Origin of the sequence: Polynucleobacter tropicus (assembly GCF_013307225.1) — a bacterium.
In the GTDB taxonomy this organism is placed as follows: Bacteria; Pseudomonadota; Gammaproteobacteria; order Burkholderiales; family Burkholderiaceae; genus Polynucleobacter; species Polynucleobacter tropicus.
This window is the reverse complement of sequence record NZ_CP028942.1, coordinates 399,652-456,932: the sequence shown is the minus strand read 5'-3', so window position 1 is coordinate 456,932 and position 57,281 is coordinate 399,652. Positions and strand designations below refer to the sequence as shown.

The window sequence follows — 57,281 nt, the reverse complement described above, 5'->3', positions numbered from 1 at the left end:
GCTTGGCCCAGTAGCGATATTGCTTATGCTGGCAGTCCTATATGAACATTACAGCTATATGCCTATAGTTCAAGGCATGCTTAGAGGCGTCTCAGCAATTGGGGTTGGTTTAATTGCCAGCACTGGATTTAAGATGCTTCGTAGCGAGCTTAAATACCCACCAATGCTTGCGGTAGTTATTTTGGTTATTCTGTCTGCAACGTATTTCAAATTCGGTTTAGGTTGGGTTGTATTACTCAGTTCTCCGTTAGCTATTTTGCTAGCATGGAAGAAGGTTAAGAAATGATTAGCACGCTTCTGAGCCTCTTCCTAAAACTTTCCGCGTTTTCTGTGTTTGCCTTCGGCGGTATCAATGCATTACTGCCTGTTTTATACGACCTATCCGTTAATCAAGAGCATTGGATTAATGGTCAAACTTTCTCTGACTATTTTGCAATTGCGCAAGCAGCGCCTGGCCCCAACTTAATGACCGTCACCCTTATTGGCTGGAATGTTGGCGGCGTCCTAGGCGCAGCGATTGCAACACTGGCAATTTCGTGGCCTTCGTCGATCATGATTTATTTTTTACAGCGCTCAATCTTGAGTATGCAAGATAAGCAAAAACAACAAATGATTCAATTTGCCGCAAGCGCCTTAGCCGTAGGGCTGGTTCTCTCATCAGCATGGCAGATTTCTTTACAACTTAATCAAAGTTTTGCAGCCTACATCTTGACGATTGGCACAATTGCCACTACCTTACTTACAAGGTGGCACCCCTTATACTTAATTGCCATCGGCGCCCTGCTAGGCGTTCTCGGGTTTATTTAAAGAAAGTGATAAACATGACCTATCTCAAACCAATTAAATTATTCGCCTTCTTATTTCTTGGGGTGGCCACACTCGCAACGCCAACCGCCTTTGCGCAGGCAAACTACCCTAATAAGCCCATCAACTTTATCGTGCCCTATGGCGCAGGGGGAGGAGCTGATTCTCGTAGCCGACAGATTGCTCAAAAGATGAGCGTCATCCTTAAGCAGCCAATCATTGTCGACAACAAACCGGGTGCAGGCGGCAATATTGGCACCGAATTCATTGCTAGATCTGCTCCCGATGGCTACACCATTGGCATGGGCAACTTTGCACCTCTCGCTGTAAACAAAACACTATTTGGCAACCTTCGATACGATCCTGAAACCGATCTCTTGCCAATCGTCTTAATTGAAAAAGGTCCACTGGTACTGGTTGTTAATCCGAATTCTCCTTACAAGACTGTTAAGGATATTGTGGATGCAGCTAAAGCAAAACCAGGAGTCCTTACTTTTTCTTCTGGTGGCATTGGTGGCAGCCATCAACTTTCTGCTGAACTTTTTGAACAAAACGCTGGTATTGAAATGGTCCACGTTCCATACAAAAGTGGCTCTGCTGGCTTAACAGATTTGATGGCCGGAAATGTAACGATGATGTTTGATCAAATGTATTCAGCAATGCCAAGCATTAAGGCGGATAAGCTTCGCCCGATCGCAATCACCAGCAAGAAACGCTCACCTTTATTGCCTAACATCCCAAGCTTTGCTGAAGTAGGCTACCCCAAGGTTGAAGTACTTAACTGGCAAGGTTTGGTTGCTCCCAAAGGAACTCCGAAGGCTATTATTGACAAACTCAATGCTGCCGCAAACGAGGCATTGAAAGATCCTCAATTACGAGAGCTAATGTTGTCACAAGGAAATGAAATTGGTGGCGGCACACCAGCAGACTTTGCCGCACTGATCAAATCAGAATCTGCCAAGTGGAGCACAGTTGTCAAAACCGCGAATATCAAACCAGAATAAAACTGTTTGATCTATTCAATCGGGGGCTATAAGCCCCCTTTTTATTTCAAGGCTTGATAGGTCAAAATGCCCAAGAAGGTTAAGACCAAGGAGCCGACAAGATGCAACACGGCCGTACCCAATGCCCAGGTAAATTCACCACGCTGAATAAAGCCAACCACCTCAGCAGAGAAGCTGGAAAAGGTTGTCAGGCCACCTAAAAAACCAGTGACGACTAACAGCCTCCACTCGGGTGATAGCTGTGGATTATTGCCAAAGTAGGCAACTGCCAAACCAACCAAATATCCACCCACCATATTCGAGAGCAAAGTGCCCAAAGGAATAACAGAAGCGGCGCCAATAGTCAGAACGTTAAACCCTGCTCTTAACAAAGCGCCAAAACCAGCACCGAAAAATATTGCAAGAATAGATAGCCACATAATTTATCTTCTCGTTTTATATTTTCTTGCGTTTACTGAACCGAGAAACCCAACATGCTGATGGAGCTCATTTCGATTCCATCTACAAAAATGGATGCACGCTCATTTTCATGTTGCAAGGCTAAGGTATATAAAGCCGGCCAATAATGTTCTGGCGTAGGAATAGAGAGATGCGCTGCTTCGCCATACTTTTCCCACTCAATCAAAGGATCATGATGCTTGGCATCCATTTGAGCTGCGAAAAATTCATTAAAGTCTTTAGCCCAAGGATATGGCTGCGCATTATCTTGCCAATGAATTGTGCGCAGGTTGTGCACCACATTGCCGCTGGAAAGAATCAGAATGTTTTCGTCACGCAAAGGCTTTAGTTGCTTGGCCAAATCGTAATGTTCACGAGCTGACATTGAGCCATCTAAGCTTAGCTGCACCACGGGTATATCCGCGTTGGGGTAAAGATATTTGAGGATCGACCAAGCGCCATGATCAATGCCCCACTCATTCTCTTCAAGCACCACGGGGACGCTTAACAACTCTTTAACGCGATCAGCGAGCGCAGGACTTCCTGGCGCAGGATATTGAATATCAAAAAGTGCTTGGGGAAAGCCACCAAAATCATGAATAGTTTTTGGTTTTGCCATTGCGGTAACCCAAGTTCCTCGAGTTACCCAATGTGCAGAAATTACTAAGATGGCATCAGGACGCTTGAGCGATTTTCCTAATGCAGTCCAAGCCGCTGTATAGCGGTTGGGCTCAATGGCATACATCGGACTGCCATGGCCAGCAAAAATTGCAGGTTGGCGATGACTAGTCATTAAGGTTGATTAACCGAATACGTAACCAGTATGAGCAGCTACCAATGCAAACAAAATCGCCAAGCTTGTTGCAGCAGCCAACATCACGATCAAAGTAATGATCTTTTTGTTAACTTCTTCTTTAGATTCGTTATGCCATTCGTTCATGCTAAATCCTCTGTAAACACATTAATAATGAGTGTAATTATCCACTATCGACCGCGGCCGGCCTTGCGCATCATGCCTTTTCCACCACCAAAGCCAGCCTGAGGCCTTCCAGCAGGGCCTGATGGGCCCTTAGGGGCAGGGGGACGGGCTGGCGGCTTGGCAGCAACCGGCTTTGCGGGGGTCTTGGGGTCAGATTTCTTATCGTCAGTCACTTTGATCTCCTATAGATATCATATTGCCATGATTACCGACTATTCTATCCAAGCTGTCGCAATTAATGCGATTCCCTTGATTTTTGCCATCACCATCCATGAAGCAGCCCATGGTTATGCCGCCCGTAGGTTTGGGGACAACACGGCCTATATGTTGGGGCGGGTTAGCCTTAATCCCGCCAAGCATATCGATCCCGTTGGAACCATCTTAATTCCCTTGGCATTGATTTTGATGGGCTCTCCTTTTTTAGTTGGTTATGCCAAGCCAGTCCCAGTCAATTTTGGTCGCCTACGCAATCCCAGAATCGATTCCATTTGGGTTGCCCTTGCAGGACCGGGATCCAACTTTATTCAAGCCTTGATTTGGGCGGTCTTATTAATTTTGCTTGTGGGCCTAGGAATCGATGAAAAGTTTTTTATTGCTATGGCGCAAGCAGGCATCCTTTGGAATTTAGGTCTACTTGTTTTTAATCTCTTCCCACTTCCGCCACTTGATGGTGGGCGCATTCTTGCTGGCCTACTACCAACAAGACAGTCAATTGCATTTGGAAGGCTAGAGCCCTGGGGATTCTTTATTGTCTTGGGCCTCGTTTTCACAGGAATTATTGGGGCTCTTTGGATGGATCCCTTGATGGCGTTTTTTAAGGGCGCTATTTATCTGCTTACCTACCCTCTGCAAATGCTGTTTTAAGAGCGCTCAGCATAACCCAATAATCTGGAGTATGCTGATTTCACAGTAGGCGGCTCTATTCACACCATAACGCATAAGAGGTTCTCCATGAAACTGCAGAAACTAGTTTTAATTAGCTCAGCTACGATTCTTGCAATCGGTGCCGGCACAGCAATTGCACAATTTAAAAATAGTGAAAAAGCTATTAGCTATCGACAAAGTGTATTCAATGTGATGGGCAATCATTTTGGACAAATTGGCGCTGTTGTTAAAGGTGAAGCGCCTTTCAATAAAGATGAGGTTGCAAAAAATGCTGCTATCGTTGCCACACTGTCCACTTTGCCATGGCAAGCTTTTGGTCCCGGAACAGAGGGGGGCAAAGCACGAGCTGATATTTGGTCTGATAACGCGAAGTTCAAAGCAGCCTCTGAAAAGATGCAACTCGCTGTTTCCAATCTGAATACCGCCGCTCAATCCGGTGATTTAGAAAGCATCAAGAAAGCATTTGGTGCGGCAGGCGCAACCTGCAAAGGCTGCCATGATGATTTCAAGAAAAAATAAAGCGCTTTCTTAACGCGTAATGAAGTAACCCACGGCAACGGCAATCAGACTCAAGAGCAATAAAGCCAAACCTCGTTGCAATGCTCCATCCTTGGAGCTATGACCCAAGTCAGAAGGCAAATACCTTGCTTCCTCGCTTGGGTCAATTTCTTTATCGCCTGTAATCATTGGCTTGATTAAGTTTTCGCCTTTGAATTTCTTGTAATACCAAATGGCAGCAATATGAATGGTAATCAGCGTGTAAATAATGACTTGGTTACCTTCATGAATCTCTGATAGAAAAGATACGACGGCACTGGGGACATATTTAGCAAGCGGTCCTTGAAACGCAATTTCATCATCTACAAATAAACCGGTGACAACTTGCACACACAAAACAAACAGCAAGGCAAAAACAGATAGAGCGCCGATTGGGTTATGCCCCAAAAAGCGTGGTGATTTATCTTGAAGATAATTAAGAATGGATTGGCGATTAGGAACAAATGAAGCAAAGCGTGCATGCCTTGATCCCACAAAGCCCCAAATCACTCTAAATACCAACAGAGTCAAAATGCAATACCCAAAGTAGGCATGTAACTCAACGGCACTATCAAACAAATGAATGCTCACTAGGCTTCCAATAATGCAAGCTACTAACAACCAGTGAAACAGGCGGATTGGCAAATCCCAAACGCGAATGATTTTCTTCATGCATTAAGGATAAATCAGATAAGACAGAAATTCCCGTAAACTCATTAAAAATGAGCCCGAGCAAAGCCTTTAAAACCCTGTTGATTTACCGTATTGGCGCCACCCTAAGCTATCAAATTACGATGGTGGCAGTTGGATGGCATCTCTATGAAATTACTCATAGCGTAATCTCGTTAGGACTGATTGGCCTTGCGGAACTCGTACCCTACTTTGCTTTAGCGCTTTACTCGGGTCATGCGGTAGACCACTACTCCCGCAAAGTCATCTCCGCAATCGCCGCAATTATTCACGTGCTCGTCGCATTATTTTTATGCGCCATCGCATTGGATTGGGTATCTCCACCTGTGCCATTGATCTACACAGCAGTTGGCTTTATTGGTATTGCTCGAGCATTGTTGCGCCCATCCTACCAAGCGCTCTTTGGCCAGATTATTCCGCGCGAGCAACTCACGAAATACATGGCATATGGCAATGCCTCCTTCCAAATTTGCGTAGTAGCTGGACCTGGCTTAGGCGGCCTCATGATTGGCTTTACCAATCTCACCTGGACTTATGCCTTAGCAGCCTTTTGTGGACTCATCAGTCTTTATGGCGTTACTTTGATCAAAGCGCATAGGGAAAAGTCAGCACAAACTACGCACTTTCTCAAAAGCTTTATGCAGGGGTTTGATTACGTCAGAAAGCATGAACTCATCTTAAGCACTATGGCGCTTGATATGTTCGCAGTGCTATTTGGAGGCGCCGTATCCATACTCCCAGCCTTTGTGAGCGATGTTCTTCATGCAGGGCCTGAAGTTCTTGGCATTTTGCGTGCCGCGCCTGCTGCAGGATCCGTCCTTATGGGGATCTATCTTGCCACGCGCCCCATCCTCAATGACTCGGGGAAATATCTACTATTTTCGGTCGCCGGCTTTGGTATTTCGATTATTGGCTTTGGCCTGTCTACCCATTTATGGGCGTGCGCATTTTTCTTATTCACTTCGGGCTGCTGCGATTCTATCTCTGTAGTGATACGCAGCAGTATTGTGCAACTCACAACACCCGACAATATGCGTGGTCGCATCAGCGCAATCAATGGAATTTTTATCGGATCATCAAATGAATTGGGCGCCCTCGAGTCTGGCATCGCAGCTAGCCTCTTAGGTTTAGTACCGTCGATTATTTTTGGCGGTGTCGCTACGCTAGCAGTGGTATTAATCACCTATAAACTTGCGCCAAATTTGCATAACTTCCACATTCGCGACATCACTTAATTTTTGGCAATTCTTTCTGAATAATTTTCAGGCCTTCACGCAAAGCATCTTGATAACGCTCACGTTCTGCTTTAATTGACTCGGAAGTCCAAGAATAAAAACCTTCACCAGTCTTCATGCCAAACTTGCCGCTCTCAACTCGATCACTCAAGCACTTCGCAATCGTCGCTGAATTATTGAGAGTTGGGTAGATCGTCGTGCCACCGGCGGCATGGATTTCAAGACCGGCATGATCGCGCTGCATGGCTGGGCCTGCAGCGATATAGCGGAAGCCAAAGCCATAACGAACCGCTTTATCAATATCTTCTGGCGTGCAAATGCCAGCGTCCACCATAGCAAATGCTTCACGCGATAAGGCGTGTTGCAATCGATTAGCCAAAAAGCCTGGTAAATCTTTTTTCACGGTTACAGGAACCATGCCACATGCTGTCATCAAGCGGGTAAGACTATCGCCAACCATAGGTGACGTCTTTGCGCCATAAATGACTTCAACGCAGGGAATTAAATGTGCCGGCATAAAAAAGTGCAAGCCAATCATGCGAGCTGGAGTTTTTAAACCTTCAGCAATTTGACTAATTGGAAAGCTTGTACTGTTGCTTGCTAATACCGCTTCTGGTTTTGCGTATTTTTCCAATTTCGCAAACAACTCGCGCTTAATATCCAAGCGCTCAGGCACACATTCAATTACTAAATCAATATCAGACCAATCGACTTCTTCGAGCGTTCCCGCAACTGATAACAAATGAATGCGACTCTCGTAACCCAACTCGGTCATGGTATTGACAAAATAATCAGGCAATAAAGCGCGACGCTCTGTTGTTGGTTCCACCACCTGAACTGCGCAGCCGCCACGAGCACAAACCGCTGCCACATCGGCACCCATCGTCCCACCTCCCACAACGACTACTTTGGTTTCTGCTGGGGTAAATAACATGAATATTCTCCTAGAGAGGCTTAAGCCTCTTTTTTTTAAAATTCCTCATACAATGAGGTCATTATTCCAATAAAAATTTGAGACAACCATGATTCCCGTCAATTCGGTGTTACAGGTCGGTCATTTCCCCGAAATTATGCAAGCGGAAATTGATCGACGCTTTAGCCCTACCAAACATGGAGACCCCTCTGCGCCACCCCCGCCTGGCAATTTTGAAGCTATCCTAGTTCGCTCTAATACCAAACTGCCTGAGGCCTTGGTTAAACAAATCCCAACAATTCGCTTGGTGTCTACATGTGGCGTGGGTTACGACAATCTCCCTCTGGAATACTTGAAGTCAAAAGGCATTAAAGCCACCAACACCCCCGGGGTTCTTAACGATGCGGTCTGCGAACTTGCTATTGGCATGATGCTCAGCCTGATGCGTCGCATTCCAGAGTCCCAAGAACATGTCAAAAGTGGGGCATGGTCAAAAGGGCTCTTCCCATTAACCACCACCCTGGCAGGCAAAAAGGTTGGGCTTGTGGGTATGGGGCGCATTGGTCAAGACCTTGCAAAGCGCTTAGAGCCATTCAAGGTTCAAATCGCTTACTCTGGCCCAAACCCTAAGCCAGTGCCATACACCTATTACCCCAATGTCAAAGACCTAGCCAGCGCTTGCGATGTGGTCTTCCTAGCTTGCCCCGCAACTCCAGATACGGACAACCTAGTTAATGTTGCCGTTCTAGAAGCGCTCGGACCAAGTGGATTTTTGATCAACATTGCCCGAGGAAGCGTTATTAACGAGTCTGAGCTTTTATATGCACTGCAACATAAAAAGATCGCAGGGGCGGCGCTCGATGTCTTTAATAACGAACCAAACCCAAACCCTGAGTTTCTAAAACTTGATAATGTCCTATTAACACCCCATATCGGTAGTGCTACCTCGGAAACACGGGTAGCAATGACCAAATTAGCAGTAGATAATTTAGAGGCTTTCTTTACACAACAACCACTTCTATCAGAAGTTCATTATTAAATCGGAGTCAGCATGCCCCTTACCTTGCATCCCTCTACATTGCCAGCAGTACTCTCACCAGTACTCACGCCATTTAAGGCTGATGGCAACCCAGATGCCCAAAAATTATTAAAGCAATGCAAATGGCTTGAGTCGAATGGAGTTGGCCAAGCAGTATTCGGCACAAACTCTGAAGCAAACTCCATGTCAGCTCCGCAAAAAATGAGTACGCTTACTGCACTAATAGAAGGCGGCTTAAATCCTGGTCATATGATGCCTGGTACTGGCGCTACCTCCATTGACGCAACAGTCAATATGACACGTCATGCGGTTAACCTGAAATGCGCTGGCGTATTAATGCTGCCTCCTTTTTATTACAAAGACGTAACAGATGATGGTCTGTTCGCTTACTTCTCTGAAGTTATTCAGAAAGTTGGCAGCGACGCGCTTCAGGTTTATATCTACAACATTCCACCTGTAACCAAAATCAATCTCAGCCTTTCCTTGCTCGAGCGCTTGTCAAAAGAGTATCCAAAAACTGTAGTGGGCATGAAAGATAGCTCTGGAGACTGGGCTTATACCGAATCCGTAATCAAACTACTAGCGCCGACTGGATTCCGTGTTTATGCAGGTAGCGAAGTATTCCTTATGCGCACTCTGCGTGCAGGTGGCGTAGGCTGTATCTCCGCAACAGCGAACGTTAATCCACATGCGATCGCTGATCTAGCAGCACATTGGAGAGAGTCTAACGCTGATGAGCGCCAAGCAGGCCTCGATAAAGTGCGTAGTGTATTTGCTAAGTATCAAATGATTGCCGGCATGAAGACTGCTGTAGCGCATTTCAGCAATGATTCAGAGTGGTTGCGTGTTCGCCCACCACTCATGCAGCTCACTTCTGAGCAACAAGCGCAGTTGATAAGCGAGTTAAAGCAAATCAACTTCAGCATGCCTGGTCTTTAATTTAGTTCATTTCAGTTTTAGGAGACATCAATATGAAATTATTAAAAGTCATTGCGCTCTCATTTAGCTTTTTATGGATGAGCGCCCAAGCACAAAATATTTCCATCGCTACTGGTGGAACTGGCGGCGTTTACTACCCAATGGGTGGCGGTTTGGCCGCTGTTCTATCAAACAAGGTTCCTGGTATGTCCGCAACAGCGGAAGTCACTGGCGGCTCTGTAGACAACCTTAATCTCATCGGCAGTGGTAAGCCATATGTTGGCTTCTCTATGGCAGACGCTGCTAAAGATGCTCAGGTTGGCGAAGGCAAATTCAATGGCAAGAAAGTGGATCTCAGAACTTTAGTAGTTCTATATCCAAACTTAATGCACGTAGTAACGGTTGACTCAACTGGCATTAAGTCTATGAAAGACCTAAAAGGCAAGCGCATTAGCACTGGCGCCCCTGGAAGCGCAACAGAAGTAATGGCGTTCCGCCTACTTGAAGCGGCTGGCCTAGATAAGGATAAAGATGTGAAGCGCGAGCGTCTTAGCGTAGCCGAGTCTGTAAACGCTGTAAAAGATCGCAAGATTGATGCTTTCTTTTGGGTTGGTGGATTACCTACTGCGGCAGTAACCGATCTTGCCAATACTCCCGGCACTAAAATTGTGATGATTGATACCAATGCTGAAGTAGCCGCCATGAATAAAAAATATGGCAACCTTTACTTTGATGCCCTCATTCCAAAGGCAACTTATAGCGGTATGGCGAAGGACAACAAAGTCGCAGCTGTGGCAAACATCTTGGTGGTCAATGCAAATATGCCAGACGATCAGGCATACAAAATTACCAAAGCCATTTTTGACAACAAACTGGATCTGGTTCGCACCCACCAGGAATATATGAATGTGAGCCTCGATAATCAGAAGGCAAAAGCATCGCCAGTTGACTTCCATCCAGGCGCTCTAAAGTACTACAAAGAAAAGAACGTCAAAGTTAACTAAAAGAGAAACAAGGGGTGAGTTAATCTCGCCCCTTTTGATTTAAAGCAGTTCATAAACATACAAAAACTACAATTTATAGGTTGAGACATGAATCAAAACGTCATCGATAACGAAACACAAGAAAAGCTAGATGCGTTTATCAAGCAAGAGGAAGGTGACTCTAATGACTACAAAGGTTTATTAGCCAAGTTCATCACCTTGGTTGCGGTCGGTATGTCTCTGTTTCACCTATATGCCGCTTACTCTATCGTGCCAACCCAGCAATTACGGGTTATTCACGTTGCACTAGTTCTATTCCTAGTCTTTTTGAGCTTCCCAATCGCAGCTCGCTTTAAGAATCGCCTAATGCCCTGGGATATTGTGTTTGCTCTTGGATCTATCGCGATTTCGTATTACATACTCAGTGGTGGCGATGACTTCATGGATCGCAACACGGCACCTAACCCAACAGACGTCATGGTGGGAATCGCCCTAATTTTGCTCATCCTTGAAAGCGTCCGCCGTACGAACGGTATGATCTTGGTTACCGTCACTATCTTGTTCTTGCTGTATGCGCTATTTGGAAATTACTTGCCAGCACCATGGACTCATAAAGGCTACGATCTCGATCGCCTAGTAGGCTATATGTATATGACGCTGGAAGGCATCTACGGAACAGCCGTAGATGTTTCCGCAACGCTGATTATTCTCTTTACTATTTTTGGCGCCTTTCTCCAATTTACTGGTGCAGGCAAATTTTTTATCGACTTCTCATTCGCGGCGATGGGTGGCAAGTCCTCAGGCGTTGGCAGAACCATCGTGATGTCCTCCTTCTTGTTGGGCGGTCCATCAGGATCTGGTGTTGCAACCACAGTTACTGTTGGCTCGGTTGCCGCGCCAATGTTAGAAAAAGTGGGTTACGAAAGAAATGCAGCCGGCGGGTTATTAGCCGCAGGTGGATTAGGTGCAATTATTTCACCGCCAGTATTGGGTGCTGCTGCATTCCTGATTGCGGACTTCCTCAAAATCTCCTACCTCGATGTTCTCTTGATGGCCACCATTCCGACCATCTTGTTCTATCTAGGCTTGTTCGTCATGGTAGAAATCGATGTACGCAAATATGGAATGAAGAGTATTCATTTTGAATCTGTTGAAACTGCGTGGCAGCTCACTAAGAAATATTGGTTTCATTTCTTCTCACTGATTTCTATCGTGGTATTTATGTTGCTGGGCTTCTCCCCAGTAATGGCTGTTTTCTGGGCAACCGTTGTCTCGGCACTGTCCAGCATGCTACGAGAAGATACCGCCATCATTCCATGGGCATGGTTTAAAGGGAAAGAGCCAATTCTTTCTGGGTTATATAACTCCAATCTAACTAAGGCTTTGGCATCAGGCTCTACAGGTGTTCTAGCAATTGCAGCAACTTGTGCTGGCGCAGGCCTCATTGTTGGCACCGTTACCCTGACTGGTCTTGGCTTGAAATTTAGCTCAATTGTGATTCAGTACGCAGGCGGTTCATTACTTCTCACCACTATCTTCACAGCACTTGTTGTTTGGATTGTCGGCCTTGCAGTGCCTGTAACTGCCTCTTACATTATTTGCGCAGTGATTGCAGCGCCCGCCCTCATTAACTTGGGCGTCCCAGCATTTGCAGCCCATATGTTCATCTTTTACTACGCCGTATTGTCTGAGGTATCCCCTCCGACTGCGCTCTCTCCATTTGCAGCAGCAGCAATCTGCAAAGGCAATCCTTATAAAACCACCTTGCAGACCTGGAAATATGTTGCTCCAGCGATCTTGGTTCCCTTTATGTTTGTCTTGGACAAGTCTGGGGTAAGCCTCCTTTTGATGGGCTCTACTGACGCCCTAGAAAAAGCCGATTGGATGCAAATTGCTTGGGTGTCATTTACAGCCGTGGTTGGCATCATCTGCCTAGCCGGTGGATTACAAGGTTGGTTTATTGAAAAGACTAAAGTCTTCGAACGGGTCATCATGGTTGCATCTGGCGTAGCGCTGGCTTATCCATCTACCGAAGCGGATCTCGTTGGTTTCATTGGCTTTGCTTTAGTGATCATCACCCAAACCATTCAACATTTCAAACTACGGCCTAAATCTGTATAAATTGTTTTATTGATAAAACAAAAGCCCGCGACCAAAAATCGCGGGCTTTATTGTTTAAGAATTTAGAGTTTGAATAATTACGAATTATTTCGAAATCTTCTTCCAGGCATCCTTACCAGCATACTTCTTGATAGCCGCTTCATCGAATTCAAAGCCTAAGCCAGGCGTTTTGTGCAAGATCAAATCGCCATTCTTGAAGGTCAGCTGCTTGTTAATTAAACGACGGAAATTTAATACCTGATCATCCAAGAAAAACTCTACAAACCTTGCGTTTGGAGTTGCAGCTACTAGTGGAGCATGTAAATCATGCATCCAATGTGGGCACACAGTAATACCCTTCGCATCCGCATAAGCGGAGATACGACGCCATTCCGTAATACCGCCACATACAGCTGCGTCGGATTGCAAAATGGCAGCGCCACCTGCATCAATTAATTCTCGAAAACGCCAACGCCCTGCTTCCATTTCGCCAGTTGCAACGTTGATAGTAGTTTGACGAGCTAAAGCAGCATGCAGATCAATTGCGTCTGGCGAGAAAGGCTCTTCGATCCAATACGGGTTGTAAGCCTCAAAGCGTCTGACATACTCCAGCGCTGTTGGTAAATCGCGCCAAGCATTGTTGGCATCGAGAGTCAGCAAAATATCCTCACCAATTGCTTTACGAGCAGCCTTTACACGAGCCTCTTCCTCAACCGGAGAAAGCCTTCCTACCTTCATCTTTACCGCTTTAAAGCCCTGCTTTACATATGACTCCATTTCTTTGCCGAGTTTTGCGGGAGTTTTGCCATCCAGGTAATAGCCACCACTAGCATATGCAGGCACACGATCGTCTACCACGGACCCCAAGTAATGGTGGAGCGGCAAACCAGCAGCACGGGCATTTAAATCCCACAAGGCAGTATCTAAAATAGAGATACCGCGCATTACCGCACCAGCACGCCCTTGCAAAATGGATTCGTTATACATTTCCATCCACAAGCCTTCGCTGCGATGACTATTTTGACCAATCAACTTGGGAGCTAAAAGCTGCTCAACCGCAATCCTGGCAACATCCCCACCTGCGCTACCAACATAACAAAAACCAATACCCTCATTGCCATCTTTGCCACGAACCTTAACAAGACAATAGTGACGCTCGGATACGGTCCGAGTTGAAAATGAGGTGACTTTATCCAGCGGCACCGCTACTGATGCAACCTGGACTGATTCAATGATCGGCATCTAAACTCCTTTTTGAAAAAAACATTGTATCCAGTATTGAAATAGTCAGTTTGTGGCCAAGCCACTGAATTTATTGCGCCACAACATAATTCTTAATCTGATCGACAACATTATTAGATAATGATGGGGTGAACAAAAATGCTTTAGCTACAACTCGGCTTGTGAAGAGATTCCAGCGCCCCATTGCCTGTCTATTAATAGGTATATCCATGGGTTTCAGCCCCTTGGCGCAATCTCAAACAAACCAGCCCCGCAAAAAGGTGAACGTTCAAAGCACCAAGCAAATTGGGTTTAAAGACAAATCTGCTGGAGCAAATACCAAAAGTTCCAGCATGAGCTTAAACCCAGAGCTCTTTCAACGAAAAAATTCGAATGAACTCATTCTTGATAATGATGCCAACTTAGATTACCGAGTAGTTCAGGGTTGCTTACGACGTAACTTCAATGAGGGTAATCTTCCGACTTCAATTGGGATCGACAACCGTCAATTTTCAGAGTTTTTCAAAAGCCAGACAAAAGCATTCTTCGATCGTATGCGTGGAGATTGCATTCCTTACGCTGCTGCTTTTACCACTCGCAATCGCTTTGACTCCCTGAGCATCATGAATGGCCCTATTCAGGATAGCAAAACAGAAGTGTGGACTTTCACGCCATCTGCATTTGGTGGCTTTTTACTTCAACAAGATTTATTAAAGAATGAATCCAAAAACCTCTCTGAGATTCGGGTGCCCCTCAAGGAAGTTTTATATGACCAACGTAAATTGGGCGATAAATTACCAGTGGAATTAGTGTGGGAGTTGAACTCCATCATCAAGCAGATTTACCCCGAAGACAATAATTCTCTTGAAAACACAAATAGCATTGTTCGTTTAATTGTTGATTTTGGCGATCGCGAAAGATGGGCACAAATTTGGGCTGCCGAGATTATTGACCCAAACAACAATGAAATCTTTTCAAGTGCATTTTGGGTGAGCCGTAATGACATACCTGGCGCATTTTTCACTGGCAATGGTGAAGCACTAGAGCGCTCATTCTGGACCAATCCACTTAGCTATCGACGGATCTCTCGTGGTGTTGGTATGGTTCGCGCAGGCAGTGTGAAGCGGCCAAAAACTAATACCGCAGTTACCAAGCCAACCCAAGCGAAACAACGCTATCGCGCCCACATGGGTATTGACTATGCTGCCCCCATCGGAACGCCAATATTTAGCGTTGCTGATGGCAAGGTGGTGCACCTTGGTTACAGCGGGGCTTTTGGCAACCTGATTGTTTTAGAGCATCCTGGTGGTTATCACACTTACTACGCACACCTAAGCAACTACAACAATGAACTGGAGTTGGGCAACGAAGTGAGAAGAGGATTTGAAATTGGTTACGTTGGCTCAACTGGCAGATCAACAGGACCTCATCTTCACTTTGAACTCAGAAAAGATGGTATCTACGTTGACCCCTATGGCTCAAAAACTCAACTAGATTTATGGTCGATGCGTGACAACGAAAGTGGCCAGCTAACGAGAGAAATTTTGCTACTAGGAAGTCCGATTACGCGCTAAGTGATCAGCATGCAAATAGATTGAAAGATCAAATAAATAAAGGGGTTCATATGAACCCCTTTATTTTTAGTACTTCAGAGAACTTGTCGACTTAACCCAATACCAATACCGGTAACTTAGAGTGCACAATCACTTCATGTGTTTCACTTCCCAATAGGATACCTTTGATGCCTGTACGCTTATGAGATGCCATCACAATCACATCGGCCTTAGACTTCTTGGCACCATCCAAAATACCTTCAGACAAATTAGTGTTTGCAATATGCAAAGTCTTTGCTTTAATAGCAGCACCTAAAGCGGTTGCTGCCTTTTTAAATACATCCTTGGCATAAGCTTCGCAAACTTTCTTGTGCTCTTTAGCGGAAATTCCATAACCCATGGTGCTGTCGGAGTAGACCAAAGGCGGAAGAGGATCGGAAACATAAACTAAAGTAACGGCCGCGCCATCCGCCTTAGCAAGTTCAGCCACCTTTTTGAGCGACTTTTTACTGATATCTGAACCGTCTACCGGCACCAATAAATGCTTAAACATACCAATCTCCTTTAAATTAACTACCAATCTACTCTTTCCATCATAATGCTTATTATTCGCCTATAAAAGATCAAAAGGTAAATTAATTGCTCAAATATTTTGGGATCTACCTATCGTTTCTAGTCTGCCTATTGACGGTCGATTTAGTCTGGCTGCTAGGAATCGCAAAAAACCTATATCGCGATGAAATGGGTGACTTGATGGCTGGCGAACCCAAGCTCACGGTAGCTTTGGCCTTCTATTTGATCTATGCCCTTGGGGTCTGTATTTTTGTCATAGGCCCAGCCCTATCAAAACAGTCGTGCACTGATGCCCTGATATACGGTGCCTTATTTGGATTATTCTGCTACATGACCTACGACCTTACCAGTCTTGCTGTCATTCGAAACTTTCCAACCAAGCTAGCATTGATTGATATTGCTTGGGGATCTTTTGTGACCGCCCTTTGCTCTGGTATCGCCTATTGGGTAGGCAATCGATTCCCTTAAATCCATGATCATTTTTCACCCAAAAATTCTGGACTCCTTTAAAGGCTATAACCGCAGTCTTTTTACTAAAGATGTATTAGCCGGAATTACAGTTGGCATTGTTGCCCTGCCCCTGGCGATGGCTTTTGCGATTGCGAGCGGCCTCAAACCCGAAGCAGGCATCTTTACCGCGATTATTGCCGGGGGCCTCATCTCCCTTCTGGGTGGAAGCCGCGTTCAAATCGGTGGACCAGCTGGTGCATTTATTGTGATTGTGTACGGCATTGTGGAGCGTTACGGCATTCCAAACTTAATGCTTGCTACCGCAATGTCTGGAGTACTTCTATTTCTGATGGGAGTTTTCAGGTTAGGAACTTTGGTGCGCTTTATTCCCATCGCGGTCATCATTGGCTTTACCAACGGCATTGCTTGTTTAATTGGTCTTTCTCAAATCAAAGATTTTTTTGGTCTCACCATTGAGAAAATGCCTGCACAATTTCTCCCTATGGTGCAGGCACTTTATGCCGCCGCAGATACCGTCAATATTATTGCTCTAGGTCTTGCTGGCGCTAGTTTGGTCATTATTGTGATCTGGAAACTTATTCAGAAAAAATTAGGTTGGCTTGGCCATCTTCCCGGCACAGTTGTAGCAATGGCAATTGCCACCGCAGTCACAGGCTTATTTAACTTACCAGTAGATACCATTGGTAGTCGCTTTGGCGGCATCCCATCAAGTCTGCCCCAATTTAAATGGATTCCGATTAGTTGGGACACAGCGCAATACATGATCGCACCCGCCCTGACATTAGCTCTACTTGGCGCAATTGAATCCCTGCTGTGTGCTCGAATTGCTGATGGCTTGATTCATGATCGTCATGACTCGAACCAAGAACTGATGGCACAAGGTATAGCTAACTTGGTCAGCCCATTTTTTGGTGGCATGCCAGCAACTGGCACGATTGCCCGAACAGTCACCAATATTGAAAGTGGCGGAACAACACCAATCGCCGGAATTGTGCATGCTTGCGCGCTATTGATGGTAGTGCTGTTTGCCGCCCCACTGGCAAAAGACATTCCCTTGGCAAGTCTGGCAGCTATTCTGATGTACGTAGCATGGAATATGGGTGAGTGGCGTAAGTTTGTTGATCTCAAACAGTTTCGCTTGCCCTATCGCCTTACCATTCTGAGTGTATTTTTGCTCACGGTCATCCTAGACCTTACTGTCGCAGTCCAAGTGGGATTGCTCTTTGCTTTTATTACCTTCATCTATCGCATATCCAGTTTGTCACGATGCGAACCAGCTGATATTCGACACTATCCAGCACTAGAAAACCATCAAGGCCGAATTGATGCCTACCGTATTTATGGTGCAATATTTTTTGGCGCAGTAAAACTGCTTGAGAAAATTGAGCAAAAGCTGCCATCACAAATATTGCTTCTGGATTTAAAGAACGTTATTTACATCGATACTTCTGGAATGGAAGCCATTACCGAACTAGCGCATTTATGCAAAATTCGGAATATCAAACTCATCATCTGCGGTCTTGACCACCAGCCCTATGGAATGGCGCAACGCAGTGGCTACCTACAGACCCTAGAATCCGATTGCTTATATCCAGATCTAGTTTCCGGAATTGCCGCTGTAACACATTCCTAGCAAGCGTAAAAAAGCCACCTGTAATGGTGGCTTAGTTTGCGAAGGTAGAGATTTTGATGGGTTTAATTAAAATGCACTCTTCAGCCGCTCTAGCGAATAAATTTCTCTTAGATGTAGCATTTGATAATCAACACGCTCTTTAAGCAACCCAGTAATTGTCTCGTCGCTCTCTGAGAAACTGCGCATCACATCTGACTTCAGGCTATAGACAGGCCAATTGGCTTGACCGTCCATATTTGGATTTCCTGTTTTTGCAAACTGCGCCCAAATAGCAGACATCTTTTCAGACATAGCAATATCTTGCGGGTCATTTTTATCGGTAATGGGATACCAATATTTTGACCAAACTCCCTTTTTCTTCAAATCCATGGTTGCCTGCTCAATACGTGCACAGCGATTTGCTGAGGACTCAGCGACCATTGGCGCCTGCGGCATTAATGGATAACTGCCAAATACATAACTAATCTCAAAAGTATGTGGCACACCGGGATATGCAGCGCGAATATTCTTAGTTAAGTAATCGAAGTAATAGGCATATCCAGGGGCAATGCCATTCATACTATCGGCTAACAGCTTGGTGCTTCCTCTATAGAACATATCGCCCATGGCATCGGAAGAAGCAATGCACTTATCTTGAGCATTACCATATAACTGCGCCAGAATCTTTGGATCTTCACGAAGCATCCTGGCAAGACCTGCCATAGAAGGTTGGCCTGGCACTAAAAAGCTAGAATCCCAAGAGTTGGTGCCAATCATGAAAGGCACTTTAGCTTGTTGACCGGCTGCGAACAAAGGAATGGGATCACCCTTAAGAATCTGACCATCAATAAATGGGCCACCAAACTCACCCTTTTCAAAATCAGCTGCTGTCAACACTAACTTCTGAGTAGGCAGGCTTCTGAGCTCCTTTAAAGATTTTGCTCCAACTCCTGACATCAGCTTTGCGGAAATATCTGTTTCAGGCGCCATACCTAAACGCTTTTCAGTCATGCCACGAATAGGACTTTGCTGAGCACTCTCGGCAATCGCACGATGAAACAAGCCTCTAGCTGCATCTGAGACCATGAGCCAAGTAACGCTTCGGCCACCAGCTGATTCGCCAAAGATCGTAATATTATTTGGATTGCCACCGAATACAGCGATATTGCGCTTTACCCACTTGAGAACGGCGATTTGGTCCATGGTGCCGTAATTACCAACAGGCTCACCTTTTGCTTTAGCTTCAGCAATTAATTCCTTACTAGCAAAAAAACCTAATGAACCTAAGCGGTAATCAAAGGTCACAACGATAACGCCATTCTTAACTAAATTAATTGGCGTAAATTGCGCATCCCTTGCGCCATCAACCAATAACCCGCCACCATGAATCCAAACCATGACTGGCAAATCCTTGACAGGCTTTTGCGGAGTGAACACATTGAGTTTTAGACAATCTTCGTTACCTGGCAAAGCTAGGCCTGTACTTAGATTTTTCACATAAGGCTGCGGGCAAGACTCACCAAACTGACTCGCATCACGCGTACCATTCCAAGTAGCCGCTGGTTGAGGGGGTCTCCAACGCAAATCACCTACCGGCGGGGCAGCATATGGAATGTTTTTGAATACATTCATGTTGTATTCGGTAGCGCCTTGCAGTGAGCCAGTTTCTACAGCAACTACTGGTCGCTCTGAATTAGCAAAACTATTGAATGTTATAGCGCTAACAAAAAATGTAAGGAGTACAAGGATTTTTTTCATTTGCAATTTCCAAAAATAAATTTGTGTCTACCAAGATGATTAATTACTTTTTCCAGCGAGCCATAGCAGTTTCATCTGCGACCCTAGCATCTACCCAACGACCACCCTCAGGGGTTTCTTCTTTCTTCCAAAACGGGGCCGCAGTCTTTAGGTAATCCATGATGAACTCACAAGCGGCAAATGCCTCACCTCTGTGCGCACTCGTGACGGCAACCAAAACAATTTGATCTTCCGGTAACAATGGGCCCACACGATGAATAACTAGAGTTTGATAGATATCCCAGCGAGATTTAGCCTGCGTAACAATCTCCTTAAGGGCTTTCTCAGTCATGCCAGGGTAATGCTCTAAGGTCATTTCCTTGACTTGACTGCCATCATTTAAATCACGCACGGTACCGAGAAAAGTAACGACTGCTCCGACTCTGGGGTCACCCTTTCGAAGCGCTACAATCTCGGCACTTACATCAAAGTCGTTTTCTTGTACGCGGATCAATGACTGAGTCACATTAGCCTCCGGTCACTGGAGGGAAAAATGCCACCTCAGCACCGTCTTTCAGGGCAGTATTAGCATCGACCATCGTTTGATTAAGGGCGCAGCGCAATGGCTTTCCTTCTGCAAAGGCTTTAGCCCAAACTCCACCACGCGCAATTAAGTACACACGAAGTTGGGATACTGTTTTTACCGTCTCTGGTATCTCAATGGCTTCTTGCGATGTACCCAAGACTTCTCGCAAAGAAGCAAAAAAGCGTAATTCGAGTTTCATGGATTAATCGTAAACCGATTATTTGAGAAGTGCATCAAAAGGAATGTACTTCACCAGATCACCTTTGTGAATTGCCTGCCCTGGAGGACAATCAACCAGTCCATCACCCCAAGATGCGCTGGTGAGAACCCCAGAGCTTTGATTTGGGAATAAATCAAGTCCGCCTTGCTCATTCATTTTGACGCGCAAGAATTCATTACGACGATCCGCTTTTAACCAATCAAAATCAGCACGCACAAAGTAGGAAGGCGTTGCAATGGAATCGCGCCCTTGTAACTTCAAAATAAAGGGTCTTACAAACAATAAGAAGGTAACGAAACTGGAGACTGGATTACCAGGCAATCCAATAAACCAGGCTTCACCATCAACGCCGCCATTAGCCTGCTCTGATTTACGAACCGCACCAAAAGCCAAAGGCTTGCCAGGTTTAATTGCAATCTGCCAAAGATCTAATCTACCCTCGGCAGTCACCGCAGGCTTAATGTGATCCTCTTCGCCAACTGAGACTCCACCGGAAGTAATAATGAGATCATGGTCTTTACTTGCATGACGCAATGCCTCTCGGGTCGCATCTAAACGATCAGGAACAATGCCCAAATCACTAGCATCGCAACCTAAAGCACGAAGGCAAGCTAATAAGGTGTCGCGATTGGAGTTGTAAATACCACCAGGTTTTAATGGCTCTCCAGGAAGAGCTAATTCATCTCCCGTAAAGAAAGCGACAACTTTCACACGTCGCTTTACATTCAAATGGGTTAGGCCAGCTGAAGCGGCCACCCCTAATTCTTGTGGTCGCAAGAAAATACCTGCAGTCAATGCCGTATTACCAGCACTCAGATCCTCACCGCGACGGCGTATCCATTGCCCAGCCGTAGGAACCGTATTTACTTGTACTTGATCAACAGCCCCTTCTGGGATGGTGCAATCTTCTTGCATCACTACCGCATCAGCACCCGGAGGAATAGGTGCCCCAGTAAATATGCGTGCCGCCGTGCCTGGCTCTAACTGTTTGCCAACAGAACCGGCTGGAATTCGCTGCGCTACTCGCAACACCTGGACAGAAGAAGCGGTGTCCGCAGTTCGAACCGCATATCCATCCATCGAAGTGTTATCCAAAGGCGGAACATCTACTAAAGATTGAACGTTTTCAGCGAGCACACGACCTAAAGCGGCCTGCACTGGGACATTTTCATTTTCATGAACAGGCTTTGCATAGGAGAGCAAATGATCTAAAGCCTGCTGCGCAGTCAACATGGGTGGCTTAGTCATAACAATACTTATTACTGGCTTATCTCTGAATGTTTAATTGAGATGCGTAGCAATAAAATCTTTCACTTGATTTACATCGGCGTCGATATTGACTACGCGCTGCGGCTTGGACTTAATATCCCGAAATGCTGGAGGGCATTCAGCTGGACGACCCAAGGCCTCCTGAATGGTTTCTTCAAACTTAATTGGCAAGGCTGTTTCCAGGACAATCATGGGCACACCAGCTTGCAAATGCTCACGCGCCACTTTCACGCCATCAGCAGTATGTGTATCGATCATGATGCCGTATTTCTTCTCAATATCGCGGATCGTATCTAGACGATTAGCATGCGTGCTGCGACCTGACTGAAAGCCATATTGACCCAAGTCTTTGAAAACTGCATCTTTAGATATATCAAAGCCACCTGCCTCATCCACTTGCTTGAACATGCTTGCAGTAGCTCTCCCATCTCGACCCATAAAGTCGAAAACAAAACGCTCAAAGTTGCTAGCTTTAGAAATATCCATCGAGGGACTTGATGTATGCAATGTTTCTGCGGACTTGCGTGCACGATAAACGCCGGTGCGGAAGAACTCGTCTAATACGTCGTTTTCGTTTGTTGCTACAACCAGATGCTCAATTGGCAAGCCCATCATGCGAGCGATATGACCTGCGCAGACATTACCAAAGTTGCCTGATGGAACCGTAAACGATACTTTCTCAGAGCTAGATTTAGTTGCCAACAAGTAACCTTGGAAGTAGTAGACCACTTGAGCTACCACGCGTCCCCAGTTAATCGAGTTCACTGTGCCAATTTGATTCTTGGCTTTAAAAGCATGATCGTTACTTACCGCCTTAACAATATCCTGACAGTCATCAAAGACCCCAGCTACCGCTAAGTTAAAAATATTTTGATCTTGCAAGGAGTACATTTGCGCAGACTGAAAGGCACTCATCTTTCCGCGTGGTGAAAGCATAAATACTTTGACACCCTCTTTGCCACGCATGGCGTATTCTGCGGCGCTACCAGTATCGCCTGAAGTGGCACCCAAAATATTAAGCTGCTGACCAGCGCGTTTGAGTGCATATTCAAACAAGTTGCCCAATAACTGCATAGCCATATCTTTAAAGGCCAATGTTGGGCCATTAGAAAGACTTAATAAGCTAATGCGCGTACCATGCTCTTCACCCAACCAATGTAATGGCGTGATGTCTTTTGCATTATCTTGTGGACGACCATTGCAATAGACTTGCTCTGTATAAGTTTTACGCAATAAAGCACGTAAGTCAGCCTCAGGAATGTCATCGCAATACAAGCTCAGAATTTCATAAGCCAGATCAGCGTATGACAAGCCACGCCAAGCATCTAATTGAGCAGGCGTAATTTGCGGGTACTGAGTTGGAAGATATAAACCGCCATCTGGCGCCAATCCACCCAGCAGAATTTCTAAAAAAGATTGTTGTGGACTATTGCCACGAGTAGACTGGTAACGCATGTTGATATTTAATCGCTTAAGACAGATTCTCTAAACGGATCTTAACCACTTCTCCAGCAACTGTTTTGAGATCTTGGATCTCTTTAATTGCCGCAAGCATATTTTTTTCTTTAGTTTCGTGAGTCAACGCAACCAAATCAGTTTGACTCTCACCTTCATCCGCCTCTTTCTGCAAGAGTGCATCGATAGATACGCCATGTGATGCCAAGATTTTGGTGATATCCGCAAGCACACCCGCTTGATCAGCTACACGCATGCGCAAGTAGTAACTAGTTGTGATTTCACCGATCGGCAAAACAGGAGTGTTTTGCACAGCGTCTGGTTGGAAAGCCAAATATGGCACACGATGTTCAGCATCTGCGCTTAGTAAACGAGTGATATCCACCAAGTCCGCAATCACTGCGGAGGCAGTAGGCTCAGATCCAGCGCCTTTACCGTAGTACAGAGTAGTTCCCACTGCATCGCCAAATACTTGAACGGCGTTCATCGCGCCCTCTACGTTTGCAATCAAACGTTTTGCAGGAATTAATGTTGGGTGCACGCGCAACTCAACGCCACCAGGTGTCTTTTTGGCAATACCGAGTAGCTTGATGCGATAGCCCAATTGTTCTGCATAACGAATATCAATTGCGGCTAACTTAGTAATGCCTTCAACGTGCGCTTTTTCAAACTGCATCGGAATGCCGAATGCAATCGCGCTCATGATGGTTGCTTTATGAGCAGCATCTACACCTTCAATATCGAAAGTTGGGTCAGCCTCTGCATAACCCAAGCGTTGCGCTTCTTTCAATACGGTTGCAAAGTCCAAGCCTTTGTCACGCATTTCAGAAAGAATGAAATTCGTGGTGCCATTGATGATGCCGGCGATCCACTCGATACGATTTGCGGTTAAGCCTTCACGCAAAGCTTTGATGATCGGAATACCACCAGCAACAGCAGCTTCGAAAGCCACCATCACGCCTTTTTCATGCGCGGCTTTAAAAATCTCATTGCCATGAACCGCAATCAAGGCCTTATTTGCGGTAACCACATGCTTACCAGCAGCAATTGCCTCCAAAACCAAGTCTTTAGCAATGCCATAGCCGCCAATTAACTCTATAACGATATCAATCTCAGGATTATTGATCACCGCACGAGCGTCGCTTACTACCTGCGCGCGATCCTTAACAATCTCTTTGGCGCGATCTACATTGAGATCGGCAACGGTATTAATGCGAATACCACGACCTGCGCGGCGAGTAATCTCATCTTGGTTGCGTTCGAGAACAGTGAATACGCCACCACCAACGGTGCCAATACCTAATAGACCTACTTGAATCGGTTTCATGATGCCTTTGCTGCGGTTGTAGAAGCCTTACGGCTGTGCTTGTTGCGATAACGCTCGAGGAAACGCGCTAGACGTCCAATAGCCTCTTTCAATACATCCTCATGAGGCAAGAACACTACGCGGAAATGATCAGGCTTACCCCAGTTAAAACCAGAGCCCTGTACTAACAATACTTTTTCTTCTTTCAAGAGGTCAGCAACAAACTGCTGATCATCTTCAATTGGATAAACCTCAGGATCCAACTTGGGAAATAAATACAAAGCGGATTTTGGTTTTACGCATGACACACCAGGAATATCAGTGATAAGTTTCCATGCAAGATCACGCTGTTTGGCTAAACGTCCACTCTCACCAACCAAATCATTAATACTTTGATATCCACCCAAAGCAGTTTGAATGGCGTACTGACCTGGAACGTTTGCGCAGAGACGCATTGAGGCCAACATATTGAGGCCCTCAATGTAGTCGCGCACCATCTCTTTATCCCCTGAAACCACCATCCAGCCAGCTCGGTAGCCGCACGAACGGTAGTTCTTAGATAGACCATTAAAGGTGATAATGACAACATCGGTAGACAAAGAAGCTAAAGAAATATGTTTCTCACCGTCATACAACATCTTGTCGTAGATCTCATCGGCGAACAAAATCAAACCATGTTCACGTGCAATCTGTGTGAGCTCAAGCAATACTTCTTTTGAATAAATTGCACCCGTTGGATTGTTCGGATTAATCACCACAATCGCTTTTGTCTTAGGTGTAATTTTTTTACGCAAATCATTTAAATCTGGCGCCCAATCCTTCGACTCATCGCAAAGATAATGGACAGGTGTGCCACTAGATAAACTGACTGCAGCGGTCCACAAAGGATAGTCTGGTGTGGGCACCAACACTTCATCACCATCATTTAAAAGTGCATTCATCGACAATACGATGAGCTCAGAAACACCGTTACCGGTATACACATCATCTAGCGCTACACCCTGAATGCCTTTTTCTTGGCAATACTGCATGATCGCTTTACGTGCGGCAAAAATACCCTTGGAATCGGAGTAAGCAGAGGCATTACTCAAATTACGAATCATGTCCAACTGAATCTCTTCAGGGGGATCAAAACCAAAAACACCCACGTTTCCGATGTTTAATTTGATGATTTTGTGGCCCTCTTCCTCCATGCGTTGAGCAAGCTCAAGCACAGGCCCACGAATGTCATAACAGACGTTATCGAGTTTTTGGGACTTTAGGATGGGTTTCACAATAAATTAAAGGGTAAGTTCTTGAAATCTTGGAAAAAACAGCTAGCTATAATCCTCATAATTATGACAGAGAGTGCACTTGAAGCTTCAATCTGACCCCCATTCTGGAGCCAATACGATCACCGGCTACGGCGATGGCTACGTGGAGATCAACCAAACTCCACACAAGCACAGCGTTCTTCTGAGCTCGGATGGCGCCACCCTAGAATGGCCGGCAAAGTCCTTTAGCGACTTAGAGGCTAGCCATTTCAGCCAAATGGTGGATCTGAAGCCAGAATTGATTCTGATTGGAACTGGTAGTCGCCAGCAATTTCCTAAGCCTGAGCTCTTAAAAAGCCTGATTTCAGCAAAAATTGGCTTTGAAATCATGGACTCACAAGCAGCCTGCCGTACCTACAACATCCTAGTTGGTGAAGGCCGAAAAGTCCTTTTAGCCTTAATTGTGGAACCCACCTAATGCAATTTGGCCAAATTCGGCAATCCTCCGCCCTCCACCCCGGCAAGATTTTGCTGCTATTACTAATCTATGCAGCACTTTGGTTTGGAACCCTCAACTATCGCCACCTCATTCCCTCGGACGAGGGGCGTTACGCCGAAATGGCCCGAGAAATGCTCGTCACAGGTGATTGGGTTACCCCTCGCTACAACGGCTACAAGTATTTTGAAAAACCGCCGCTACAAATATGGGCAACTGCTGCCACATTTCAACTATTTGGTATTGGCGACTGGCAAGCCAGACTCTGGACTGCACTCACAGGCTTTTTAACTATTCTGGCAATTGGATTAACTGGCGCGAAAATTTATAACGCTAGAACTGGATGGTTAGCGGCTATTGTCTTGGCCTCGAGTCCTATGTGGGTCATTAGCGGACACTTCAATTCTTTAGATATGGGCTTGTCTGCATTTTTGGTTGCCGCACTATGTAGCCTCTTAATTGCGCAAACCTCACAAACACAATCAAGTTGTCGCAATTGGATGTGGACATGTTGGATCTTTATGGCGCTAGCAACCCTTTCAAAAGGCGTGATTGGCGCAGCAATACCTGCAATGGTTTTTTCAATCTATTCCATTAGCACATGGGACTGGAAGATCTGGATGCGCTTACGCCTATTCAGTGGACTTATTTTATTTTTAGCAATCACTGCCCCATGGTTTGTTTTGGTTGCACAACGTAATCCAGAGTTCTTGGAATTTTTCTTTATTCATGAGCACCTACAACGCTTCACACAAGATGCTCATAGCAGGACTGGGCCCATCTATTACTTTGTCCCGCTGTTGCTGATTGGGCTTCTGCCTTGGGTTGCACAACTCCCAGGGTCAATTAGGCAGGCGTGGCAAGAGCGTTCAAGAAGCTTTTCACCCGCGTGGTTATTGAGTTGCTGGTCTATTGTGATCTTCGTATTTTTCAGCATTTCTCAATCTAAACTCCCTGGATACATCATTCCTATTTTTCCAGCGCTTGCATTATTAATTGGAAATCGCCTCGATCGTTTACTTGGGCACACTAACTCCATGCCTTTTTCATGGAAGTTACAGACCATTGGTTTTGCATTATTGGCCGCTATCGGATTTTTCTTCTTATCTGAAATCGGCAAGCAAGCAAGGCCCGATGAAATTAACGCCTATGCGCAATATGTTTATTGGATTATTGCAGCACTAATTGCCTTGCTTGCATTTAGTCTTTATGCAAGCTTCCAATCCAAACGAAATGGAATCAGCAGCATTGTGAGTTTTGCGTGGGGCTTTTTCTTATGCGCCATCATTGCAGGCACAGGCCATGAAACTTTAGGCCGCGCAGTCTCAGGAATCGATCTGGTTAATCAAGTGAAATCCAGCATTCCAGAAAAAGTGAACTTCTACTCTGTACGTTTACTAGACCATACAGTGCCATTCTATTTAGGCAGAACCATGATCATGGTGCAATCGCCCGATGAGCTTGAGTTTGGAGTAAATCAAGAGCCCGATCTTTGGGTACCGACTATGGAAGCCTTCATTGCGCGTTGGAAAGAGGATCAGAGTGCTTATGCCATGATGGTTCCCGAGGTATTTATTGAGCTTCAAGGATTAAACCTGCCAATGCAAGAAGTGGGGCGTGATTCTCGCAGAGTGATTGTGAGGCACCCTGATGGCTCCAGCTCAACGAAGTAAGATAGAACATCATGTCAAACACCAGCTCAGAATTTATTCCCTTTACGCGCCCAAGCTTTAATCAAGAAACGATTGAAGCGGTTGCTGAAGTCTTACGCTCTGGCTGGGTAACCTCAGGCCCCAAGCTGGCTGAATTTGAATCCACTCTCAGCAAATACTTTGGTGGGCGCCCTGTGCGTTGCTTCGCCAATGGCACTGCAACAATGAAAATCGCGCTACAAGTTGCCGGCATTGGTGAGGGTGATGAAGTGATCACCACCCCTATTTCTTGGGTTGCCACTTCCAATGTCATTTTGAGCGTTGGTGCAAAACCCGTTTTTGTAGACATCGATCCCGTTACACGCAATATCGATCTTGATAAAGTAGCCAGCGCTGTTACATCCAAAACCAAAGCCATCATGCCGGTCTACCTTGCGGGCTTACCAGTTGATATGGACAAGCTCTATTCGCTAGCCAAGCAACATCAATTACGCGTTATCGAAGATGCTGCGCAAGCCTTTGGCTCTCAATGGCAAGGGAAGAAGATTGGTAGCTTTGGCGACCTGGTGAGCTTTAGCTTTCAGGCCAATAAAAATCTCACCACCATTGAAGGTGGTTGCCTTGTTTTAAACAATGGTGACGAAGCAAAGCTTGCTGAGAAATTTCGTCTACAGGGGCTTACACGCCAAGGCATGGATGGCATGGACGTAGACGTCTTGGGTGGCAAAGATAATTTAACTGACGTTAATGCGGTAATTGGTTTGCAACAACTCAAACAATTGCCTGCCTATCAAACTAGACGCACTGCATTAGCTCGTCAGTATTTCGATAGCATTCGCGCAGAAATCAAATCCACTGGCTTCGATATTCAACTAGAGTTGCCTGTAGAAAACTTTACTGAAAGCAATTGGCATATGTTTCAAGTGGTACTTCCAGTCGAGCAGTTAAATTGTGATCGCGCACAAATCATGACTGAGTTAAAAGAACTCGGCATCGGCACCGGAGTTCACTACCCCGCCATCACTGGTTTTACTCTGTATAAAAATCAGGGCTACCAAACCAGCTCTACGCCAATTGCGGAACGCATTGGCAAATCCATCCTGACTCTGCCACTATTTCCAGGCATGAAAGACCAAGATATTGCTCGTATTGCGAGCGGTCTTGTTGAAATTCTTCAGAAACACTACAAAAAATAGCTTTATTGGGTGAAATCCACAGAATCAGGCAAAATTGCGGCATGACTGCAAATTTAGTTGCCAACCCAAAGCTGAGCATTGTTATTCCCGTATACAACGAGGAAGATGGTCTCCAGGCATTATTTGATCGACTCTACCCCGCATTAGATGCGGTTTCTGCCAAGCGCAACATCTCTTATGAGATTGTGTTTATTAACGATGGCAGCAAAGATCGTTCTGCCGGCATATTAGCCAAACAAGTTGAGTTGCGATCTGATGTCACTCGTGCAGTTCTATTTCATAGTAATTTTGGTCAGCATATGGCCATCATGGCCGGCTTTGAATACGCCAAAGGTGAATACATCATCACCCTAGATGCTGACCTACAAAATCCCCCTGAAGAAATTGATGCGCTTACTGAGAAGCTGATTGTTGGACATGATTACGTTGGCACCATTCGCGCCGATCGTCGTGATAGCTTCTTTAGAAAATTTGCTTCACGCGCCATGAACCGCCTGCGCGAAAACATTACTCGCATCACCATGACTGATCAAGGATGTATGTTGCGCGGCTATAGCCGTCGCATTGTTGATCTTGTGCGTCAATGCGATGAAAGCAATACTTTTATCCCTGCACTGGCTTATACCTTTGCGGCGAACCCTGTTGAGATCACCGTCAAACATGAGGAGCGTTTTGCAGGTGAATCAAAATACAGCCTGTATCAACTCATTCGTTTGAACTTTGATTTAGTGACTGGGTTCTCCATCATGCCTTTGCAGATCTTCTCGATCCTCGGCATGCTACTCTCTCTTGCCGCTGGCAGCCTATTTGCCTACCTCTTGGTGCGTCGGTTTGTATTAGGTGCTGAGGTAGAAGGTGTCTTTACCCTCTTCGCGCTTACCTTCTTCCTCATTGGCGTCATGCTATTTGGCCTTGGTTTGCTAGGTGAATACATCGGACGCATTTACCAACAAATCCGCAATCGCCCTCGTTATGTTGTGCAAACGGTTTTAGAGAAAAAATAATTGCGCGCAGTTGTCTTTGCATATCACGATGTTGGCGTTAATTGCCTAAAAGAGCTACTCAAAGCTGGCGTTCAAGTTGACCTTGTCGTCACACATCAAGACGATCCCAATGAAAATGTTTGGTTTGGAAGCGTAGCCAAGCTCTGCGAAGAAAAAAATATTACTTACATCACGCCAAACGCAAGTGAACTAGGGAATCTTGTTCCACAACTTCAAACGCTTGCCCCTGATTACATCTTTTCGTTTTACTATCGCCACATGATTCCTGCGCAGATTTTAGAATGCGCCAAAATTGCAGCGCTCAATATGCATGGATCATTGCTACCAAAATATCGCGGACGTGCTCCGGTCAATTGGGCGATTCTCCATGGGGAAACTGAAACGGGCGCTACCTTGCACATCATGGAAGAAAAACCGGATGCAGGGGATATTGTTGGTCAGTCAGCAGTAATTATTGAATCCGACGAAACTGCCACCGATGTTTTTGCCAAAGTCAGCAAGGCAGCCGTCAACGTTATTCATGAGGCAATCCCCGCTCTTTTGCAGGGGAAAGTTCCTCGTAGGTCCAATGACTTGCAAAAAGGGAGCTATTTTGGTGGCAGAAAGCCCGCTGATGGCCAAATTCATTGGAATCAGACCGCCAAACAGGTCCATGACCTTGTCAGGGCAGTTGCACCCCCTTATCCAGGCGCTTTTACCGATCACAATGGCAAAACCATGATTGTTGCCCGCACCAGCCTTAAGGGTCCTTTTCCAAGTAAGCTCAATCTAGGGGATTTAGGCATCCAAGTGGTTGATAATCGGGTATTCGGCATTTGTGGTGACCAGCAAGCTCTAGAGATCTTGGAATGGTTTCCAGCCAACAAATACGAATAGATTTAGAAATAACAAATTCGATTAAAACGAGGCAGTAAAGATGAAAAAAGTACTCATTCTTGGTGTTAATGGCTTTATCGGCCACCACCTTTCAAAGCGCATTCTCGAGACAACCGACTGGGATGTCTATGGCATGGATATGCAGAATGATCGCTTAGGAGATTTAATCAATCATCCTCGCATGCACTTCTTCGAAGGTGATATCACCATCAATAAAGAATGGGTTGAGTATCACATTCGCAAATGCGATGTCATCTTGCCTTTAGTGGCGATTGCAACCCCAGCCACTTATGTGCAACAACCACTCAAAGTATTTGAACTCGACTTTGAAGCCAATCTTCCTATCGTTCGCTCCGCTGTTAAATACAAAAAGCATTTGGTATTTCCGTCAACCTCAGAGGTTTATGGCATGTGCGAAGACAGCGAGTTTGATCCATCATCTTCAAGCATGGTGTATGGCCCTATCAATAAACCACGTTGGATCTACGCTTGCTCTAAGCAATTAATGGATCGCGTAATTTGGGGCTACGGCATGGAAGGCTTACGCTTTACGCTATTCCGCCCTTTCAACTGGATTGGTCCTGGCTTAGACAGTATCTACACACCAAAAGAAGGCTCATCTCGCGTTGTAACGCAATTCTTGGGTCACATTGTTCGTGGCGAACCGATTAACTTAGTAGATGGTGGCGCCCAGAAGCGCGCTTTCACTTATGTTGACGACGGCATCGATGCCTTGATGCGCATCATCGACAATAAAAATGGCGTTGCTAACGGCAAGATCTACAACATTGGCAACCCAAAAAATAATCACTCTGTTCGTGAACTTGCCAATCAGATGCTTGATATCGCACGCAGCATTCCTGAGTACGCTAAAACAGCCAGCGATGTGAAGATTGTTGAAACCACCTCCGGCGCCTACTATGGCGAAGGCTACCAAGACGTTCAGAACCGTGTACCTGCAATTGACAACACAATGAGTGAGCTTGGTTGGAAACCAACCACGACTATGGCTGATGCGCTTAAGAATATTTTTGAGGCCTATCGCCAAGACGTGGAAAAAGCACGCTCATTAGTCGATAAAGAATAAGCAAATACACGATAAACATCAGGATTCATGGCCAAGATTGCTCTCAAGGTTGACGTTGATACCTTACGCGGCACAAAAGAAGGCGTTCCCAATCTAGCCAAAACCCTAGAGCGCTTTGGCTTAAAAGCCACCTTCTTATTCAGCCTTGGCCCAGACCATACTGGCTGGGCGCTCAAGCGGGTCTTCCGCCCAGGATTCTTGAAAAAAGTGAGCCGCACCTCGGTAGTTGAGCACTACGGAATCAAAACTCTGCTTTATGGCGTTTTGCTTCCTGGTCCAGATATTGGGAAAAAAACTGCTGCACAAATGCGCGCCATTGATCAAGCGGGTCATGAAACTGGTATTCATACTTGGGATCATGTCGCATGGCAAGACGCTGTTCGCCATCAAGATGCAGTGTGGACCAAAGCGATGATGCAAAAAAGTTGGGATCGCTTTATTGAAATTTTTGGGCATACTCCAGTGACATATGGTGCTGCTGGATGGCAAATGAATGATGCCGCTTTTGAGCAACTCGATCAATGGGGCATTCAATATTCATCGGATGGACGTGCCGAACCCAATCTCATACCTTACCGTTTAGCACTATCTTCCGGCAATGCAAAGCATGTTCAATATCCAACCACGCTACCAACATTTGATGAGCTGATTGGCATTGATGGCGCAGATGAGTTTGGTGCAGCGAACAAAATCCTGGAAATCACCAACAGCAACCCTAATGACCAAGTCTTTACTTTGCATGCGGAACTTGAAGGGCAAAAACTCTTGCCTGCCTTTGAAAAGCTGCTGATGGGATGGCTAAACCAAGGTCACGACCTAGTAACGATGGGCGAACTCCACCAATCCTGGAAAGCCACCAACCAACTCGATAAAATAGCTGTATTACCACTGACTTGGGGCGAAATACCCAACCGAAGCGGTGAATTGATTGTTCAATAGAAACTAACAATCTATTTAGAGACGCATTACAAAGAACCATTATTAAAAAGGAATCATCATGACAGTAGCTATAGGTAAACCCATTCCAGCATGTGCGATTCCTGCGACATCCGGACTTACCTTTACCCCAGATTCCGCTAAAGGGAAAAAACTGGCTCTCTATTTCTATCCAAAGGATATGACGCCAGGATGTACTGCTGAGTCTGGAGAATTTCGTGACAACATCGCAGCCTTTACAAAAGCCAATACTTTAATTGTTGGGGTGTCCCGTGATAGCCTCAAATCCCACGATAACTTTCGTAGCAAGTTAGAGCTTCCTTTTGAACTTGTAGCCGATACCGAAGAAAAGCTTTGCCAGCTATTTGGTGTCATCAAAATGAAAAATATGTATGGCAAACAAGTGCGCGGCATTGAACGTAGCACCTTCCTGTTTGACTCAAGTGGCATGTTAGTCAAAGAATGGCGCGGCCTTAAAGTACCAGGCCATGTGGCTGAAGTTTTAGAGGCTGCTAAAGCCGCTAAATGATTTTTACAACAATTTGATCTGAGGTGCTTGCAAACCCCAAAATTTGGGGTAAAGTGATCTACATGCACCGCAAACGACGGGAAAGTCTGACAATCCGTTTGAATCAACAGCCTGAGCAAATCACAGCAGGTACGGGGAATCACCCCCTCCATTTTTCTGATGCGCTCAAAACCAGTTTCGCAATAAACCGTCAATGCACTCCGCTTGGCGGTTTTTTTATTTTAGGAGAGTCTGCATGCCATTGCCACCCATCCCAACCCAAATTGCTGATCAAGTAAAACTGAGCCGCAAGGACACTCCTGATTTAAAGAAACGTCCTGCACAGGCAAAACCAGTTGCACTTGAAACAGCTGAATGGGTCAACGATGCGGAAGAAGATTTATCAGCAGCGGAAGTCGCCCTAGAAAAGATCAAAGCTGATCGTAGCCCAGTAAGAGGTGAAGGCAAGGCTAGCGCTCCAGCAAAACCAAAGCGGGTCATTCGTACAGGCCCTCCTAGCTTGTTTGTGCTTGATACCAATGTATTGATGCATGATCCAAGCTCTCTATTCCGGTTCTCCGAGCATGATCTCTACCTGCCAATGACCACCTTGGAAGAGCTGGACAATCATAAGAAGGGCATGACTGAAGTAGCTCGCAACGCCCGTACCGTTAGCCGTTCCTTAGATCAACTCATTGCCGGCACCAGCGGCACTTTGGATGACGGTATCCCGCTTAATAAGTTGGGCAATCAGGATGTTTCCGGTCGCTTGTATTTCCAGACCAAACTCTCGACCCAAGCTTTACCAGAAGGACTTCCTGAAGGCAAAGGCGACAACCTTATTTTGGCGGTAGTTAGCGAACTACAAAAAACACGCAAAGGGCAAGAAGTGGTGTTGGTATCCAAAGATATCAACATGCGCATTAAAGCGCGTGCACTAGGCTTACCTGCCGAAGACTATTTCAACGATCAAGTATTAGAAGATCGTGACTTAATGTATTCAGGCGTACTTTCCCTGCCTGCAGATTTTTGGCCAAAGCATGGCAAAGATATGGAGAGCTGGGCAGATACTAAATCAGGCACGATGTTCTACCGCGTTACCGGCCCTACCGTGCCAAGCATGTTGGTGAATCAATTCGTCTACCAAGAAAATCCTGACGGCTCGACACCCTTCTACGCTCATGTTAAAGAAATCAATGGCAAAACCGCCCTCTTACAAACCCTGCGGGATTTCTCTCACCAGAAAAACAATGTCTGGAGCGTGACTGCCCGCAATCGTGAGCAAAACTTCGCCATGAACCTGCTCATGAACCCAGATATCGATTTTGTCACTTTATTAGGTCAAGCGGGTACCGGTAAAACCTTACTGGCATTGGCCGCTGGTCTTGAGCAAGTGCTTGATAGCAAGCGCTATAACGAAATCATTATTACCCGGGCAACCGTTCCTGTTGGTGAAGATATTGGCTTTTTACCTGGAACTGAAGAAGAAAAAATGCAGCCTTGGATGGGCGCATTTGATGACAACTTAGAAGTACTCCAACGCAATGATGATGCTGGTGAATGGGGTCGCGCAGCGACTCAAGAACTCATTCGCTCACGCATTAAGGTAAAGAGTATGAACTTCATGCGCGGCAGAACATTTGTGAGCAAATTTGTCATCATTGATGAAGCGCAAAATCTAACGCCAAAACAAATGAAGACTTTAGTAACTCGCGCCGGCCCTGGAACCAAAATTGTCTGCTTGGGCAATATAGCGCAGATCGATACGCCATATCTGACTGAAGGTTCTTCTGGTCTCACCTATGTAGTAGATCGCTTTAAAGGTTGGCGCCATAGCGGCCATGTCACATTGGCCCGTGGCGAGCGCTCACGTCTTGCGGATCATGCTGCAGACGCGCTTTAAACAACCCCTCTTATGCCGCACTCTTCTTGGGTGCGGCATTTTTATTTGTACCTTGCTCTTTTTAGCGGGGTGCAGCACCTTTGGAGGCAAATCAAGCCAAAATAAAGTAGCTCAATTTAAGCAAGATACGAGTGTTGGTACCGAGGGTATCTCGATTGCAGCCATTGGGTTGGTGGATGTGCCCTATCGATATGGTGGCAATACCCCCAAAGGCGGCTTTGATTGCAGCGGTCTGATTGTTTACGTCTACAACAAAACTGCTGGTATCAAATTACCTCGCACCATTCAGCAAATGAGCACACAAGGCATTGGTATTGAAAACGGTCCACCTGCCCCTGGCGATTTGGTGTTCTTCAACACTACCGGCGAAAAGTATTCGCATGCAGGAATTTATGTTGGGCAAGGAAGATTTGTGCATGCGCCAAGCGCAGGAGGAACCGTGCGCCTTGATTACATTACATCGCCCTATTGGGCTGCAAAATTTACTGAGGCACGACGGATAGTCTCGAAGTGAGATTTTGTTAGAACGGCTCGTAGCCGCCTGATGAGTAACCAATAGAACCCATCGCCAAATTATCAAACTTGGTAAACGGACCTTGCCAGCTCAAACGCACTGTACCAATAGGACCGTTACGCTGTTTACCAATGATGATCTCTGCCACGCCTTTATCGGTAGTGGTATCTGGGTGATACACCTCATCACGATAGATAAACATGATTAAGTCGGCGTCTTGCTCAATCGCACCAGACTCACGTAAGTCAGACATGATTGGACGTTTATTAGGACGTTGTTCTAAACCACGATTCAACTGTGAGAGCGCAACAACAGGGCATTGCAATTCTTTTGCGAGAGACTTTAATGAACGCGAGATTTCAGAAATCTCAGTGGCACGATTCTCAGAACCCGATCCACTCATGAGCTGTAAGTAATCAATAACTACTAAGCCCAATGTACCACCAAAGTTTCTCGCGATACGACGTGCACGTGCACGCAATTCCAGACTGGATAGTGAACCAGTTTCATCAATCAAAATCTGTGTGTTACTTAGGCGTGCAATGGCATCAGTAACACGTGGCCACTCATCATCTTGCAACTTTCCTGTACGCATACGACCTTGATCAACGCGCCCTACAGAACCCAATAAACGCGCCGCTAATTGCTCGCCTGACATCTCCATAGAGAAGACAACGACTGGCAAACCCTCTGCTAAAGCAACATTTTCGGCGATATTCAGCGCGAAAGCTGTGTTGTGCGTAACAACATAATCATCAGTAATGTATGTTCTTTGGGGATGACTTACAGAAATACATTGAGCTTGAGCTACTCTAGATGGCTCAATACTCTTGAATGTCAAACGACGTTGACGATCCCAGCTTGCTCTCAATCTTTCCTTCTTTTCAGGCAAGGTAAAAGCCTGGAAACCGGCTTCAAAGCTCATATTCAAAACATAGGTCAAACGACCCTGTTTCTTTTCGCCTTGATAGGTATAACTAGACTGCTTGGTTGCGATTGAGCAGAAACCGCCTAAAGATCTCGCTAAGGTAGCAACATCCTCTGATAGTTGTTTGCTTGCAGTACAAAAACGAATTGAGCCCCACTTTTCAATCCAGCCATCTGTGTCCATCAGACCTTGGAATAATGCGAGGCGAGCATTCTTATTGGCCTCTAGATAGCTTGCAGGAATAAATTTATCAAAACTTCTGCAGCCTAATACACCCACATCTTCTAGAGCAGCCCTGAAATAATTTTTAGAAACATACTGCCTAGTACCGTTTGCAGCAATTCTCTCTTTGGAAACAATTCGCCAGTCGTAGGCACCCGCATGCACCATCTCCATCTCATACCCAGCAAGCATATTCATGCGCTCTACAAGCTCAGGGGATTTGGTAGAAAACGTCACGGAACCATGAGATAAAGCCAAAGTGCCGTCACCCAACAATGCGCCTAATACCCATGGATGAATTGGTAATGCATTGGAGTGCCCAAAATCTCCAGAGACTGGGTCAATCCATAATCTATTTTTGTAGCGTACACACTGCAACATTTCTATTAAACGTTTAGTACTAACCACACGAGGCTCAGACCAATCGCGATACATCACACGCCATAAATGTTCATCACAACACTCAGCCTCGCGACCATCCGAAAGAGTAACTTTGTAGATCTGCTTAATACCCTGGGGATATATGCCAGTGACCATAGAAAACTGACCATCAACTGATGCCAAACGATCACCAAAACGAAGATCGCCCATCAATTTCCAACCATCAATCGTTTTGATCTTTGCGTCTAGTGGCTGAGCTTTACCCATTGAGGGTCTCCCAGCAACAATTACCAAGTCGCCTTTTTGCAGGCCGCTAGTTTGTTTATCTAAGTCAATAAAGCCGGTAGCGATACCGGTAATGTCGCTGCCACCTTGACGGTTATATAACTCATCAATTCTGGCGACCACGCTTTTTAAGAGCGGCTCAATCTCAAGGTAATCCGCCTTGCGGCTACCTTCTTCGCCAATTTGCAAAATACGAGACTCAGCTTCATCCAAGAGTGTTCTAACAGTGCGCCCCTCTGGAACAAACGCAGAGTTCACAATACTGTCAGACACTTCGATGAGGCGACGCAAAATACTGCGATCACGAACAATATCGGCATAGCCTTTAATGTTCGCAGCGCTTGGTGTGTTTTGCGCTAAAGAATTTAAATAATCAATACTGACTAAATCACCACCCTGTTCAGACTTAACGGCGTCATAAACCGTAATGACGTCAGCGGGATGATTGTCGCTAATGAGGCGAGCAACAACCTTATAGATCAAAGCATGCTCAGGGCGATAGAAATCTTTATCGTTTAATACTCCACCTAGGTTATCCCAAGAAGAGTTATCAATAAGTAGGCCACCGAGCAGTGATTGCTCGGCTTCTACAGAATGCGGGGGTACTTTTAAGGCCTGCACAACTGAATCCCCAGAACCCATCATGCCAGGGTTCAACGTAACGGTACGTGAGCGGGATTCAGCCATGAGGCTAGTGTATTACTTAAGCTTGCTCGCCGATTACACGGATTGTGATATCAGCGACAACATCGGTATGCACTGCTACCGCTACTGGGTGATCACCAACCATTTTCAATGGGCCTGTTGGCAAGCGAATTGATGACTTCTCAATTGTGAAGCCTTTAGCTTTCAAAGCATCAGCGATGTCATGATTGGTTACAGAACCAAACAAACGACCATCAACACCTGCTTTTTGAGCAACTTCTAAAACCAAGTCCTTAAGCTTCACGCCAACAGCTTGCGCAGCAGCCAACTTCTCAGCAGCCAACTTTTCCAACTCAGCGCGACGAGTTGCGAAATCAGCAATCGCTGCTTCAGTCGCACGACGAGCTTTACGTTGTGGGATTAAGAAATTACGAGCGTAACCGTCTTTAACGCGAACTACGTCACCGAGGTTGCCCAAGTTTGTTACTTTTTCTAAAAGAATGATTTGCATTGAGGGCTCCCAATTATTTCTTATGTTGATCAGAGAATGGCAACAAAGCCAAGAAACGGGCACGCTTAATAGCAGTGTCTAACTGACGCTGATACTTAGCTTTTGTACCTGTTAAACGAGCAGGAGTGATCTTGGCGTTTTCGCCAATAAAGTCCTTCAATGTATCTACATCTTTGTAATCAATCTGTTCTACGCCAGCGACAGTGAAACGGCAATAACGCTTACGCTTGAACAATGGGTTCTGAGCAGGCTTCTTTTTGAAATCGGGTTTCTTTCCAAACGCCATGATGATTTCCTTTTAACTTTTTAATTGAATATGGGTAATATGGAAAACAAGTCTTTGATTACGTAGAGTCTTCGGGGCTAAGAATCCCTCGAACACCGCCTCAGCTCCTAAATCCATTCCTTCAAGATCCTTTTGTATCGGACCGATCGTAATGGCTTCAACATTCATCTGAATCTTCCTAGCTACTCCTACCTCATTTGCTTGGCCGCTATGTTCTAGCTGGCAATGCATTACAGGTATTCCTGCTGGTGTAAATCGAATCGCGTCTTTAGATACCAAGATTGCAGTGAGGGTGAAATGATTCAACGCCGCTCCGCTTCTCTGATACGTTTTCTAGTCTTTGTATTCCTCTTCAAATCTCTAACTTATTCCGCCGCTACTGGAGCGTCGGCTTGAGCTGATTTGCGCGCTTCTTCACGTTGCACTTCTTTCATCATGATGGAAGGCTCTGTTTCGGCTTTCTTTGTCTTGATGATGAGGTGACGCAAAACAGCATCGTTGAATTTGAACGCATGCTCGAGCTCTTCCAAAGTTTTTTGGTCGCACTCAATGTTCATGCAAACGTAGTGGGCTTTTGCAAGCTTGTCGATCATGTAAGCCATCTGACGACGACCCCAATCTTCAATACGATGAATTTTGCCGCCCGCAGCTGCTAATGTAGCTTTGTAGCGATCGATCATCGCTGGCACTTGCTCGCTTTGGTCCGGATGGACGATAAAGACGATTTCATAATGACGCATCAAACACTCCTTAAGGGTAAAGTCACCTGGGCGTCTTGCTAATTTCTGATGGTTGCGAAATTAGCGCCAGTGTGACAAGGTAGTAACAAATTGTAGATACTGCTTACAACAACTTTACAGCCACTTTTCAGTGCTCACCTGATTTCAGGCAAGACCGCTATTCTAGCAAAAAAATCCTGCCAAGTCAGGGATTTACCGGAGGACTTAGCCTGTTTTTCAGCATTTAAAGCCAGTTGCAGGGCAATTCTAGCTTTGGGCGCAGAAAACTTACCTGCAGCCAAACAACCTTCAAAATCTTTTTCTGGAATATTGGGCAAGACCAGCCCAGCCCCAGAACGAGAGGTCCTTACCACCGCAATTCCCTGTTTTGAGGCATTAGATAAGGGTTTGAGCCATTGCTCGTGGAGATTTCCCATACCAGTACCTGCTAGCACCAAGCCCTGCACCTTGCTTCCCAGCCAAAGATCGATAGTTTCAGGGCGTGCGCCAGCATGGCTAGTCAAAATCTCAACCCAGGGCCACTCATGCCCCCGGGGAATAGGCAAATCCTCAGCCCAAGCTGCCTCAACAGCCTTCACACCCGACAACCAAGAGGGGTTGATGAGTCTTAAAGGACTGCTAGGGGAAGACTGAATAGGGGCAATTAAGGCGGTGGTATGACGCTTTGCCAAGTCCATTGCCATACAAGCGCGACCCCCAAAAACGGCATAAATACCCCCTGGACAATTGTCCAAAGGACTTGCTGCCCATTGAATTGCATCCAGTAGGTTGCTAGGGCCGTCGGCATTGGGCGCATTGGCAGGCAACATGGCCCCTGTCAGCACCACTCTTTTGCCTAAATTTTGTGCAAATTTACCGCAAATCAGTTGCAGAAATAGGCCAGTTTCCTCAATCGTGTCAGTTCCGTGAGTGACCACTATCCCTTTAACCTTTGTGTTTTCGAGGGCCTCCCTAACTGCATTGCCCAAAAGCACCAAAAGCGGCTCAGTCAAGTTGCAGCTATTGATATTGGCAAGCTGCTTTGATATGAGGCAAACACCATCCGGAATGGCAGTTTCAATATGGTCCAACAAAGAGCCGATTTCAACCTGACCTGCAGCGTATTGGAGGGGGTCTTTGTCTGGATTTGAAGCCAAACCCGCAATCGTTCCGCCCATTCCCAAAACAAGGATATGGGGAGTATTTTCTGAATGGTCGTGAATTTGACTCATCACGCCATTATCCCCTTTAAATCACTTGAATTCAGAAAAAGTGCTGTATACAATCCCAGTATGGACATAAACACAGTCGATTACTCAGAGGAGCTGACTGCCCTCCCTAAATTAACACCTCGTCAAAGCGAGATTTTGGATCTCATTACTAAGGCGATTGATGAGAGTGGCTTACCACCAACGCGAGCAGAAATTGCAACGCAGTTGGGATTCGCTTCTGCAAACGCAGCCGAAGAGCATTTGCGCGCGCTTGCGAAAAAAGGATACATCGAACTTACTCCAGGAACTTCTCGCGGTATTCGTATTCCACAACGCTTTAATCAAACTCAACACGCGAATAAATATCGTCAACTTTCTTTACCTTCAGGCGCATTACAACAACTCACGCTGCCGCTAATTGGTCGTGTTGCTGCAGGTTCACCGATCATGGCTGTTGAACATATTGAAAAGCAAGTTCCGATTGATCCAAGCTTATTTAGCAAAGGCGCCGATTACTTATTAAAAGTAAAAGGCATGAGTATGCGTGATGCAGGAATTTTGGATGGCGATTATTTAGCAGTTAGAAAAACAACTGAAGTTCGCAACGGTGATATCGTAGTTGCGCGTCTTGATGATGAAGTAACTGTAAAACGCTGGCAACAAAAGAAAACTGCCAACGGTATGGTGATTGAGTTACAAGCCGAAAACCCAGACTTTAAAAACATTCTTGTAGACGGTCGTCAACCTAACTTTGCGATTGAAGGTCAAGCTGTTGGACTCATTAGGGCTGAAGGCCTATAAGCGTAGTCAAGCTTAAGTTAGAAATAAAAAGCCTCCGCACTGGAGGCTTTTTTATTGGATATCTTTTGTTTCTATTTTTTCGCTTCTACCCTTACTACTTACTTCTTGCTTGGTGCGATCACATTCGCATTCTTAGGAGATGAAGTGATGGTGATTAGTGTCTTTGGACCCGTCATGGATCCTTCGTTTAATTCCACAGTAGCGGTGCGATCACCCTTGGTGAATACCAAGATACTGGTTTTTGTTTTTACTGCACTCACTGTTGTCCAGCCCGCGCGTGGATACTCAGATTGAAAGAAGGCATAAATATCGGTTGGTGACTGCACACCAGAAAGTACCACTCGACCAACCCAGCTATCACCACGACCAATAATCAATGAATCCGCCCCAATAATTTTTGAGGCAGCAGGCAATGGCATATCGCCCAGTAACTGAGTTTGGATTTCTTGAACTTCTTGAGGCGTTCCAGTAGGTGAGTCGCCAGAGCTTGCACAAGCGCCCAATAGAGCAGATAAAAATAGTGCAAGTGCGCTGAGTTTCAAGGAGTGCATGATATTCATCTAATTAATTCGCTTTAAAGAGTGTGCGACTTTCTTATACATACTGAAAGTATTTTAGGTGCTACACCCTTTTCGTCAAGTGAAATCACTGGAGGCGCGTGAGGGAATCGAACCCCCGTACGAAGCTTTGCAGGCTCCTGCCTAACCACTCGGCCAACGCGCCAGATCCTGAATCAAAAATGGGAAGCTTTGAAGAGCTTCCCATCGAACTTGGAGCGGGAAAGGAGGTTCGAACTCCCGACCTATACCTTGGCAAGGTATCGCTCTACCAGCTGAGCTATTCCCGCATAACAGGGCGATAGTTTAACAAACAATCCGAAAGAAAGCATTTTTCCTGCATAAAGGGAAATATTGACAGCTTAAATGAGCCCGCCAAGCCTTGCTGCACGGGCAATAAGAGAATTAATCGATTTTTCCGACTAATTGCGGCAGGGCTTTCTTGAGGTAATAAAACATGGACCAAAGCGTTAAAAAGGCAGCAACCCAAATCAGCCATGTACCTAACTTTGCGCAATCAAGCCAACCAAACAAAGTGTCATTAATTAATAAAAAAGGAATTGCCACTAACTGTGCGGTGGTTTTTAGTTTGCCGACCATGTGAACAGCAACACTTTTGCCTGCGCCCAGTAAAGCCATCCACTCTCTTAAGGCGGATATCGTAATTTCTCTACCGATGATGACAAGTGCTACCCACACCTGAACGCGATCCATATTCAGCAATACCAATAAGGCAGCAGCCACAATTAATTTATCGGCAACGGGATCCAAGAACTGACCAAAAGCAGATTCTTGTTTTAAGCGACGCGCCAAAAATCCATCTAGCCAATCTGTAATCGCTGCAGAGATAAATATGACTGCAGCAATGATATTTTTCTCAAACGGAGTGAACCAAGAATTCGGGAGATAGAAAACCACTACCAATAGAGGAATGGCTGCTACACGCAACCAAGTCAGGGCAATAGGTAGATTGAATGGCATGACACAAGCATAAACTAAATACGCAATGAAAAACTTAAATTAGCAATCAGTGCAACTGACGATAAATTTGCTCTGCTAGTGTGAGGGATACCCCTTCTACGCTAGCGATTTCTTCAATACTGGCATTAGCGACTCCTTTAAGCCCTCCAAATCTAGCCAAGAGCTTTTGACGGCGCTTTGCACCAATACCCTCAATCTCCTCAAGACGTGAGACCGTCCTGGCTTTGGCGCGTTTGGCACGCATTCCAGTAATTGCAAAGCGATGAGCTTCATCCCGAATTTGCGCAACCAATAAAAGTGCGGCGCTATCAATCCCCAATTCCAAAGGCTTGCGACCGTCAGCAAAAATTAAGGTTTCTAGACCCACCTTGCGTCCTTCGCCCTTTGCTACACCAACAATCAAGCCCACATCCATGCCAAATTCTGTCAGCACTTGTCTTGCCATCTCTACTTGACCTTTACCGCCATCAATCAAAATCACTTGAGGCATCTTTTCTGGGGGGAGCTCCTGAAAATTAGCATACCGTCTTTGAAGAACTTGGCGCATCGCTGCATAGTCATCACCTGGGGTAATGTCATTGATATTGAAGCGACGATACTCGCCAGATTGCATTGCGTTCTTGGCATAAACCACACATGATGCTTGCGTTGCTTCACCAGAGGTGTGACTGATATCAAAGCACTCAATACGCAGATGTTCCAAGCCCTCTAAATCCAATCCCAATACATCTACCAAAGCTCTTGCTCTAGCTAGTTGTCCACCCGTTTCAACTAAGCGCTTAGTTAATGCAATCTTCGCATTACCCTCGGCCATCGCCAACCAATGGCGACGTTGGCCTTGAGGCTGATGTAAGAAAGTAATTTTCTTGCCAGCCTGCGCGTTTAATAAATCATGCAAATCCTCAGGCAGATCATCGCTAGATTGACGAACATCATCACCAGCACTTTTCAAAGGATGATTTAAGACAAGAACAGGCGGAATTAAATTAGCACCAGCTCCATCATTCGCTGCATCTTCCAAATAATGTTGCGCAATAAATGCTTCCAGAATTTCTGATGGTGGCAGAAGGTCACCCGATGCCGTGCGCAACCCTTTCGGAAAGTAAGCTCTATCACCTAAATGACGACCGCCTCGAACCATTGCCAAGTTGACGCAAACCATGCCTTCCATTTGCGCGACAGCAATGATGTCAACATCGCCCTCACCATCGGCAACTGCATCCATAGATTGTTGCTGCAAGACACTGGAAAGATCAGCAATACGATCTCGCAGAACCGCTGCCATCTCAAATTCCATTGCTTCACTATGGGCATGCATTTCTTTTTCAAGCTCAGATAGAACGCGACGATGATCGCCCTCTAAAAATCTTGTGGCTTGGGCAACATCTTGGGCATATTGCTCAACGCTGAGGCGCCCTACACAAGGGGCGCTACAACGATGAATTTGATGCAATAGGCAGGGACGACTTCGGTTCTTAAATACAGAGTCCTCACAAGTACGCAAACGAAATACCTTTTGCAAAATCTGCACACTATTGCGAACTGCCCAACTATTAGGGAAAGGTCCGAAATACTGATTACGCTTATCGACCTTACCGCGATAGGAAGCTAAACGCGGGTACTCATGGCCAGTTAACATCACATAAGGGTAAGACTTATCATCCCTAAATAAAATATTAAAGGGCGGAGCCAACTCTTTAATGAGATTGTTCTCTAGAATAAGGGCTTCAGTTTCAGTACGCGTTACGGTTGTTTCATAGCGAGCAATTTTGCCCACCATCAATTCAATACGAGGCGATAACTGGGTACGCTGAAAATAACTAGAAACGCGTTTTTTAAGGTTACGAGCTTTGCCTACATACAGAATATTTCCCGCTTCATCAAAGAAGCGATACACCCCCGGCAATCCGGGTAGCCGTTTAACATCCTGCTGAAGGGTTTCAAAAAGCGAATTACTCATGCGTTGGGATATTTTCTGCCAAATCGTAGACAACTATGGTGATGCCGGTGTTTGCTGGCGTCTAGCCCGTAGCTTATCAAGTCTTCATCAGCAAGAGGTGCGGATTTTCTGTGATGATCTACCAACCTTGAATCTAATCGCTTCAGGCACTGATGCAAGCGTTAAAGAACACATTGACATACAGCCCTGGGAAGCCAGCTTTAGCAACGCAAGGCATCCCGTTCAAACCCCAAATGTGGTGATTGAGGCGTTTGGGTGCGACCTACCAGAACGCTATCTAGCAGGTCTATTTATCGCGCCTGTTAAACCCATCATCATTAATTTGGAGTATTTGAGCGCGGAACCATGGATTTTGGATTTTCATGGCAAGGCCTCACCTCAATCTCACGGCATATCCAAATACTTTTTCTTCCCAGGCTTTCAGAATGAAGCAGGCGGCATCTTAATTGACCCCGTTCCATCCGATGGCGAAGTAAGCAAAGCGAATATTCCAACCGCTCTTAAAGAGACCTGGTCAAAACTTCGCGCGAATGCAAAACGTATCAGCGTGTTTTGCTATCCAGGAGCCCCATTACGTAAATGGCTTGAAAACTTGGGCTCACTCAATGAAGATATTGATGTATTGCTAACGCATGGCCATGCTGAACAATTAAGCCTATATGGCCAACAAGCATTTCAACTGCCAAGCAATCTGCAATTGCTATCTATTCCATTTGTTTCTCAGGATGAGTATGACTGGGTGTTATCTCAATGCGATTTCAATATCGTGCGGGGCGAAGATTCTTTTGTTAGAGCGCAGTTAGCAGGCAAACCCTTTATTTGGCACATCTACCCACAAGAAGATCGCGCCCACGAAGTCAAATTAGCAGCCTTTTTAGACCTCTATCTTGAAGAAGCAGATCAAGAATTACGCTTAGCCATCATTTCCGCAATGACATGGACAATGCCTAGCGAGTGGTTTGGAATGCTTAATCAATGGAGCATCTATGCCAAAGACTGGCGTACCCAGCTGCTCAAAAAACAAGGGGATGGTGGCTTGGCAGCCCGTCTATTGCGGTTTACCAGCTAAACCCAAGCAATAAAGCACTGCGGGCGGTTACAATCTTGTTTTTGATAAAAACCGCAGAAAGCACTCTGCACCCAGGAATAGCAAGATGAAAACAGCACAAGAACTCCGCGTTGGTAACGTAGTGATGATCGGCACTGATGCCATGGTCGTTTTAAAAGCAGAATACAGCCGCTCTGGCCGTAACTCTTCTGTTGTCAAAATGAAATTTAAGAACTTGTTAACTGGCGCACCGAATGAAGGTGTTTACAAAGCTGATGATAAGTTTGATGTGGTGATTTTGGATAAGAAAGAATGCACCTATTCTTACTTCGCAGATCCAATGTATGTATTTATGGATGGTGACTACAACCAATACGAAGTTGAGTCTGAATTCATGGGTGATGCATTGAACTACCTCGAAGAAGGTATGCCTTGTGAAGTAGTGTTCTACGAAGGGAAAGCCCTTTCTGTAGCAATGCCAAATTCACTCGTTCGTGAAATCACTTACACAGAGCCTGCAGTAAAAGGCGATACCAGCTCAGGTAAAGTATTGAAGACAGCAAAACTGGCTACTGGCTATGAATTGCAAGTGCCTTTGTTCTGCAACACTGGCGATAAGATCGAAATCGATACTCGCACTGGTGAATACCGTAGCCGCGCTAACTAATTACTTAGTTAGTAGGTTGTAAAAAACAAAAAGCCCGGCATGCCGGGCTTTTTTCTTAATAGCAGTTAACCCAATCAATCAGCTAATCAACTTTAAATGCTGAAGCAATCCCTTGGCGTGCTGATACTGAGCTTCATTCTGCAATTCAGTCCATGAGGGTGCCGAGCTATTGGGCATCAATTTATTTAAACGGATGGCCGATTCAGCTTGTTTTGTTTTAGAGACCTTGAGCTTACTGAGTAGCTGATCAGCTAAGTCAGGGCGATTACAAATGAGCACGGCATCACATCCAGCATCTAAAGCCATCTCCGCGCCCTTTACTACTGATCCTGCAACGCTAGCGCCTTCCATGGAAAGATCATCGCTAAAGATTACCCCTTCAAAGCCAAGCTCTTGACGTAACACAGAGTGCAACCAGATCTTTGAGAAGCCTGCCGGGTTCTGATCAACTTTTGGATAAATTACATGTGCTGGCATAACCGCGGCCAAACTCAGATCAAGCCATTCATAAGGCTTTGCATCGTCATTCAAAATTTCTTGGAGTGAACGCTCATCCACTGGAATAGCTACATGAGAGTCTGCTTCTGCCCAGCCATGACCAGGAAAATGTTTTCCGCAGTTAGCCATGCCCGCTAAACGAAGACCTTCATTTAGACTCTTCGCCAATGCAAACACAATTTGCGGATCACGACTAAATGAACGATCCCCAATTACGCCACTGCGACCGAAATCTAAATCCAAAACTGGTGCAAAGCTGAAATCCACTCCACATGCACGAAGCTCTGTGGCAAGCACATAACCACAAGCAGTAGCTGCCGCCATCGCCAACGCGGCAGACTCTGCGGCATGGGTAGATTTATGTTTAGCAAGCCAAAGCTCACCCAATTTACGCATCGCTGGCAGGTGTGTGAAACCATCTTCTCTGCAACGCTGAACCCGTCCGCCTTCGTGATCAATTGAAACCAATACGTCAGGGCGAAGTTTTTTAATGTCCGCAGTTAATTTAGTAAGTTGTTTGCGATCTTTGAAATTTCTGCCAAACAGAATCACGCCACCTGTAAGCGGATGCAGAATGCGGCGGCGATCTTCAGCATTTAATTCCTGACCCACAACATCCAAGGTAATGGGGCCCGGCTTCATGATCGCTTTACTCATTGATTCCTCTTGTGATTTTGCTTGTTACTATTGTTTGGTTTAATTTTGTATCTTGCTTCTAAGTCTTATTTCTGAGTCACGATAACATGTGCAATCGCCATATCTTGCTCATCGCTCACCGTAACGTGAGCCTCCCAGTTTTTATCCTGCATGAATTGGGCTAAAGCACCTAAATAACTAGTTACAGGCTTACCGCTAGCCTCATTCAAGGTTTGCAAAGAACGCCATGTCATAGGCATTCTCATTCCTAAACCAATTGCTTTTGAGAAGGCCTCTTTAGCAGCAAAACGCGTCGCTAAAAAGGCGATGCCCCGCTTGTGATTTCTGGCAAGACGATGCTTGAATACCAACATCTCATCAGGGCCCAGTATCTTTTCAGCTAGACGGCCATTGGTACGATCATAAGCAGCTTGTAAGCGCTCAATCTGCAAAATATCGGTGCCAATACCGACAATCATAGAGCTGCTTTTCTGCCCTGGTCCATCAAGGCTTTCATATCCTTGATCGCTTGTTGCCAGCCTTTGAATAAAGCTTCTGCAACAATGGCATGTCCAATGTTTAATTCTGATAGCTCGGCAATGCCCGCAATGGGCATCACATTACCCTCATGCAATCCATGACCTGCATTGACTCTCAAACCAATACCGTTCCCAAACTGCGCCGCCTTCTTAATGCGCAACAACTCAGCCTCTTGTTGAGCACCAAATAAATCAGCATAACGACCCGTATGCAATTCCACTACGGTGGCGCCCACATCTTTAGCAGTCTGAATTTGCTTTTCTACTGGGTCGATAAAGAGTGATACCCGGATGCCAGCCTCTTGCAATTGCTTGGTTGCCGCCTTGACGAGCTCAAATTTCCCTAAAACATCAAGACCACCTTCGGTAGTGACCTCTTCGCGTTTTTCTGGGACCAAGCAAACATCGTGAGGCTTGACCTTGCAAGCGATGTCGAGCATTTCAGGGGTAATTGCGCACTCGAGATTCATGCGCGTTTTAATCAAGGGTCGCAAAGCGATTAAATCGGCATCCTTAATATGACGGCGATCCTCACGAAGGTGCAAAGTAATCAAATCAGCACCTGCATCTTCCGCCAATTGCGCCGCTTTAATAGGGTCTGGGTAAACAGTGCCCCGAGTATTACGCAAGGTTGCCACGTGATCGATATTGATTCCCAGTTCCAAAGGATTCGCTGAAGTCATATCAGTAGATTACTAGATTTTCTTGAGATCAATCAGAATTTGACGCGTAGTCAGTACTTGATCTTGCAAATGCAATCCTAGAAGAAAGCGCATTAATTGCTTACTTTCAGAAAGGGTTGCTGGATCAGAAAAATCACCAACCGCTATTGCCAATAAAGATCTGCCAGTCAGCACAGGCCAATGGCCAGGGTCATCCACCTGAATAGGTCTGACACCCTTTTCTGGTTGATATACATATTGACCATCATGAATCGGCGCTTCATTGGTTTCCACACAGCGATCAAGAGCTGCCGCATAACCCGTTTCCTGCAGCAGCGACAATTCAAATGGACGCAGAATTTCTTCTAAACTTTTTGACTCTTCAAGAGCCGATAGGGCATTAATAGTTTCGGCATAGCGATCGTAGAGCTTTTCATATTCATCTTCGCGTGCCAAGAATTTCACCAGCAATTCATTGAGGTAGAAACCACAAAGAAGTGCATCGCCCACTAATGAAGGCATACCACCTACCCACTCAGATTTGGTAAGGGTGCGCAACTCCGACTTACCGCTCCAAGAGACCAAGAGCGGCTGAAAACGCTGTAATACCGGTCTTAATGTCGAATGAGGGCGCTTTGCCCCTTTGGCGATGAGCGCCATGCGGCCATGCTGTCGCGTAAAGACATCCAAAATGAGACTAGTTTCTTTATAGGGAATACTGTGCAATACAAAAGCGGGTTCGTCTGCAACACGAATAGAGGCCATAGGAAATTATTCCAGCCCTTGTGCCCGTAACTCAGCGCGATCATCCGCCCAACCACGCTTTACCTTTACCCATGTCTCTAGGAAAACTTTTCCATCAAATAGTTTTTCCATATCAATACGGGCATCGGTAGAAATTTTCTTTAGGCGCTCACCCTTTTGACCAATGATCATGGCTTTATGACTATCGCGATCAACCAAAATGGTCGCGGAAATTCTGCGCATCTTGCCATCCATCTTAAATTGGTCAATGACCACGGTAGAGGTATACGGCAACTCTTCACCTGTAAAACGAAATACTTTCTCACGCAGAATTTCAGCGGCTAGGAAACGCTCGCTACGATCGGTAACGGTATCAACATCGTAGATAGGATCCCCCTCGGGCAAATAACCCTCAAGCACATCCAATAATCTCTGAATATCGCCAGGACTCTTTGCGCTCATTGGGACGATTTCCGCAAACTCTGACTTCTGATCTTCGTGACCACCTAATTCAGCCCAAGGTTTAGCCATTTCTTTAATGAAATTCAGTAAGGCTTGATCACGCTCTGATGGCGCCTGAAAGCGACTATTAAATAGATCCAACTTATTCAATACCAACACCACCGGTATATCGCTTGGCAGAAGCTTGAGAACCTTCTTGTCGTCCTCACCAAAGTAGCCAGCCTCGACAACAAAGCAGACTACGTTTACATCTTGCAAGGCGGTGGTAACCGTGCGGTTCAAAGCCTTGTTGAGGGTATTCATTAAACGCGTCTGGAAGCCAGGCGTATCAATGAAAATAAATTGCGCCTCTTCGCGATTCTGAACACCCAAAATACGGTGGCGTGTTGTCTGCGCCTTGCGCGAAGTAATGCTAATCTTTTGACCCACCAATGCATTGAGCAAGGTAGATTTGCCCATATTAGGACGCCCAACAATCGCAATGGTGCCGCATCTAAACACTGTTAGCCCTTTAACTTCAAATACAATTGCTCTTCGGTCGCCTCTTTCTTGGCGGCTTTTTTCTTTGCGGAGCGCGTTTTCTTCGGCTTGCGAGAATCTTGTGGCAAGGCCTTCAGCACGGCAAGTAAAGCGCTTTTTGCGGCAGACTGTTCAGCGGCGCGACGAGAGGCGCCCCCACCTTTTACAGCTACTTTTAAGCTCGGAATTAAGCATTCGACTTCAAACTGTTGATTATGGGCAGCACCACTAGTGCCGGTGACGTTATAGGTAGGTAGTGGCAATTGATAGCTTTGCAAGCACTCTTGCAAAAGTGTTTTGTCATCCTTGCCCAATGTTTTTGGATCAACCTGCGAAAGAATGATGGAGTAGAGTTTTCGTAAGCAAGTTTTAGCAGCATCAAAGCCACCATCTAAAAAGATCGCGCCCGTTACCGCCTCTAAGGTATCAGCCAAAATCGATGGCCTACGAAAGCCACCGCTCTTCAACTCACCCTCACCTAAACGCAAATAATCCGACAGAGATAAGGTTTGCGCAATTTCATATAAGGCTTGCTGCTTTACCAAATTGGCGCGCACTCGAGACAAATCCCCTTCATCCAAATCAGAATAGCGTTCATAAAGCATTTCAGCGACAACGCAATTTAAGACTGAATCGCCCAAGAACTCTAAGCGTTCATTATTTTTCTTGCTATGACTACGATGAGTCAGCGCTTGATTAAGAAGCTCTGGCTTCTTAAAGCTATAGCCTAAGCGCTCTTGAAGCGGTGCGGTTTCAATGACGGCGCGCGCGTTCATGATCTTTTACTGGAAGCCGCCAATACGGCCAAGATTACCGAGATTGAGCCATACAAAAAATGCTTTACCCACTAAGTTCTTTTCAGGAACAAATCCCCAGTAGCGAGAGTCAGCGCTGTTATCGCGGTTATCTCCCATAGCAAAGTAATGTCCTGCGGGAACTTTGCAAGTTAAGCCAGATGGTTGATATTGGCAAAACTCAGCCCCAGGAAAACGCTCTGCTGGAAATACGGTTGCGGGACGATCTGGGTCATTCAGGATCTCATGACGATTGCCACCCAAATCAGCAGGAAAATTTTCCGTAAAGCGTTTGGCATAGCGCATATTCTCGGGATCAAGATAAGATTCGCCACCGCTGTATTGCAATGGCTGACCATTAATGGTTAAACGCTTATCTTCGTATGCGACAACATCGCCAGGCAAACCTACGACACGCTTGATGTAATCAACGGACTCATCACGTGGATAGCGAAACACAACAACATCCCCGCGCTTTGGCGAACCCAAGTCAATCACTTTTTGATTGATCACCGGTAAACGAATACCGTAAGTAAATTTATTCACCAAAATAAAGTCGCCAATTTGTAGCGTTGGGATCATGGAGCCCGATGGAATCTTAAAGGGCTCAACAATGAATGAGCGCAATACAAATACTGCACAGATAACGGGAAAAAATCCTGCGGTGTACTCCAACCACAGTGGCATGCGATCGATTCCAGCAATTTTTCTTTGGGGCGCAAAATAAATTCGGTCGGCAACCCAAGCAATGCCTGAAACAACCACCAATATGAAGAGGATGAGAGCAAAGTTCATTAATCTTCTACCTGCAAAATTGCCAAGAATGCTTCTTGTGGAATCTCCACATTACCTACTTGCTTCATGCGCTTCTTACCTTCTTTTTGCTTCTCCAAGAGTTTGCGCTTACGCGAGATATCGCCACCGTAGCACTTTGCTAAGACGTTCTTGCGTAATGCTTTGACGTTTTCACGAGCGACGATATTGCTACCAATTGCTGCCTGAATAGCCACGTCAAACATTTGGCGCGGAATGATGCCGCGCATTTTAGAAACCACTTCCCTACCGCGAGACTGGCTATTGCTGCGGTGAACAATTACTGAGAGGGCATCTACGCGATCACCATTAATCAAAATATCGACTTTCACTACATCTGCGGGGCGATATTCCTTGAACTCGTAATCCATCGAAGCATAACCACGAGAAATCGATTTCAAACGGTCAAAGAAATCCAACACAATCTCGGCCATCGGCAACTCATAAGTTAGTTGCACTTGGCGTCCAAGATAGTTCATACCCGTCTGGATGCCGCGTTTACCTACGCACAAAGTAATCACTGAGCCTACATACTCTTGCGGCATATACAAATTCACAGTCACAATCGGCTCAAGAATCGTATCTATCTTGCTGACCTCAGGCATCTTGGATGGGTTATCCACCATGATGGTGGTGCCATCGGATTGCTGAACTTGATACACCACTGTTGGTGCCGTTGTAATCAAGTTCATGCCGTACTGTCGCTCTAAGCGCTCTTGGACAATCTCCATATGGAGCAAGCCCAAGAAGCCGCAACGGAATCCAAAACCTAATGCTTGAGATACCTCAGGCTCATACAAGAGTGATGCGTCATTGAGCTTGAGTTTTTCAAGTGACTCACGTAGCTGATCGTATTCACTAGCCTCTACTGGGTATAAACCAGCGAACACTTGAGGCTTAACTTCTTTAAAACCCGGAAGCGGCTCAGCAGCAGGAACTCGACCTTGCTGTCCTGGAGCATGTGTCACAGTATCACCAACTTTTGCGGCTTTTAATTCTTTAATACCAGCAATTACAAAGCCTACTTGGCCTGCAGATAATTCTGGGCGATCCACCGACTTTGGGCTAAATACACCAACATGTTCCACCAAATGGGTTGAACCATTAGCCATCAATGTGATCTTTTCTTTTGGCTTTAAGGTGCCGTTGACAACACGTATCAACATAACAACGCCAACGTAATTATCAAACCAAGAGTCGATAATTAATGCTTGCAATGGTGCTGATGCATCGCCTTTTGGAGGCGGCACTTTAGCAATCATTTCTTCGATCACATCCGCAACGCCCATGCCAGTCTTGGCTGAGCAGGTTACCGCTTCAGATGCATCAATACCAATTACATCTTCAATTTCTTTTTTAGCGCGATCTGGATCAGCCTGTGGCAAATCAATCTTATTTAGAACTGGGACAACCTCAACTCCCAACTCAAGCGCCATGTAGCAATTCGCAACTGTTTGCGCTTCAACACCTTGACTAGCGTCGACCACTAACAAAGCACCTTCGCATGCAGACAAAGATCGACTGACCTCATAAGAGAAGTCGACGTGCCCTGGGGTATCAATCAGATTGATATTGTAGGTTTTGCCGTCTTTAGCTTTGTAATTAAGCGCCGCAGTTTGAGCTTTAATCGTGATGCCGCGCTCACGCTCGATATCCATCGAATCGAGTACCTGAGCTTCCATTTCGCGATCTGAAAGTCCGCCACAAAGTTGAATAATGCGATCAGCGAGCGTAGATTTGCCGTGATCAATATGGGCGATGATAGAAAAATTGCGGATTAAATCCATAGCGTCTTATTTAGTAATTCAAAAAACGCCTTATCAGAACGCACCAGGATGATGCGCTGCAAGAAGTCGTCTTAAAAGGATTGTAATGGGTGGCGCCCGAATGGCGCCTGTGCCCATTTTTTAGGCAAAATGCCTTATTTTGGCCTTGCAGGTATCACTAAGGTGCTATCAGCCCTGCGAATGAAGACAGGAACAGCCTTATTGGCATCAAGGCCTTTTACAAGGGCCTCAAACTGCTTGGTACCCGAGATATCGGTATCTGCAATCCGAACAATGACATCTCCAGGTCGAACTCCTGCCCTAGCCAAAGGACCATCTCCCAAACCAGTGACTTCAACGCCACCCTTAATGTTGAGATCCTTCTTTTTAGCGTCCGATACATCACTTACTGCTACGCCGAAAGTATTTACACTGCCACCATTGGATGGCGCTTCAGATTTTTTGCTGGCGACTTGAGAAGCTTCGCCATCAGAAACCGTTACCGATAAGTCACGGGTTGCCCCTTTGCGCCAAACCTGAATAGCGGCAACAGTACCAGGTTTAGTATCGCCAACGATTCTTGGCAAGTCAGTTGACTTCGCGATTTCTCGACCATTGAAACTGAGGATGATATCACCTGCTTCAATACCACCAGTTGCAGCCGGGCCATTTAGCTCAACATTACGCACATATGCACCACGTGGCTTACCTAAACCTAAACTTTCGGCAACTTCTTTGGTCATCTCACCAAGTGCAACACCAATACGACCACGTGTCATTTTTCCATTAGTACGCAACTGATCAGCAACTCGCATTGCCTCATCAATTGGAATAGCAAAGGAGATTCCCATATAGCCACCAGAACGACTAAAGATCTGGGAGTTAATGCCAATCACCTGACCAGCGGTATTTAATAGGGGTCCGCCAGAGTTGCCTGGATTGACTGCAACGTCTGTTTGTATAAAGGGTAAGTAATCACCAGTATCGCGGCTCTTAGCAGAGACAATGCCTGCAGTCACTGTGTTCTCTAAGCCGAATGGCGAACCAATTGCTAGCACCCACTCGCCAACGCGCACTCTAGATGAATCACCTAGAGGCAATTTAGGTAAGTCACGCGCTTCAATTTTTACAACTGCCACATCGGTACGCTTATCCATACCTAATAACTTGGCCTTGAATTCACGCTTATCAGTTAAGGTGACATAAATCGTAGTAGCACCTTCAACCACGTGCGCATTCGTCAGAATCAAACCATTAGATTCAATAATGAAACCAGAGCCAACACCACGATCCGCTTCTTGTGGTTTTCCAGGGTTAGGTTGTGATTGCTTAGGCCCATTTGGAATTCCTGGAATAGGCACACCGAAGAAACGACGAAAGAATTCTGCTTGATCCTCAGGCATTCCTGGAATGCCGCCTTGTTGCTGAACCATCACCTTTTCAGTGGTACGGATATTGACCACTGCTGGGCTTGCGCGCTCAACTAAATCCGCAAAATCAGGGATAGTGACACGAGGGTTTTGCGCGATTGCTGGCGGAACAAACGACATTTGCCCCAGACTCAAAATAGCCAAGAGCGCAATAAAGTGCTTTTTCATAATGCTAAGACCTACTTGGTAAAAACCAAAAAATTGGAGATAAAGAGAATATTAGGGCAACTTACCAAAAATCAAGGTGCCGTTAGTACCACCAAAGCCAAAGTTGTTTTTGACTGCATGGTCAATCTTCACGTCCCTAGCAGTATTGGCGCAGTAGTCCAAGTCACACTCTGGATCTTGATTAAAGATATTGATAGTAGGAGGTGATTTCTGGTTATGGAGCGCCAGAATCGTAAATACAGACTCCAAGCCACCAGCACCACCCAAGAGGTGACCTGTCATCGACTTGGTTGAGTTAATCAAAGCCTTCTTAGCATGGTCACCCAATGCCGCTTTGATCGCTTCAGTTTCATTCTTGTCACCCAAAGGCGTTGAAGTTCCGTGGGCATTTACGTACTGAATCTGATCTGGATTCAAGCCAGCATCGCGCATTGCATTCATCATGCAACGACGTGGACCATCCATATTTGGAGCCGTCATATGGTACGCATCACCACTCATACCAAAACCAAGCAACTCACAATAAATTTTTGCGCCGCGTGCTTTAGCATGCTCATACTCTTCAAGCACTACAACACCAGCACCTTCACCAAGAACAAAACCATCACGGTCTTTATCCCAAGGGCGAGATGCAGTCGCTGGATCATCATTACGTGTAGAGAGCGCTCTTGCAGAAGCAAAGCCGCCAACACCTAATGCAGAAATAGTGGATTCCGCACCACCAGCAATCATGACATCAGCATCACCATACTGAATCAAACGCGCAGCCAAACCAATGCTGTGTAATCCAGTAGTACATGCAGTAACCGCAGCCACGTTAGGACCTTTCAGGCCAAACAAAATACTGAGGTGCCCAGAAATCATATTAATGATGGAGCCAGGAACAAAGAATGGGGAGATGCGACGTGGGCCGCGAGCCAAGAGCTCAGCACCTGTCTCTTCAATCATTGGCAAGCCGCCAATGCCTGAACCCACCATTACGCCGATGCGCTCGGCGTTTTGCTCATTAACTTCTATACCGCTGTCGCGAATAGCTTGCGTGCCAGCTGCGATACCGTAATGGATAAAAGTATCCATATGGCGCGCTTCTTTAGC

Annotated in this window: 60 protein-coding genes, 2 tRNA genes and 1 pseudogene (2 of these 63 only partly in view); 26 read left to right on the top strand and 37 right to left on the bottom strand. The window is 45.8% G+C overall.

Annotated features, from left to right (window positions below; translation table 11 throughout):
- The 3 genes in view from DCO17_RS02430 to DCO17_RS02420 are tightly spaced (at most 14 nt apart) and all read left to right on the top strand, a layout consistent with a single transcriptional unit that may run on beyond the window.
- Positions 1-286, top strand: the 3' portion of a protein-coding gene (locus DCO17_RS02430) for a chromate transporter (RefSeq protein ID WP_173955221.1). It extends 251 nt beyond the left edge of the window; the window shows 286 of its 537 coding nt (coding positions 252-537); its start codon lies beyond the left edge, outside the window; it ends in the stop codon at positions 284-286.
- The gene (locus DCO17_RS02425) at positions 283-807 is read left to right on the top strand and encodes a chromate transporter (protein WP_217425436.1); all 525 of its coding nucleotides are present in this window, start codon (positions 283-285) and stop codon (positions 805-807) included. Before DCO17_RS02430 ends, DCO17_RS02425 begins: the two co-directional genes overlap by 4 nt.
- 14 nt (positions 808-821) lie before the next feature.
- Positions 822-1,808, top strand: coding sequence for a Bug family tripartite tricarboxylate transporter substrate binding protein (locus DCO17_RS02420; RefSeq protein WP_173955220.1), 987 nt, complete (start codon positions 822-824; stop codon positions 1,806-1,808).
- A 41-nt stretch (positions 1,809-1,849) separates the two neighbouring features.
- Here DCO17_RS02420 and crcB read toward each other — a convergent pair whose 3' ends face one another.
- From crcB to DCO17_RS02400, 4 genes are read right to left on the bottom strand one after another with little or no spacing between them, the layout of a single operon-like run.
- A complete protein-coding gene (gene crcB / locus DCO17_RS02415; RefSeq protein WP_173955219.1) occupies positions 1,850-2,227 on the bottom strand; it encodes a fluoride efflux transporter CrcB in 378 nt (125 codons plus the stop codon).
- A gap of 32 nt (positions 2,228-2,259) precedes the next feature.
- Entirely contained in the window at positions 2,260-3,039 is a 780-nt protein-coding gene (ygiD, locus tag DCO17_RS02410; protein ID WP_173955218.1) for a 4,5-DOPA-extradiol-dioxygenase, read from the bottom strand.
- A 9-nt stretch (positions 3,040-3,048) separates the two neighbouring features.
- On the bottom strand, positions 3,049-3,186 hold the full coding sequence (locus tag DCO17_RS02405; protein ID WP_172793433.1) for a hypothetical protein: 138 nt from the start codon (positions 3,184-3,186) through the stop codon (positions 3,049-3,051).
- Positions 3,187-3,230: 44 nt separating this feature from the next.
- Entirely contained in the window at positions 3,231-3,398 is a 168-nt protein-coding gene (locus DCO17_RS02400) for a hypothetical protein (RefSeq protein WP_173955217.1), read from the bottom strand.
- 28 nt (positions 3,399-3,426) lie between these two features.
- Between DCO17_RS02400 and DCO17_RS02395 the strand changes: the two genes are divergently transcribed.
- Together DCO17_RS02395 and DCO17_RS02390 are read left to right on the top strand one after the other, a co-directional pair.
- Positions 3,427-4,089, top strand: coding sequence for a site-2 protease family protein (locus tag DCO17_RS02395; protein ID WP_173955216.1), 663 nt, complete (start codon positions 3,427-3,429; stop codon positions 4,087-4,089).
- Positions 4,090-4,176: 87 nt separating this feature from the next.
- A complete protein-coding gene (locus DCO17_RS02390) occupies positions 4,177-4,629 on the top strand; it encodes a c-type cytochrome (RefSeq protein WP_173955215.1) in 453 nt (150 codons plus the stop codon).
- Between the two features lie 9 nt (positions 4,630-4,638).
- Here DCO17_RS02390 and DCO17_RS02385 read toward each other — a convergent pair whose 3' ends face one another.
- Positions 4,639-5,319: a cytochrome b/b6 domain-containing protein gene (locus tag DCO17_RS02385; RefSeq protein ID WP_173955214.1), complete on the bottom strand. Its 681-nt coding sequence runs from the start codon at positions 5,317-5,319 to the stop codon at positions 4,639-4,641.
- Between the two features lie 50 nt (positions 5,320-5,369).
- Here DCO17_RS02385 and DCO17_RS02380 point away from each other — a divergent pair, with 50 nt between their 5' ends.
- Positions 5,370-6,572, top strand: a complete 1,203-nt coding sequence (locus tag DCO17_RS02380) for an MFS transporter (protein WP_173955213.1) — start codon at positions 5,370-5,372, stop codon at positions 6,570-6,572.
- Here the strand turns inward: DCO17_RS02380 and DCO17_RS02375 are convergent.
- Positions 6,565-7,506: a 3-hydroxyacyl-CoA dehydrogenase family protein gene (locus DCO17_RS02375; RefSeq protein ID WP_173955212.1), complete on the bottom strand. Its 942-nt coding sequence runs from the start codon at positions 7,504-7,506 to the stop codon at positions 6,565-6,567. The genes DCO17_RS02380 and DCO17_RS02375 overlap by 8 nt on opposite strands.
- Before the next feature lie 88 nt (positions 7,507-7,594).
- Between DCO17_RS02375 and DCO17_RS02370 the strand changes: the two genes are divergently transcribed.
- From DCO17_RS02370 to DCO17_RS02355, 4 genes are all read left to right on the top strand, one after another.
- Positions 7,595-8,524 carry a 2-hydroxyacid dehydrogenase gene (locus tag DCO17_RS02370; protein ID WP_173955211.1) on the top strand — a complete coding sequence of 310 codons (930 nt, stop codon included), beginning with the start codon at positions 7,595-7,597 and terminating at the stop codon, positions 8,522-8,524.
- A 12-nt stretch (positions 8,525-8,536) separates the two neighbouring features.
- Complete coding sequence (locus DCO17_RS02365; protein ID WP_173955210.1) at positions 8,537-9,463, top strand: dihydrodipicolinate synthase family protein; 927 nt, start codon at positions 8,537-8,539, stop codon at positions 9,461-9,463.
- A 32-nt stretch (positions 9,464-9,495) separates the two neighbouring features.
- Entirely contained in the window at positions 9,496-10,446 is a 951-nt protein-coding gene (locus tag DCO17_RS02360; RefSeq protein ID WP_173955209.1) for a TAXI family TRAP transporter solute-binding subunit, read from the top strand.
- Positions 10,447-10,533: 87 nt separating this feature from the next.
- Positions 10,534-12,546, top strand: coding sequence for a TRAP transporter permease (locus tag DCO17_RS02355; protein WP_173955208.1), 2,013 nt, complete (start codon positions 10,534-10,536; stop codon positions 12,544-12,546).
- An 84-nt stretch (positions 12,547-12,630) separates the two neighbouring features.
- Here DCO17_RS02355 and DCO17_RS02350 read toward each other — a convergent pair whose 3' ends face one another.
- A complete protein-coding gene (locus DCO17_RS02350; RefSeq protein WP_173955207.1) occupies positions 12,631-13,767 on the bottom strand; it encodes a mandelate racemase/muconate lactonizing enzyme family protein in 1,137 nt (378 codons plus the stop codon).
- Positions 13,768-13,837: 70 nt separating this feature from the next.
- Entirely contained in the window at positions 13,838-13,978 is a 141-nt protein-coding gene (locus DCO17_RS10470; protein ID WP_173955206.1) for a hypothetical protein, read from the bottom strand.
- Here DCO17_RS10470 and DCO17_RS02340 point away from each other — a divergent pair.
- Positions 13,977-15,320: a M23 family metallopeptidase gene (locus DCO17_RS02340; RefSeq protein ID WP_173955205.1), complete on the top strand. Its 1,344-nt coding sequence runs from the start codon at positions 13,977-13,979 to the stop codon at positions 15,318-15,320. The genes DCO17_RS10470 and DCO17_RS02340 overlap by 2 nt on opposite strands.
- Before the next feature lie 91 nt (positions 15,321-15,411).
- Here DCO17_RS02340 and DCO17_RS02335 read toward each other — a convergent pair whose 3' ends face one another.
- Complete coding sequence (locus tag DCO17_RS02335) at positions 15,412-15,852, bottom strand: universal stress protein (RefSeq protein ID WP_173955204.1); 441 nt, start codon at positions 15,850-15,852, stop codon at positions 15,412-15,414.
- Positions 15,853-15,938: 86 nt separating this feature from the next.
- Here DCO17_RS02335 and DCO17_RS02330 point away from each other — a divergent pair, with 86 nt between their 5' ends.
- Together DCO17_RS02330 and DCO17_RS02325 are read left to right on the top strand one after the other, a co-directional pair.
- Positions 15,939-16,340, top strand: a complete 402-nt coding sequence (locus tag DCO17_RS02330) for a DUF2177 family protein (RefSeq protein WP_173955203.1) — start codon at positions 15,939-15,941, stop codon at positions 16,338-16,340.
- A gap of 4 nt (positions 16,341-16,344) precedes the next feature.
- Entirely contained in the window at positions 16,345-17,976 is a 1,632-nt protein-coding gene (locus DCO17_RS02325) for a SulP family inorganic anion transporter (RefSeq protein ID WP_173955202.1), read from the top strand.
- Positions 17,977-18,042: 66 nt separating this feature from the next.
- On the opposite strand, the gene DCO17_RS02320 is transcribed toward DCO17_RS02325, so the two are convergent.
- Genes DCO17_RS02320 through DCO17_RS02290 form a run of 7 tightly spaced genes read right to left on the bottom strand, consistent with a single transcriptional unit; the run spans position 18,043 to position 25,802 of the window.
- Positions 18,043-19,713 carry a carboxylesterase/lipase family protein gene (locus tag DCO17_RS02320; protein ID WP_173955201.1) on the bottom strand — a complete coding sequence of 557 codons (1,671 nt, stop codon included), beginning with the start codon at positions 19,711-19,713 and terminating at the stop codon, positions 18,043-18,045.
- Positions 19,714-19,756: 43 nt separating this feature from the next.
- Complete coding sequence (moaE, locus tag DCO17_RS02315) at positions 19,757-20,218, bottom strand: molybdopterin synthase catalytic subunit MoaE (RefSeq protein ID WP_173955200.1); 462 nt, start codon at positions 20,216-20,218, stop codon at positions 19,757-19,759.
- Between the two features lies 1 nt (position 20,219).
- Positions 20,220-20,477, bottom strand: a complete 258-nt coding sequence (gene moaD / locus DCO17_RS02310; RefSeq protein ID WP_173955199.1) for a molybdopterin converting factor subunit 1 — start codon at positions 20,475-20,477, stop codon at positions 20,220-20,222.
- Between the two features lie 18 nt (positions 20,478-20,495).
- Positions 20,496-21,731 (bottom strand): molybdopterin molybdotransferase MoeA, encoded by a 1,236-nt coding sequence (locus DCO17_RS02305; RefSeq protein WP_173956676.1) that lies wholly within the window; start codon positions 21,729-21,731, stop codon positions 20,496-20,498.
- A gap of 48 nt (positions 21,732-21,779) precedes the next feature.
- A complete protein-coding gene (gene thrC, locus DCO17_RS02300; RefSeq protein WP_173955198.1) occupies positions 21,780-23,222 on the bottom strand; it encodes a threonine synthase in 1,443 nt (480 codons plus the stop codon).
- 16 nt (positions 23,223-23,238) lie between these two features.
- Positions 23,239-24,549: a homoserine dehydrogenase gene (locus tag DCO17_RS02295; protein ID WP_173955197.1), complete on the bottom strand. Its 1,311-nt coding sequence runs from the start codon at positions 24,547-24,549 to the stop codon at positions 23,239-23,241.
- Positions 24,546-25,802 (bottom strand): pyridoxal phosphate-dependent aminotransferase, encoded by a 1,257-nt coding sequence (locus DCO17_RS02290; RefSeq protein WP_173955196.1) that lies wholly within the window; start codon positions 25,800-25,802, stop codon positions 24,546-24,548. Before DCO17_RS02290 ends, DCO17_RS02295 begins: the two co-directional genes overlap by 4 nt.
- A 79-nt stretch (positions 25,803-25,881) precedes the next feature.
- Between DCO17_RS02290 and DCO17_RS02285 the strand changes: the two genes are divergently transcribed.
- The 10 genes and pseudogenes from DCO17_RS02285 to DCO17_RS02240 all read left to right on the top strand — a co-directional run.
- Positions 25,882-26,259, top strand: coding sequence for an Mth938-like domain-containing protein (locus DCO17_RS02285; protein ID WP_173955195.1), 378 nt, complete (start codon positions 25,882-25,884; stop codon positions 26,257-26,259).
- Positions 26,259-27,950, top strand: a complete 1,692-nt coding sequence (locus DCO17_RS02280) for an ArnT family glycosyltransferase (RefSeq protein WP_173955194.1) — start codon at positions 26,259-26,261, stop codon at positions 27,948-27,950. The genes DCO17_RS02285 and DCO17_RS02280 overlap by 1 nt, the downstream gene beginning before the upstream one ends.
- Before the next feature lie 11 nt (positions 27,951-27,961).
- Positions 27,962-29,125 carry a DegT/DnrJ/EryC1/StrS family aminotransferase gene (locus DCO17_RS02275; protein ID WP_173955193.1) on the top strand — a complete coding sequence of 388 codons (1,164 nt, stop codon included), beginning with the start codon at positions 27,962-27,964 and terminating at the stop codon, positions 29,123-29,125.
- Between the two features lie 41 nt (positions 29,126-29,166).
- Positions 29,167-30,129 carry a glycosyltransferase gene (locus DCO17_RS02270; RefSeq protein WP_173955192.1) on the top strand — a complete coding sequence of 321 codons (963 nt, stop codon included), beginning with the start codon at positions 29,167-29,169 and terminating at the stop codon, positions 30,127-30,129.
- A complete protein-coding gene (locus DCO17_RS02265; protein ID WP_173955191.1) occupies positions 30,130-31,005 on the top strand; it encodes a formyltransferase in 876 nt (291 codons plus the stop codon).
- Between the two features lie 40 nt (positions 31,006-31,045).
- A complete protein-coding gene (locus DCO17_RS02260) occupies positions 31,046-32,092 on the top strand; it encodes a bifunctional UDP-4-keto-pentose/UDP-xylose synthase (RefSeq protein WP_173955190.1) in 1,047 nt (348 codons plus the stop codon).
- A 27-nt stretch (positions 32,093-32,119) separates the two neighbouring features.
- A complete protein-coding gene (locus DCO17_RS02255; RefSeq protein WP_173955189.1) occupies positions 32,120-33,031 on the top strand; it encodes a polysaccharide deacetylase family protein in 912 nt (303 codons plus the stop codon).
- Between the two features lie 58 nt (positions 33,032-33,089).
- Positions 33,090-33,557: a peroxiredoxin gene (locus DCO17_RS02250; RefSeq protein WP_173955188.1), complete on the top strand. Its 468-nt coding sequence runs from the start codon at positions 33,090-33,092 to the stop codon at positions 33,555-33,557.
- A 235-nt stretch (positions 33,558-33,792) separates the two neighbouring features.
- Positions 33,793-35,439 (top strand): PhoH family protein, encoded by a 1,647-nt coding sequence (locus DCO17_RS02245; protein WP_173955187.1) that lies wholly within the window; start codon positions 33,793-33,795, stop codon positions 35,437-35,439.
- A 124-nt stretch (positions 35,440-35,563) separates the two neighbouring features.
- Positions 35,564-35,941, top strand: a pseudogene (locus tag DCO17_RS02240) (C40 family peptidase); the annotation flags it as partial.
- 19 nt (positions 35,942-35,960) lie between these two features.
- On the opposite strand, the gene dnaB reads toward DCO17_RS02240, so the two are convergent.
- The 6 genes from dnaB to DCO17_RS02210 form a co-directional block, all read right to left on the bottom strand.
- Entirely contained in the window at positions 35,961-38,411 is a 2,451-nt protein-coding gene (dnaB, locus tag DCO17_RS02235; RefSeq protein WP_367652086.1) for a replicative DNA helicase, read from the bottom strand.
- Positions 38,412-38,472: 61 nt separating this feature from the next.
- Positions 38,473-38,925, bottom strand: a complete 453-nt coding sequence (gene rplI, locus DCO17_RS02230) for a 50S ribosomal protein L9 (RefSeq protein WP_173955185.1) — start codon at positions 38,923-38,925, stop codon at positions 38,473-38,475.
- 13 nt (positions 38,926-38,938) lie between these two features.
- A complete protein-coding gene (gene rpsR, locus DCO17_RS02225; protein WP_076022861.1) occupies positions 38,939-39,211 on the bottom strand; it encodes a 30S ribosomal protein S18 in 273 nt (90 codons plus the stop codon).
- Positions 39,212-39,223: 12 nt separating this feature from the next.
- Entirely contained in the window at positions 39,224-39,517 is a 294-nt protein-coding gene (gene priB, locus DCO17_RS02220; protein ID WP_173955184.1) for a primosomal replication protein N, read from the bottom strand.
- A gap of 59 nt (positions 39,518-39,576) precedes the next feature.
- A complete protein-coding gene (gene rpsF, locus DCO17_RS02215; RefSeq protein WP_173955183.1) occupies positions 39,577-39,951 on the bottom strand; it encodes a 30S ribosomal protein S6 in 375 nt (124 codons plus the stop codon).
- A gap of 134 nt (positions 39,952-40,085) precedes the next feature.
- Positions 40,086-41,162: an asparaginase gene (locus tag DCO17_RS02210; protein WP_173955182.1), complete on the bottom strand. Its 1,077-nt coding sequence runs from the start codon at positions 41,160-41,162 to the stop codon at positions 40,086-40,088.
- Between the two features lie 60 nt (positions 41,163-41,222).
- On the opposite strand from DCO17_RS02210, the gene lexA reads away from it, so the two are divergent.
- On the top strand, positions 41,223-41,942 hold the full coding sequence (lexA, locus tag DCO17_RS02205; RefSeq protein ID WP_173955181.1) for a transcriptional repressor LexA: 720 nt from the start codon (positions 41,223-41,225) through the stop codon (positions 41,940-41,942).
- Positions 41,943-42,040: 98 nt separating this feature from the next.
- Here lexA and DCO17_RS02200 read toward each other — a convergent pair whose 3' ends face one another.
- The 5 genes from DCO17_RS02200 to uvrC form a co-directional block, all read right to left on the bottom strand.
- Positions 42,041-42,493, bottom strand: coding sequence for a hypothetical protein (locus DCO17_RS02200; RefSeq protein WP_254598799.1), 453 nt, complete (start codon positions 42,491-42,493; stop codon positions 42,041-42,043).
- Between the two features lie 98 nt (positions 42,494-42,591).
- Positions 42,592-42,665, bottom strand: a tRNA-Cys gene (locus DCO17_RS02195).
- A 48-nt stretch (positions 42,666-42,713) separates the two neighbouring features.
- A tRNA-Gly gene (locus tag DCO17_RS02190) sits at positions 42,714-42,789 on the bottom strand.
- Between the two features lie 115 nt (positions 42,790-42,904).
- Positions 42,905-43,480 carry a CDP-diacylglycerol--glycerol-3-phosphate 3-phosphatidyltransferase gene (pgsA, locus tag DCO17_RS02185; protein WP_173955179.1) on the bottom strand — a complete coding sequence of 192 codons (576 nt, stop codon included), beginning with the start codon at positions 43,478-43,480 and terminating at the stop codon, positions 42,905-42,907.
- A gap of 46 nt (positions 43,481-43,526) precedes the next feature.
- The gene (gene uvrC / locus DCO17_RS02180) at positions 43,527-45,440 is read right to left on the bottom strand and encodes an excinuclease ABC subunit UvrC (RefSeq protein ID WP_173955178.1); all 1,914 of its coding nucleotides are present in this window, start codon (positions 45,438-45,440) and stop codon (positions 43,527-43,529) included.
- Between uvrC and earP the strand changes: the two genes are divergently transcribed.
- Positions 45,439-46,509 carry an elongation factor P maturation arginine rhamnosyltransferase EarP gene (gene earP, locus DCO17_RS02175; protein WP_173955177.1) on the top strand — a complete coding sequence of 357 codons (1,071 nt, stop codon included), beginning with the start codon at positions 45,439-45,441 and terminating at the stop codon, positions 46,507-46,509. The genes uvrC and earP overlap by 2 nt on opposite strands.
- An 85-nt stretch (positions 46,510-46,594) precedes the next feature.
- Entirely contained in the window at positions 46,595-47,155 is a 561-nt protein-coding gene (gene efp / locus DCO17_RS02170; RefSeq protein ID WP_173955176.1) for an elongation factor P, read from the top strand.
- A gap of 78 nt (positions 47,156-47,233) precedes the next feature.
- Here efp and nagZ read toward each other — a convergent pair whose 3' ends face one another.
- From nagZ to fabF, 10 genes are all read right to left on the bottom strand, one after another.
- Complete coding sequence (gene nagZ / locus DCO17_RS02165; protein WP_173955175.1) at positions 47,234-48,310, bottom strand: beta-N-acetylhexosaminidase; 1,077 nt, start codon at positions 48,308-48,310, stop codon at positions 47,234-47,236.
- 65 nt (positions 48,311-48,375) lie between these two features.
- The gene (gene acpS, locus DCO17_RS02160) at positions 48,376-48,768 is read right to left on the bottom strand and encodes a holo-ACP synthase (protein ID WP_173955174.1); all 393 of its coding nucleotides are present in this window, start codon (positions 48,766-48,768) and stop codon (positions 48,376-48,378) included.
- The gene (locus DCO17_RS02155; RefSeq protein ID WP_173955173.1) at positions 48,765-49,511 is read right to left on the bottom strand and encodes a pyridoxine 5'-phosphate synthase; all 747 of its coding nucleotides are present in this window, start codon (positions 49,509-49,511) and stop codon (positions 48,765-48,767) included. Before DCO17_RS02155 ends, acpS begins: the two co-directional genes overlap by 4 nt.
- 12 nt (positions 49,512-49,523) lie before the next feature.
- Positions 49,524-50,255 (bottom strand): DNA repair protein RecO, encoded by a 732-nt coding sequence (recO, locus tag DCO17_RS02150; RefSeq protein WP_173955172.1) that lies wholly within the window; start codon positions 50,253-50,255, stop codon positions 49,524-49,526.
- Between the two features lie 6 nt (positions 50,256-50,261).
- Positions 50,262-51,155, bottom strand: a complete 894-nt coding sequence (gene era, locus DCO17_RS02145) for a GTPase Era (protein ID WP_254598798.1) — start codon at positions 51,153-51,155, stop codon at positions 50,262-50,264.
- Positions 51,156-51,199: 44 nt separating this feature from the next.
- A complete protein-coding gene (rnc, locus tag DCO17_RS02140) occupies positions 51,200-51,991 on the bottom strand; it encodes a ribonuclease III (RefSeq protein WP_173955170.1) in 792 nt (263 codons plus the stop codon).
- A 6-nt stretch (positions 51,992-51,997) separates the two neighbouring features.
- Complete coding sequence (lepB, locus tag DCO17_RS02135; RefSeq protein WP_173955169.1) at positions 51,998-52,804, bottom strand: signal peptidase I; 807 nt, start codon at positions 52,802-52,804, stop codon at positions 51,998-52,000.
- Positions 52,804-54,609, bottom strand: a complete 1,806-nt coding sequence (gene lepA, locus DCO17_RS02130) for a translation elongation factor 4 (protein WP_173955168.1) — start codon at positions 54,607-54,609, stop codon at positions 52,804-52,806. Before lepA ends, lepB begins: the two co-directional genes overlap by 1 nt.
- A gap of 134 nt (positions 54,610-54,743) precedes the next feature.
- The gene (locus DCO17_RS02125) at positions 54,744-56,186 is read right to left on the bottom strand and encodes a DegQ family serine endoprotease (RefSeq protein WP_173955167.1); all 1,443 of its coding nucleotides are present in this window, start codon (positions 56,184-56,186) and stop codon (positions 54,744-54,746) included.
- A gap of 51 nt (positions 56,187-56,237) precedes the next feature.
- Positions 56,238-57,281, bottom strand: the 3' portion of a protein-coding gene (fabF, locus tag DCO17_RS02120; RefSeq protein ID WP_173955166.1) for a beta-ketoacyl-ACP synthase II. 204 nt of this gene lie beyond the right edge of the window; 1,044 of the gene's 1,248 nt are visible here — the last part of the coding sequence; its start codon lies off the right edge, out of view; its stop codon occupies positions 56,238-56,240.

Excerpts from the sequence above, each read along its gene's own strand:
- DCO17_RS02380 (WP_173955213.1), top strand. The coding sequence starts at position 5,370 with ATGAGCCCGAGCAAAGCCTTTAAAACCCTGTTGATTTACCGTATTGGC.
- efp (WP_173955176.1), top strand. The coding sequence starts at position 46,595 with ATGAAAACAGCACAAGAACTCCGCGTTGGTAACGTAGTGATGATCGGC.
- moaD (WP_173955199.1), bottom strand. The coding sequence starts at position 20,477 with ATGAAACTCGAATTACGCTTTTTTGCTTCTTTGCGAGAAGTCTTGGGT.
- lepA (WP_173955168.1), bottom strand. The coding sequence starts at position 54,609 with ATGGATTTAATCCGCAATTTTTCTATCATCGCCCATATTGATCACGGC.
- recO (WP_173955172.1), bottom strand. The coding sequence starts at position 50,255 with ATGGCCTCTATTCGTGTTGCAGACGAACCCGCTTTTGTATTGCACAGT.
- DCO17_RS02155 (WP_173955173.1), bottom strand. The coding sequence starts at position 49,511 with ATGACTTCAGCGAATCCTTTGGAACTGGGAATCAATATCGATCACGTG.
- DCO17_RS02340 (WP_173955205.1), top strand. The coding sequence starts at position 13,977 with ATGGGTTTCAGCCCCTTGGCGCAATCTCAAACAAACCAGCCCCGCAAA.
- DCO17_RS02270 (WP_173955192.1), top strand. The coding sequence starts at position 29,167 with ATGACTGCAAATTTAGTTGCCAACCCAAAGCTGAGCATTGTTATTCCC.
- DCO17_RS02250 (WP_173955188.1), top strand. The coding sequence starts at position 33,090 with ATGACAGTAGCTATAGGTAAACCCATTCCAGCATGTGCGATTCCTGCG.
- dnaB (WP_367652086.1), bottom strand. The coding sequence starts at position 38,411 with ATGGGTTCTGGGGATTCAGTTGTGCAGGCCTTAAAAGTACCCCCGCAT.
- era (WP_254598798.1), bottom strand. The coding sequence starts at position 51,155 with ATGGGCAAATCTACCTTGCTCAATGCATTGGTGGGTCAAAAGATTAGC.
- DCO17_RS02280 (WP_173955194.1), top strand. The coding sequence starts at position 26,259 with ATGCAATTTGGCCAAATTCGGCAATCCTCCGCCCTCCACCCCGGCAAG.
- lexA (WP_173955181.1), top strand. The coding sequence starts at position 41,223 with ATGGACATAAACACAGTCGATTACTCAGAGGAGCTGACTGCCCTCCCT.
- DCO17_RS02355 (WP_173955208.1), top strand. The coding sequence starts at position 10,534 with ATGAATCAAAACGTCATCGATAACGAAACACAAGAAAAGCTAGATGCG.
- earP (WP_173955177.1), top strand. The coding sequence starts at position 45,439 with ATGCGTTGGGATATTTTCTGCCAAATCGTAGACAACTATGGTGATGCC.
- rplI (WP_173955185.1), bottom strand. The coding sequence starts at position 38,925 with ATGCAAATCATTCTTTTAGAAAAAGTAACAAACTTGGGCAACCTCGGT.
- DCO17_RS02255 (WP_173955189.1), top strand. The coding sequence starts at position 32,120 with ATGGCCAAGATTGCTCTCAAGGTTGACGTTGATACCTTACGCGGCACA.
- acpS (WP_173955174.1), bottom strand. The coding sequence starts at position 48,768 with ATGATTGTCGGTATTGGCACCGATATTTTGCAGATTGAGCGCTTACAA.
- rpsR (WP_076022861.1), bottom strand. The coding sequence starts at position 39,211 with ATGGCGTTTGGAAAGAAACCCGATTTCAAAAAGAAGCCTGCTCAGAAC.
- DCO17_RS02360 (WP_173955209.1), top strand. The coding sequence starts at position 9,496 with ATGAAATTATTAAAAGTCATTGCGCTCTCATTTAGCTTTTTATGGATG.
- DCO17_RS02390 (WP_173955215.1), top strand. The coding sequence starts at position 4,177 with ATGAAACTGCAGAAACTAGTTTTAATTAGCTCAGCTACGATTCTTGCA.
- lepB (WP_173955169.1), bottom strand. The coding sequence starts at position 52,804 with ATGAACTTTGCTCTCATCCTCTTCATATTGGTGGTTGTTTCAGGCATT.
- DCO17_RS02425 (WP_217425436.1), top strand. The coding sequence starts at position 283 with ATGATTAGCACGCTTCTGAGCCTCTTCCTAAAACTTTCCGCGTTTTCT.
- DCO17_RS02350 (WP_173955207.1), bottom strand. The coding sequence starts at position 13,767 with ATGCCGATCATTGAATCAGTCCAGGTTGCATCAGTAGCGGTGCCGCTG.
- DCO17_RS02295 (WP_173955197.1), bottom strand. The coding sequence starts at position 24,549 with ATGAAACCGATTCAAGTAGGTCTATTAGGTATTGGCACCGTTGGTGGT.
- thrC (WP_173955198.1), bottom strand. The coding sequence starts at position 23,222 with ATGCGTTACCAGTCTACTCGTGGCAATAGTCCACAACAATCTTTTTTA.
- DCO17_RS02260 (WP_173955190.1), top strand. The coding sequence starts at position 31,046 with ATGAAAAAAGTACTCATTCTTGGTGTTAATGGCTTTATCGGCCACCAC.
- DCO17_RS02375 (WP_173955212.1), bottom strand. The coding sequence starts at position 7,506 with ATGTTATTTACCCCAGCAGAAACCAAAGTAGTCGTTGTGGGAGGTGGG.
- DCO17_RS10470 (WP_173955206.1), bottom strand. The coding sequence starts at position 13,978 with ATGGATATACCTATTAATAGACAGGCAATGGGGCGCTGGAATCTCTTC.
- DCO17_RS02385 (WP_173955214.1), bottom strand. The coding sequence starts at position 5,319 with ATGAAGAAAATCATTCGCGTTTGGGATTTGCCAATCCGCCTGTTTCAC.
- DCO17_RS02365 (WP_173955210.1), top strand. The coding sequence starts at position 8,537 with ATGCCCCTTACCTTGCATCCCTCTACATTGCCAGCAGTACTCTCACCA.
- DCO17_RS02335 (WP_173955204.1), bottom strand. The coding sequence starts at position 15,852 with ATGTTTAAGCATTTATTGGTGCCGGTAGACGGTTCAGATATCAGTAAA.
- DCO17_RS02200 (WP_254598799.1), bottom strand. The coding sequence starts at position 42,493 with ATGCACTCCTTGAAACTCAGCGCACTTGCACTATTTTTATCTGCTCTA.
- uvrC (WP_173955178.1), bottom strand. The coding sequence starts at position 45,440 with ATGAGTAATTCGCTTTTTGAAACCCTTCAGCAGGATGTTAAACGGCTA.
- DCO17_RS02370 (WP_173955211.1), top strand. The coding sequence starts at position 7,595 with ATGATTCCCGTCAATTCGGTGTTACAGGTCGGTCATTTCCCCGAAATT.
- DCO17_RS02420 (WP_173955220.1), top strand. The coding sequence starts at position 822 with ATGACCTATCTCAAACCAATTAAATTATTCGCCTTCTTATTTCTTGGG.
- DCO17_RS02125 (WP_173955167.1), bottom strand. The coding sequence starts at position 56,186 with ATGAAAAAGCACTTTATTGCGCTCTTGGCTATTTTGAGTCTGGGGCAA.
- nagZ (WP_173955175.1), bottom strand. The coding sequence starts at position 48,310 with ATGAGTAAAGCGATCATGAAGCCGGGCCCCATTACCTTGGATGTTGTG.
- rpsF (WP_173955183.1), bottom strand. The coding sequence starts at position 39,951 with ATGCGTCATTATGAAATCGTCTTTATCGTCCATCCGGACCAAAGCGAG.
- DCO17_RS02210 (WP_173955182.1), bottom strand. The coding sequence starts at position 41,162 with ATGAGTCAAATTCACGACCATTCAGAAAATACTCCCCATATCCTTGTT.
- ygiD (WP_173955218.1), bottom strand. The coding sequence starts at position 3,039 with ATGACTAGTCATCGCCAACCTGCAATTTTTGCTGGCCATGGCAGTCCG.
- DCO17_RS02325 (WP_173955202.1), top strand. The coding sequence starts at position 16,345 with ATGATCATTTTTCACCCAAAAATTCTGGACTCCTTTAAAGGCTATAAC.
- crcB (WP_173955219.1), bottom strand. The coding sequence starts at position 2,227 with ATGTGGCTATCTATTCTTGCAATATTTTTCGGTGCTGGTTTTGGCGCT.
- pgsA (WP_173955179.1), bottom strand. The coding sequence starts at position 43,480 with ATGCCATTCAATCTACCTATTGCCCTGACTTGGTTGCGTGTAGCAGCC.
- rnc (WP_173955170.1), bottom strand. The coding sequence starts at position 51,991 with ATGAACGCGCGCGCCGTCATTGAAACCGCACCGCTTCAAGAGCGCTTA.
- DCO17_RS02395 (WP_173955216.1), top strand. The coding sequence starts at position 3,427 with ATGATTACCGACTATTCTATCCAAGCTGTCGCAATTAATGCGATTCCC.
- DCO17_RS02275 (WP_173955193.1), top strand. The coding sequence starts at position 27,962 with ATGTCAAACACCAGCTCAGAATTTATTCCCTTTACGCGCCCAAGCTTT.
- DCO17_RS02305 (WP_173956676.1), bottom strand. The coding sequence starts at position 21,731 with ATGTTGACTGCGCAGCAGGCTTTAGATCATTTGCTCTCCTATGCAAAG.
- DCO17_RS02245 (WP_173955187.1), top strand. The coding sequence starts at position 33,793 with ATGCCATTGCCACCCATCCCAACCCAAATTGCTGATCAAGTAAAACTG.
- DCO17_RS02320 (WP_173955201.1), bottom strand. The coding sequence starts at position 19,713 with ATGAAAAAAATCCTTGTACTCCTTACATTTTTTGTTAGCGCTATAACA.
- DCO17_RS02405 (WP_172793433.1), bottom strand. The coding sequence starts at position 3,186 with ATGAACGAATGGCATAACGAATCTAAAGAAGAAGTTAACAAAAAGATC.